Genomic DNA, 57,671 nt, shown 5'->3' on the forward strand with positions numbered 1-57,671 from the left:
GAAATAAGTACGAGAGAAGCACTCGAAAGCAATGCCAAAAACAAACCGTATTGTGCAATGGGAATGCTCCTTTCAAGAGTTAATCTCGATTTTGCACGCTGAATATATTTTCGTAATTGCTTACGACGCTCCATACCAATTCCTCCTCATCGGTTACTTTTCATGTTGGCACGCAATTTTTTAATCGCAATCGTTAAACAAAGCACAATGATGAATACATAAGCAATTAAATAAGTAATCCATACAGGTAGTTCTACACCCGAAAGCTCTGCTAATGCATCCCCCATCTCTGGAGAAATAAGTGTCAGCATCAAGGCACCTGGATTAATAGATGCCCAGAAATAGGTCATAAAGGAGGCACCTGTTCCAATGGCATTGCCCATTTGATGAAAGGCCATTGTTAAAAAGAAGAAGAATGCTGTAATACCTCCTAAGAAAATGATTGAGCCGTATGTGGCAATCATGGCAACAATAGTCCTCTTAGTAATCGTAGAAAACATCACGCCTATACTACCTATTGCTACTACAGTGACTAAATAAAATAAAAATATAGAAATAAGCTGTGAAGGCGACACACCACCGAATAGAAACACTAGACTGTAAAGTGGTAATCCCGCTACCAGCATCAATACTAGAAATGCTACGGAGGATAGTAATTTTCCAATAACAATTTGTGTAGAACTTTGTGTCGTTGTTAATAAAATATTTAATGTTTGCTTTTCGCGCTCACTACTGATAGCACCAGCAGTCAAACTTGGTGTAATGAAAAGAACTAATGCCATTTGCAAGATGGTTAGCACAGCAAACATCATAAAGCTTGTCTCTGGTCTAAAGAAGCCTCTGCCAGTAAATTCAGTTGTAAGCAATAAAAACCCTGCAATGAAAATACACAGTACAGCTAAATAAAACATTAAACCTGAAAAGCTTTTAAAAGAACGGAAGCGTAACTTCAATTCTTTAACAAGTACTGGATTATCAAATCTTTCCATCATTGATTGTCCGCTCCCTTCGTAATCGCCATAAAGACATCCTCTAAATCCTTCTCTTCTTCACTTAATGCATAGATTGGTAAATCTGTAAGCATAGCTTTTTTTAGCAATGCCACCTGCTCAGCATTTGTTCCTCGATAGTTAAAGGCTATTTCTAAACGATTTTCAATGACATCAATTGATGAAATATGAGGATCTTCCTCTAAAAACGCTCGTACTGCATCCAATTGATCTGTCACTTTCAACACAATACGCTTTTCTCCTTGTAGCTGGGCCTGAATCGCGGCTACATTTCCATGTGCAATTAATTTACCATTATCAATAACACCGATTTCATCACACATCTCAGCAAGTTCAGGTAAAATATGCGACGAAATTAAAATTGTTTTTCCCATAGACTTTAAATTCCGTAAAATATCTCGCATTTCCACACGAGCACGCGGATCTAGTCCTGATGCAGGTTCATCTAGAATCAGTACCTTTGGATCATGGATGAGTGCACGAGCTAAACATAAGCGTTGCTTCATACCACGTGATAATAAATCAACATATTCATAGCGTTTACTTGTTAAATTCACTAGTTCTAATAGTTGTGGAATTAACACTTGACGCTCTGCTAATTGGATACCGTAGCTCGCTCCATAAAAATCTAAATATTCATCTACTTTTAACTGATCATAAACACCAAAGAAATCGGGCATATAACCAATTTGCTTTCGAACTTCTTTTGGTTCCTTCACAACACTTTTGCCATTTATCAGAGCATCTCCTGAAGTCGGTGACAATAGTGTAGCTAAAATAGAGAATGTCGTTGATTTCCCTGCTCCATTTGCGCCAACAAATCCAAATACAACGCCTTCTTCTAAAGATAAGTTTAAATGATCTAATGCTGTAAAGGAGCCGTATCGTTTCGTTAAATCACGAATTTCAATCATTATTTTGCCACTCCTTTCAGCTCTATGTCTGGTAACTTCGTTTGTTCTCCTGATGGATCGGGACCATATTTGATTTCAATTCGAAGCTCCCCATCTTGATTAAAGTATGTTGAAACCTTGTCTGTAAACACTTGCTTTGTATCGACTAAAGGCTCATATATATTCGTTTCATTATTCCAAATGGATAGCTGCATACGTGAAACATCCTTATTAGAAATTGTCAGCTCATTAAGTGATTCAACGGCATCCATGAATTGATCTGGCATGGTCATCGTTACTTCGTACAACCCTTCAGATAGGTACCATTTATTCAATTCTTCCTCGATCTTTTCATAATAGCCATTTGCTGATAGTGGCTCTACTGAATACGAGAAGTTATTACGCTTCATTGTAAATGGACCTGTTAGCTCAACTTTTCCTTTAAATGGTTGAACAAGCATCGTAATCGGTGACATATTGGCACTTGTTTCTAATTCAACACCTACCACAGCTTGATCTGTCCAAGCTGTAAGTATTGGCTGGTTATCCTTTTCGACAAGCGGCAATGCTAAAGTTTTCATTCGTTCAATCCGCATTGGGTTTACCTCATCCTTTTTCGATGGGTAACTATAATTATAATTATTGAAAATAGATGGTTTTTGAAGAACCGTTGTTTTCAGTTCCTTATTTACCTGTAATGTTCCATTTGCTTCAATATCACCTAGTTTTACTTCTTTCACACCAGAGATTAATGTGACATCTTTTAATGCAAACGGGAAATTATTTTTAACTGTTCCTGTTAGTTTTTCATTTTTCAGTGTTATATCTATATCCATCTTCCCGATATTTTGTGCTGATGTTTTTCCACCAAAGGATTGCACAGACCAGTAGCTTAAATCACGTAATGTTAGTGTTGAACCGCTAGCATTTTCTTTTATATAAGAAGATTCATGTAATGGTCCCATCGTGCCTGTGAAGTTATTATAATTTCTTAATGCAACAGCAGTTGTATTTTGGTCAGCATTGACCACAAAGTCCCCACTACGATTCGTTAGAATGGACTCTACATAATAGCCATTTACACTATTGTCTTCATTTACTTTATAGAATGCAGATTGTTGAACTTGTGGCTGAACAATACGATCCTTCGCTCCGACAATAAAGAGAACAATGGAAAGAACAACAGAGATGGACGGTATTATCCACCATGCATGTTCACGCTTGTCCGCTTTTTTCAAGACAAAATAAAGAATTGGCCCGATTATTAAAATATAAAGAATAATGACAATTAGCATATAGCTCACTGATACTTCGAATGATGGAAATAGTTCATTAATGTTACGAAGTTCATAAGATATTTGATCGAGAGGAGATTGTCCCTGTCTCATCATTCCTTGCTGTGAAATACTTTGAATATTTATCACTTTGGCTAAAAGTGCTCCGTAGCCGTCCATAGAAGCAAGTGGTTGATCACCTAAAGAGAAGGTTGTTTGAATCACTTCCCCGCTACCCACTTTTTTCTTTGCTGCTAACACTTCATTATTTTCTGTTAATACAGGTAAACTTCCTTCACTACTAGTAGCTGAGTATACTGAAATCGGCTGTGTAAAAATGCCGCCTCCTGACAATTTAGTTAAAGCTTCTGCAGAAATCGCAGTCATTTCTTGTGATAATGACAAAGGTAAATACTCTTTAAAAACCCCTGCTGTAGCATTAATTTGGTCAGCAGCACCTAGAAGTAAGGTACCACCATCCTGTACCCATTTTAGTAATGCTTCTTGTTGTTTCGGTGTTAAATCAGCAATAGCCACTTCATCTACAACAATGACATTGGCCATCGCAAGTCCCTGCGAATCTTCTGGAAGTGTATAATCTTTTAATTGATTGATATTAAATACTTCCACATTACTTTGAGCTACAAATGTTGATAAACGTAATAGTGCAGAAAGACGATCACTTTTATCTGTTAATGTATAAATGAATGTTGATGAGGGGTCTAAAAAATTTGATTGCAGACGTTTAGTTCCCTTATAGGCAATCTTTTTTCCTTTTTCAATGCTTCCCTCATAAAAAGCAAATAAATCGGTGTCCGAATAACTATAGTCAGCTAAACCATCAAGATAGAAAGTAAATGTCTTTTCCTCTCCTGCTGCTATATCAATTTGAACGACAAGTGCTGAAGCTGCCTCATAAGAATTTGATGAATTAATCGCCATATCTCCTGAGAAGTCAGCTCCATTATTTTTCACTGTAACTTGGAGTGGTACTACTGATTGATATTTCGCTTTACCAGAAACACCCGCTGTTGCTTTCACCTCTAGCGTAGCAGCAGCACTTGCCTGAGTTGTAGGCAAGATAAAGCTCATTACCAGCATGACTAGTAAGGTCAGTGCCGTCCATTTTGTCTTTTTCAAAAGCTCAACCCCTTTTTATGTAAATAGATGGTTACATAATTATACGATTTATATTGCATTTTGTTCCATTTCTTATGTTATCTTCATTAATATTCATAAACTCTTAAGAATTCTACAATGCAAAAAGGCAACTCCAAAACAACCTGGAGCTGCCTGATTTTCTATTTAGTATAATCAAACAAACACCGTGCATGATCCTGCACTACTTCCACAAACGCCTCTACTTGTCTTAATTCAAAAGAGGATTCATAACCAATTAACCAAGTATCGCGTGTAAGACCAAACTCTTTTTCATCATTTGATAGAGGGATTTTGTGAATGGCATCGTGGTCATTTAACGTAATAGAAGGCAAGATCGCATAACCGATACCATTTAATGCCATTTGCTTGCAAATTTCAATTTGATCCACTAAAATTTGTTTTCTTGGATTCGAGGCAAAATGCTGCTGCCACCATTGCTGAATTTCTTGATAATAGTTGGAATCACTCTTATATTGAATAAATGGACGGTCTGTCTTTAACACATCTTCAATTGTTTTAACCTCTTTGTCCACTAAATAAAGAGTATCTCTGAAAAGGTGGATCTTTTCTCCTTTCCAGTCAACTTGGCCTCGTACAATGCCTACATGGGCCTCGCCCTCGTAAAGAGCCTTCACAATTTCAGAACTCCAGCCCGTCATCAGTGATATTTTAGCCTCTGGATATTTTGACACAAACTCCTTCAAGATTTTTGGTAGCCAGTTCTGACCAACAATGGATGCACAAGCTATTTTCAATGTCCCGTTTACCTTTGTCGTTAAGGATTGAATCGTTTCAAATATTTCTTCCTTTTTGGCTAGCATTTCCTTTGCATATGCAATAACTTGTTCACCAGCAGGTGTTGCTGTTAAACCTTTTTGTGAACGAATAAATAATTGTGCACCCCAGTCTTTCTCAATCGTTTGCAATCGTTGTGAAAGGGCTGGTTGGGATAAAAATAGACGTTCTGCTGCTTTCCGCATATTGCGTTCTTCAGCTAAGATTTTTAAAATTTCTGCCTCTGTTGCCATCAATCTGTAAACCTCCAATACAAGCAAAGAGGGCCTCATGATTTTCATCTGAGTTCCCTCTTAAGCTACTACTCTTTTTGATAAATATATTTTTTCAATTGCTTTAAAATAACACGTCTTGTTAATATCCCTGCGAATGTACCATCTTCGTCCACTACACATAAAAAGGCGTGGTTAATAACTAAATCCAAAGCACGCTGGAAAGTATCCGTCAGCTTCAATACAGCGATCTCTTTTTCCATAATAGAGTCAACCTTAATATCAGGTAGCTTTTCATATTCAATATGCTCAAGTCCAAGAATCGATTCGGTAATCATTTTCATGCTAAGTAAACCTTGAAGTCGATATTTCAAATCTAATACAGGTATGGACGAGTACCCTGTACGTGTTAGTACAAGGAGTGCATGTTCCGCACTATTTCCACTTTGTACATGCGCAACTTTTTCAGAGGAAATGATAAAATCACTAATTGGCATTGCTAATAAGTCTTTGCTGTTAGTTGAAATCATGAACTTCTTCTCCTTTTCTGTCCTCACTGTGTAGAACAGTCCTTCCCTTTCATCATATCACAACTTTTCTATGTATGACCATGACCAGGCCGAGAAGAGTTTTTCATGAACAATGAATTATTTTAGCCTTTACAGCAAAAACTTAGAATATCTTCATCCAGTCAAGTTTTTCGTGACCGAATGAAGATGGTTCTTAACTAATAGCCAGCCTTACTCCAGTAGTAAAAAATCATGATCCCTAAAAAAAGTAAAAAAATTGCATAGACCCAAACAATAGGGTTCAACATCGTTGCATATTCTTCAACTGTTTCTGAAATAGGGGTATCATTTTCAGATTTCCGTTCAGAGGTCATTTTAGCTATTTTTAACGTATAAACAAACGAAATAGCAGAAATGATCACAATGGCAATAATTGCTGGTATTAACCACATACCCATCGGCAAAACTCCTTTCTTTACCCTTAGTATGCGTCAACCCAGCTATTCGTTATGCAAAGATTTTTAGAATGGATATTGATTGAGCCACTGCCCACCATCCAAAGTTACACATTCTCCATTCATATAACTTGCTTTATTAGACATCATAAATGTAGCTAAATCAGCAATTTCTTCTGGTGTTCCTATACGGCCTAGTGGAACAGAATCTAGTGTACGAGCTGCCGCTGCTTCTGATTCCCAAAGCTTATCGGCTCCACCAGTACGCTCGATCGGACCTGGTGCAATAGCATTAACCCGAATCCCATACTGTTTCCCCCACTCAACAGCTAGCGTTCTCGTCAATGATAGTACCCCTGCTTTTGCTGCAGCTGAATGGATCACACCTGCTCCTGCATTCCAAGCATACGTCGCTACCATATTTAATATAGACCCTTTGATCTTATTCTCAATCCAATACTTGCCTACTGCTGAAGAGCAATAGAATGTACCATTTAATACAATATCTACGACAGCCTTCCAGCCATTCGGTGATAAATCCTCTGCACGTACAATAAAGTTACCTGCTGCATTATTCACAAGCCCATCCACTTGACCAAATTTTTCAATAGCAAATGCGAGCATAGCCTCAGCATGCTCAGGTACACGTACATCCATTTGGAATGTCTCAATAGAGGGACCAGCCTCAGCTATAAATTTCTTTGCCTCTGCTAATCGTTCTTCGTTACGACCTGTTATGACAACATTAGCTCCCTCAGTTACGAACTGCTTTGCCATATACAGCCCCATACCACTTGATCCACCCGTAATAATAATCGTTTTCCCTTGCAACATTCCATTTCCCCCTTTGTTAAAAATGAATGGTGATTCACTAAAAGTTTACTATATATTCTCGAATATGTCATATTAATTCTATAGAATGCGAGTTTATTTTCTGAAAAAATATAAAAGAGCCATTCATTCAATGAATAGCTCTCCAATATCATTAAAACTCATACGTATAGGCAATTTTATATAGCTCCATTAACTCTTCTAAAGTTGGTATCTTCGGATTGTTACCAGGACTCCCACTTGCAAGTGCATCCTCAGCCATTTTAGGAATGGCCTGATAATAAGCATGCTCCTCGATTCCCCACTGCTTTAAATTGCCAATTTTCATATACTTACACATATCTTTAATGGACGTAATAGCAAGCTGAGCAAGTTCCTCTTGCGATAGACGTTCTTTTGTTTTATTAAAAAATTGTCCTAAATCTGCCAATCGATTTATACAAGCGTCTTTTGAATAATCTAGTACAGCTGGTAAAAGCATCGCATTGGAGATGCCATGCGGTACGTGGAAAAGTGCCCCAATCGGACGAGACATTCCATGTACAAGGGCAACAGAAGCATTAGAAAATGACAGCCCTGCCTGCATCGAACCCAATGACATCGCTTCCCTAGCATCAACATCATCTCCATATTCATAAACCCTTATGATGTTATTCACAATTAATTCCATAGCAGATAAGGCGAGCACATTCGAATAAGGATGAGCTAAACGTGATAAATAGCTCTCAATGGCATGGCTCAATGCATCTATTCCAGTTGCTGCGGTAATTGCTGGAGGTGAGGTAATGGTTAAAATAGGATCAACAATCGCTATAGTGGGCATAAAAGCTGGTTGCTTAATCATCATTTTCACATCACTTTTTGTATTGGTAATAACAGTGGCATCTGTTGCTTCAGAGCCTGTACCTGCTGTTGTTGGTATCGCAATGTGTGGAATTGGTGCTTCAGCTGCAACCTTTGCCATTTTCATATAATCTCCTATGTAGCCGCCATTTGTAGCCACTACTGCAATCGCCTTCGCCGTATCAATACAGCTACCACCACCAACAGAAATAATGACATCACAGTTTTCTTTCTGCAAAAGCTGCAATCCCTCTGCAACATACGTATCATCTGGCTCAGTTGTCACCCCTATATATGAAACGACGTCTATCCCTTGGGTCTTTAACAGTGTATGGCATTTCTTGATAAAGCCTAAACTGTCCATAATTGGATCACTAATAATTAATGCCTTTGAACCTAGTTTTTTCGCATACTCTCCTACTTCTTCAAATGAATCTCGACCATATACAATCGTTCCTGGAGAATGAACAGTAAAGATGGTTTTTGTTTGAATCATATTTTCCCTCCTAAGCTATTGAGCTGTATAGCCACCATCTAATAGTATGGCCTGGCCGGTTAACCCCTTTGCTACATCACTTGCTAAATATAATGCAAGTCCTGTAATTTCTGAGACATCAAGTAAACGTTTTTGCGGTACAAGTGGATATAACACTTGTTCAAGAACTTCTTCCACTTGAATACCCCGTGTCTGTGCTAAATCCATAAACTGATTACGTACTAATTCCGTGTCAACATACCCTGGACAAATAGCATTTACCGTAATTCCCTCTGTCGCCACCTCTAGTGCCGTTACCTTAGTAAGCCCAATCACACCATGCTTTGCTGCATTATATCCCGCCTTCCCAGCAAACCCAATGACGCCATTGATGGAGGCCATATTGATAATACGACCAAATTGATTTTTCTTCATATGTGGTAACGCATACTTCATCGCCACAAAGGGAGCAACGACCATCACTTTTTGCATTGACTCAAAAATTTCTGTCTTAAAATCCTCAATAAGCGACACATGTTGAAATCCTGCATTATTGATTAAAATATCTAATGTTGAGAATTCATTAATCGTAAAATCAATGGCTTCTCTTATGGCTTGTTCTTCTGTCACATCACATATATAGGAAGTTAAAGAGGGGTATTGTGCGACGGCTTCCTCAAGAAGCTGTTCATTTTTATCTGATATCACAACATTAGCCCCTTGCTCAGCAAATGCTTGTGCCATAGCAAGACCAATACCACGAGCTGCCCCTGTAATAAAAACCGTTTTTCCTTGCATACTTCATCCCTCCTACATCCCTAATGAGAATAATATGATTGCAAGTATTGTACCTATGATAGGGATAATAACCGTCAAAGCTCCAAATGGCATATATGCATCCTTATGCTTTTCATTACATACTGAATTGATGGTTGTCACAACATATCCTCCGTGCGGCAATGAATCTAGGGAACCAGATGCTATAGCGATTGTCCGATGCAACGCCTCTGTATCTACACCCATCTCGATATAATGCGGTGCTAGTAAGGGCATAGCAATTGTTTGTCCCCCTGATGCTGAACCTGTTAAACCAGCAATAACCGCAATTGCTAAGGCTCCTCCAATCAGCGGACTGCCAGGGATATTGGTCATTACATCAACAGTTGCAACAAAGGATGGTGTTGCTTTTACTACCCCGCCAAAGCCGACAACAGCCGCCGTATTTGCAATGGCAATAATAGCACCCATTGCACCTGCTGCTAATGTTGCGCCAACTGACTTTGCATATTTGTAACTCACTAAATAAGCAACGATACAGCCACTAGTTAAGGCTACAATTAAAGCAGAGGTTCCAAGTGAATCATGGAAAATATAAGAAATGACTAAAACAACTAATAATGGTATGAGACTCAAAAGGGGACTCGGAAGCTTTCTTGTTTCATCAGCTACTGGATCGGTGGAGCGCTCAATGAAAATTTCCCCATTGTTAACAGCGCGTTTAATCATCCAATTCAGCCAAAGCGAGCCACCAACGGCCATAAAAATAGCCACGACAATACTAACTTGCCAACCTGCATATGGAGTTGTACCAAGATATGGAATTGGTATCCAATTTTGAATCTCAGGTGAGCCTGCTGATGTCATCGTAAATGTGACAGAACCTAGGCCCAGTGCAGCAGGAATAAAACGTCGTGGAAAGTTTGCTTGTTTAAATAAACTAATAGCCATTGGATAAACTGAAAAGGCTACGATAAAAACTGAAACACCACCATATGTGAGTACTGCTGCAGCTAAAACTACAGCATATGTGGCATATTTCACCCCTATTTTTTCTACAATCCATTTAGAGACACTATCTGCAGCGCCTGTGTCCTCCATGACTTTGCCGAAAATGGCGCCCGCCATGAACATTAAATACCATGAACCAACAAATCCGGTGAATCCATCCATATAGCTCGTTAGAAAGTTGGCCCGATCTTTATCAGCTGTTTGAGGAAAAAATGCAAGACCGTTTGTTAAGGCTGCTAACAGCGCAGTTAACGGTGCTGAAATAAGTAGATTTACACCCTTCATTGTTAAATAAACTAATAATGCTAAACTACCAAAAAGACCAATATACTCTAACATTTACACCCCACCCATCCCCTTTTTTAGAAAAAGAGCTGTATAACTCTACAGCTCTAGGTTTTATTAGTCGTTATTGCTTGGGAATGAAAACGTGGATGCTGAGGAGGCATTGCCAGCCATCCAACGCTCTGAAATTGTCTTAGTTTTTGTAAAGAATCGTGCTTGATCTGGGCCAAACATATGCCCCTCACCAAAACGAGATCCTTTAAAGCCTGCAAAGTTATGGTAGCCAACAGGAATTGGAATTGGTACATTGACACCAACCATGCCAACATCAATTTCTGTTGTAAATTTTCGAGCTGCTAATCCATCATTCGTAAAGATTGTGACACCATTACCTAGCTCATGCTTATTGATAAGTGTAATAGCTTCCTCTAAGGAATCTACACGAACAACATTGCGAGCTGGACCAAATATTTCTTGCTCGTAAACTTCCATGCCTGGCTTTACATGATCTAATAATGTAGGCCCTACATAGAACCCTTTAGACTCTTTGACAATATCAAGTTCTCGTCCGTCACAAATTACTGAAGCTCCTTCGGCTTCCCCTCGATTAATTGCAGTAAGAATTGCTTCTTTTGATTGCTGAGAAATAACAGGGCCAAAATCTGAATCAGGGTTTGTATATGGGCCTACTTTCAGATTAGAAATTTTTTCCTTAAGAATATCCACTAGGCGATCAGCAGTATCCTTTCCTACAGGCATGATAGTAGATATTGCCATGCAACGTTGGGATGCTGCTCCATAAGCTGCACCAATAAAGGCATTAGCAACCTGTTCAAGATCCGCATCTGGCATCACGACCATATTGTTTTTACCACCACCAAGAGCCGTGACACGTTTACCGTACTTTGATCCTGTTTCATAAATATATTTAGCTACTGGTGTTGATCCAACAAATGAAATCGCTTGCACAGCTGGGTTTTCTAAAAGTTCATTGACCGCATCTTTATCACCATTGATTACTGTCCAAATACCATCAGGCAATCCCGCCTTCTTCCAAAGCTCACTAACATATAATGAAGTCATTGGCACACGCTCAGATGCCTTTAAAATAACCGCATTTCCTACAGCAATGGCCATACTCGTTTGTGCTAGAGGCACCATGATGGGGAAATTAAATGGAGAAATTGCTGCCACAACCCCTAATGGATATTTTGCAGAATAAGCATTTATTTGACCTCCAACATTTACGGAGTATTCTCCTTTCATTAAATGTGGCGCACCAATGGCTAAGTCAACAGATTCAAGTCCTCGTGTAATCTCACCTTTGGCATCTTCAATCGTTTTACCGCTTTCAGTACAAATGATTTGTAATAGCTCTTCCATATTTTCAGTGATAAGGTTACGGAACTTTAATACAATTTCTGCACGCTTAGCCACTGATGTATCACGCCAAGCCGGAAATGCTGCTTGAGCTTGCTCGATTGCATCTTGTGTTTCCTCTACTGTTGCAAGGGGTACCTTAGCAATGACTTCACCTGTTGTTGGGTTAAATACCGAACCGAATCGGCCACTTTTTCCTTCAACCAATTTGCCACCAATAAAATGTGTTAATGTTTTAACCTCTTGTGTCGTTGTCATATCCATTTCCTCCTCTTAAAATTGTTCTAGTTTACATTTTTCTTTTAAACTTAAATAAGCTGCAGACATATCTTTTTCTCCATAGCCCTGCTGAGCAATTTCACTATAAAGATCCACTAACTTTTCGCCGATTCGCAGCGATACGCCTGCTTCATCCGCCATTTCCTTAGCTAACTTCAAATCTTTTAATAGTAGATTTGTCGAAAAGCCCGGCTCATAATTATCATTTTTCATATATTCCAAATAATTACGTTCATAAATACGGCTTTGTCCATAACTATTATTTAATACTTCATAGAGCGTGTCTGCCTGAATACCCATTTTTTCGCCAAGTACAATCGTTTCAGCGACTGCCTCTGTGTAAAAGCCAATCATTAAGTTATTGAGTAATTTAATTCGCGTTCCTATACTTGAAGATGTGCCTAAATGATAAATATTTTTACCGACTATTCTGAATATTTTGCTAGCACTTATATAATCATCTGTGCCACCACCAACCATAATAGTTAATGTAGCATTGATAGCCCCTATGACACCCCCACTGACAGGCGCTCCCAAATAACGTAATCCCAAAGCTATAGCTTCTGTATGTAACGTATCATTCAATTCGGGATTAACAGTACTAAAATCAATCAGCAGGCACCCTTTCTTTGCATGTTGTAAAATTCCTTGCTCTGATTGATAAACCAATTCTACAACCTGAGGGGTAGGCAAACTTGTCATAATAACATCACATTTTTTCGCAATATCCATAGCTGTCTCAAGGCCGAAACCACCTGCTGCTGCGAATTGTTCCATTGCTTCCGCATTCGTATCGAAACCATATACCTGATAATCTGCTCTTAATAAGTTAATAGCCATCGGTAAACCCATATTCCCTAAGCCAATAAAACCCAATTTTTTCTTCATTGTGACCTCCCCATGCCTTGAAAATACAACAGAAAACTTGATGATATACTAGCCAACTTTCATTTTTTAAAGTAACATTAGTAACGAGATAACATCATTGACCGCAGTCATTGACTTCGGTCATTTAAATCATAATCAATCGAAATCCATCTCGTCAATTAAAAAATTAATATTTTCAGAATATTTTTTACAAAAGATATTTTACAATATTTAATATAGGAGGTATTAGCTACCAATGGAAACACTCACAAGCAGACAGAAAAAGGCATTAGAAACACGTGAAAAATTATTGAAAACTTCTTTAGATTTATTTAACAAGCATGGTTATGAACATGTTTCTGTTGAACAAATTACAAAGGCATGTAATGTTTCAAAGGGTACATTTTATACACATTTCCCATCTAAATATGATGTTATTTTAGAAAAATTTAAGGAGCTTGATAATTTTTATCGTACAGTTGAAAAAAATATTGATCCCACATTACCAGCAAGTGAAAAAATACTCTTAGTGTATCAAGAGCAAATGAGATATTTAACCAATATTGTGGGAAAGGATTTATTACGTACAGTATATACGGCTGCTATGACAAACCAAGTAGAACAGGATCATTATTTAATCAATCCACAACGTAAGATTTTTCAGATAATGAATACATATATCGAGGAAGGAATTCAACATGGGGAATTTAGACAAGATGTTTCTGCTGCTACCATACAAACACTTATTCAGCGCTGTATGCGTGCGAATGTCTATGATTGGTTGATACATAGTGAAGACTTTGACCTAGCCTCTGAAATGGCGCAATTCACAGCAATTGTCTTAAACGGTCTTAAAAACGGCAAATAAAAAAGTAGCACTTCATCTATTTTGTGATGAAAGTGCTACCCGTTTTCTAGCTTACAAAATATTGTTGTACAATCGTTTCAACTGGTAATGGTTTATTATACAAATAGCCTTGCCCTTTTTGACAACGATGGCGTTTGAGAAAATCAACTTGTATTGGTTCTTCAATTCCCTCAGCAATGACCTCTAATCCTAAATTATGAGACATCGAAATAATTGCTTTTATGATGGCTTCATTTTTGTCATCCTTTGCTATATCTGCAATAAATGACTGATCAATTTTAATAATATCAATCGGATAACGCTTGAGATAACTTAATGAGGAATAGCCTGTCCCAAAGTCATCCACAGACACATAAACACCTAATTGCTTCAGTTCTGTAAGAATAGAAAATGTTTCATGTACATTTGTCATGGAACTTTCGGTAATTTCTACTTCTAATAACTCAGGCGGTACACCATATTTCTTTAAAGCTGTTTTAATTTTTCGGGCAAAATTTTCTTTTCTAAATTGTTTTGGGGATATATTGACTGCAATCCGTACAGGACGATATCCTTTCGATTGCCATTCTTTTTGGTAACGACATACCTCATCAATAATCCAATCACCGATTTCAATAATCAACCCTGAGGCTTCCGCAATAGGAATAAATTGTGCTGGTGATACAAAACCAAATTTACGGTTATTCCATCGTAATAATGCTTCAAAGCTATTGATGCTATTATTTGCTAAATCCATTTGCGGTTGTAAATGGAGACTTAGCTCATTAAATTCAATTGCTCGACGTAAATGTGCCTCCATTAATGCTTCGTTTGGAAAAATGGCCGTCATATCTTCACGGTAGTAGCGATAATGTGAACGACCATGTTCTTTAACAGAAAATAAAGCTTTATCTGCTTTCCGTACAAGTGTCTCGATATCTTTACCATCTGCTGGGCTAAGTGAAATCCCAATCGATACGCTAATAAAATATTCCTGTCCATCTATCATAAATGGCTGTTTTAATACGTCCATAATCAAGTTTGCAGTTCGTTCAATTTTTTGGATGGTTGCATCTTTTAGCACAAAAATAAACTCATCACTATTATATCGATATAGCGAACACTTTGAGTAGCAAAGCTCCCGTAACCTATGACTAAACATACGCATCAAATCATCTCCCTTGCTCTCGCCAAGGGATTCATTAAACTTTTTAAAACGGTCAATGTCAACTAAAATAAGAGCGGCTTGCTTATGCTCTTGCTTTTTATCATTTAAATGCTGTAGCCAATGCTCCTTAAAAGCTTTTCGATTCCAAATACCTGTTAATTCATCCATTAGTGCTAGGTAATAGAATGCTTCATGATCATTCATAAATGAATTAGCATCTTTAACAAATAGGTGGACACCCACAACTTCACCATTATAATAGGTTGGATGCGTTCTTAAATAAAAGGGCTCTTTGCTTAGTAAATTACCTTTCAATAAGCATTTAGGCATGCCAAACGCTGAACCTTCGATTGTTTTGGTAAATAATAGTTTAAACTCATTGAGATATTTACTTTCGAGTAATGAAAAAATATCTAGTCCAATTAGACTGTGCTGCTCTCTCGATAGTGTAGCAGTAGCAGCAATATTTTGATGAATTATTCGACCTTGTAAATCTGTCGTTAACACTGGACTTATATGTTGTTCAATGAACTGTAAATAGGGATTTTCTTCAAATGATGTCGCTCGAAGAATAATGGCAACTATTGATTCAGAAAAGTGCTGAACATGAAGCATAAATGTTTTCTCTTGAAGACCGTTACCTAATTTTAGAGTATGCTGTTTATTGATTTCTTCAATTAGAAATCCCGACAATTGCAGCCAGCATTGCTTAGTAAAAAAGTTCTCAGCGTTTTTGGCTGTTATATCCTCCAGCTCAATCATTGACGATAGCTTTTCATTAAATTCAACGACCTCAAACACTGTCTTATCAACTTGTCTCAAACAAATGATTGCATCAAATGGATTCAGTTGCATGAGCTGTTGATATTCTGCAAATGGCGCTACATTTTCTCTACATTTTTTCATTCTATCCCTCACTAAGTAGCGTGTTTGCTCTATTCTTCGTCTAGCGTAGGCTTTAATGCATCCTTCAAGAAAATTTCCTGGCTATTTAATGGATCTTCGCTACGATCAAACTCTTTATAATGATACTTACCATTAGAGTCTTGAATACGGGCTTTGGCAGTATCCATTAATTGTGCATTCATTATGTCAATAATACGAGTTTTTGCTTCACTTGCATATACAGGGAATAAAATTTCCACACGTTTAATCATATTGCGTGTCATCATATCTGCAGAGGATAAATATACTTTATTTTCCCCATTATGATGGAACCAATAAATACGAGAATGTTCAAGGAAACGACCAACAATACTTGTTACGGTAATGTTCTCACTAATACCTGGGATTCCTGGTCTAATACAGCATATACCACGAATAATAAGCTCGACCTTTACACCCGCAATCGATGCCTCATAAAGCTTCATCATTAAATCTTTGTCTGTCAATGAATTCATTTTTGCACGAATAAAACCATTTCCATATTTTTTATGACAGGCAATTTCCTCATCCATTAACCGAATAAACTCATCGCGTATATCAAATGGTGCAACGACTAAATGATTAAAGGTAGGCTTTTCTGTATAGCCACTTAAGTAGTTAAAGAAATTTGTCGCATCAATGCCAAACTCTTTATCTGTCGTTATTATGCCCATATCCGTATAAATTTTTGCAGTAGCATCATTATAATTTCCTGTACCCAAATGGACAAAACGTTCAATTTTGCCGTTACGACGACTAACGACTAGCGTGATTTTTGAGTGCGTTTTTAAATTATTCATCCCATAGATTACAAGACAACCTGCTTGTTCTAATTGTTTTGCCCAGTGCACATTGTTTTCTTCATCGAAGCGAGCCTTTAGCTCCACTAATACCGTTACTTGTTTACCGTTTTCAGCGGCAAGCTTTAACGCTTGAATAATCGGTGAATTCCCGCTTACTCGATATAATGTCTGTTTTATAGCCAACACATTTGGGTTGACAGCGGCCTCAGAAATAAAATCAACAATAGGGGCAAAAGATTCATATGGATGATGGAAAAATATATCCTGTTGAAGTGCTTTTTCAAAAATATTTTCGTCAGACTGTAAATCTAAAGGTGGCTGTGGGATAAAGCTTTCATATTCTAAATGCTCACGACCTACTGAAATACCTTTCACAAAAGAGAACATAAACGTTAAATCCAAAGGACCATCAATATGGAATACATCCGATTCTTCTATTTCGAATTCATCTAGTAAGTATTGCAGCACTTCCTCGTTCATTTCTCCAACTCGAACTTCTAAACGGCTTCCTACTCCCCACTTTCGCTTTTTCAGCTCTTTTTCGATCTCCACGAGAAGATCTCGAGCCCCTTCTTCATGGATAGTTAAATCTGCATTTCTTGTTAAGCGGAAGGCTTGTGCTGATTTTACGCTATAGCCATAAAACAGCTTTTCAATATGCGCTACTATCACATCCTCCAATAAAACTACAACTGTCTTACCTTCTTCGGACGGTACTTTTATATAGCGATCTAACACAGATGGAACTTGGACAATCGCCACTTTTTCACGACTTTCAAGATCTGACTCATCCTGCTCTAACAGCACTAGTAAATTCAAAGTTTTACCAAGCAAAGTTGGGAAAGGACGATATGCATCCACTGCAACAGGGGTTAAAACAGGGAAGATAGTTTCTGCAAACATTTCATTGATAAATGATTTTTGCTTGCTATTTAAATCTTTCATGTCCGCAATATGTACATTATGTTGAGGTAGTAAATCATAGATTAAATGTCTATACACCTCAGTTTGTCGACGCACTAATGCTTGTGTGCGTTCTGCTATTTTGGCCAACTGTTCCTTCGGCGTTAAGCCAGATTTGTTTTCGGGCTTATGAAAACCAGCACGTACCTGGTCCTGTAAGCCTGCAACACGAACCATAAAAAATTCATCTAGATTGGAACTAAATATAGCTAAAAATTTTAAACGCTCGAGCAGAGGATTATTAATATCCTCTGCTTCCTCTAGCACGCGTTCATTAAAGGCAAGCCAGCTTAATTCACGATTATTATAATATTGAGGCTTTGCAATTTCCTCTAACAATAGATTGTAGTTTTCGGAGAACTCTTCCCCATGTAGCTCGTTTTTCGTTACTTCAGTTGTCATCCATTGTTCCACCCTTCTTCAATAAAATTGATCTTCATTGGGATTTTTAATGCACGTTCTAAATGCTTTCTATGTCGATTGGCTTGATACTTTTCAGCCGCAGCATTCTTTTTTACATAAATATTAAGCTGAACATGATCTTCTTCGGTGTGCATTTCAATAGCATGTACTATATTGCGTTTTGAAACATTTAATGCATAGACAAATTTTAATAACGCTCCGAAATCTCTTATTTTACGATGTTCCTCCCGACTCATCCATGTAGCAAATGGGGCAGCAAATCGTTCGAAATAATCTTTATTTTTATAGGAGGCAAGAAGTGCTAGTTTTACTCGTTCTAAATGATTTAAACCATCAATGGATTGATTCGCAATTAAATAAAAAGTATGTTGGCTTGAAGAGCTTAATTCGATATACTCTCCTATATTAAAAACCTTCGCCGCTTTTGCTAATAAATGCAAATCTTCTGGATGATATTGCAAGTAGCCTAAATGACAACATTCACGATACAATTGGTCTGCTAAATGCATTAAATAATCTACTTCCACTTCACTCCGACCATACTGACGTGCTAATCTTCTAGCATTTCCTTCAAATACATTATATTTATCAAACGCCTTTGTATCTGTTTGCAAAATCCGTTGAATAATGAGTCCCTCACGTAAACCTCGCTTTGTCAGTTGGAAGGTCTCACTACCAACTACCTCCATCAACACTCTAAATACCTCTAATGCAGGAACAATGATATCTGCACGGTCAGATGAGAGACCATCCAATTGTTTCAATTCCTGAAAGCTTAATTGCCCTAAAAATAAGCTTAAATCATCCAAATTTTCCTTTGTCATTTCATAACCATGTACGCTGGCAATAGGATAATCATGCTTTTGTTGATGTATTTGAGCAATATTACGCGCACTACCACCAATTGCGATAATAGGTAGAGCAACATTTTTTATCCAAGGGAGTGTTTGGAACTGCTCTTTGACAAAGGCAAGAAGCTCTTTTTTCTCACTACTATTGATAATGTCACCTTTTACAAAACGTTGCTTTAAAGAAACTGTCCCAAAAGGGAAACTATGTGATTGCTGAATTTCTTTATTTTCAAACAGCGTAATTTCGGTACTACCACCACCGATATCGATTGTTACGGCCGATTTCGTACCCATGGAATAAGCAACAGCAACGTAGCCAAAATAGGCCTCTTCCTCTTCTGATAAAAGCTCTATTTGGATACCAGTCCGTTCTTTCATTTCCTCTATAATTTTGTCTCGATTAGTGGCTTGTCGAATAGCCGCAGTCGCAGCAGCTTTTACATCTGTTACTTCAAAATCCTCAAGCATGGCTTTAAATGTTAATAAAGTTTCTGATAACACTTGAATACCTTCATCAGACATCTCTCCTGAGGGCTGTAAATATGTACGCAAACGTGCTACCGTCTTAATATTTCCAAGCTCACGAAGTCCCTCTTCATTATCATATTGATATAATACTAATCGTATAGTATTGGAGCCGATATCAATAATAGCTGTTTTTAATTCATTCAAATAATCACATCCTTCAAGCATCTACCATTTATTTTGTTCATAATATTTGGACATATACAAAAAAATCGGACCCTCTTAATTAAGGCATCCGACTTTACTTTCATTTATTTATACTTGCAGGATACCCATTATTAAAATTGAGAAGTATCATGTAAGCCATGGTGATTACAGAATAAGTTGGTCAACACGTAAAATGAGCTCTGCAATTTCTGGCTTACTTATTTGATCCTCAGCCCCTACTTGATCACCTTTATGACGAAGGTCATCTGTAATTAGACTTGAAAAAATGATAACAGGAAGCTTTTGAAGATCGGGATGCTCTTTGATTTTTCGTGTTAAATGATGGCCATCCATTTGTGGCATTTCAATATCCGTTACCACCAATTGAATATGCTCTGCTATATCACTACCACTCTTTGCAATTCCCTCTAAGTATTCATAAGCATCGCGGCCATTTTCAAAGAATTCAACATTGTCATAACCAGCTTCACTCATAGTATCAAACAGTAATTTACGTAATAACGGTGAATCTTCTGCAATTAAAATTCGCTTTCCAGATCGCTCACGTTTACCGAGCTTTTTAACAGATTCCACACTAATTCCTGATGCAGGATTGATATCCACCATAATTCTTTCGAAATCTAGTAATAGAATCATTTGCTCATTCTGTTTAATCACACCAATTACTTGTGATGTACCCCCTTGATACATATCTGAAGGCTTTTCGATTTGATTCCAAGAAATACGATGAATTTGTGTTACATTATCTACATGGAAAACGACACGTTGTTTATTAAATTCTGCGACAATATATTTTTGTTGTGGATTACGCTCAGCACCTTGAATTCCTAATACTCGTAGCATATCTACAACAGGTAATACCTCACCTCGTAATTGAATGATTCCTTCTACATGCGGGTGCGCGTGTGGGATAAACGTTACTGGGATCGGTTGAATAATTTCTTTTACTTTAATAACATTGATGCCAAACTTATTGTTTGCTACTTCAAATTCAACAATCTCTAGCTCATTTGTGCCACTTTCTAATAATATTCCTTTATGTTCCAATGCAACCCCGCTCCTTTCTCTACATCTGTTTATAATTCAATTGTATCATAGGCAATACATTTCTCCTACTTGCTATTTCCATTTTTATCATTAACTTTTAGATGTACCAATAGACCAACGACAGTCATAACGATCAACGTTGATAATGCTACACGACTAGCAATAGTACCATAATCCTTCATCCATAATGTAACAGTTCCATATATAGCTGGACCAATAATGGAGGATACTTTACCTGAAAAAGCAAACAACCCAAAAAATTGTCCACGTTTTTCGTTCGGTGATAATTCAATAATATATGTCCGAGATGTCACCCACATTGAGCCAAGTGATATACCAAATAGACTACCAGCAAGCCAGAACATCCATTGTGCTGAAGCAAAAACAGCGAATACCAGAGCAACAATCATAATAAGTGCAACAATTGTAATGGCACGTTTAGCGCCTATTGATTTCGTAATATACCCAAAGGCAAGTGACCCAATGATTGTTGAGACAGTAGAGACCAAATAAAGTACGATAAATTGTCCAGAACTAAAGCCAACAATCGTTGTCGCATAAACAGCCATCATAGCAATCGTTGTAGCAATGGCATCATTTAGAAAGAAATAAGCAATCATAAAGGTAAAGATTGCTTTATATTGCTTCATATCTTTAAATGTTTGAATGATTTCTTTATAACCATCTAAAAACTTTAAGGACTTTCGTTGGGACTTTGGGATCGGTGTATCTTTATTAATTAAGAATAATGGCAATGAAAAGAGTAGATACAGAATGGCTGTTGGGATAAATGCTCGATGAAAATCGCTGTTACCAACATACAAGTAAACAAGTAATCCAAAAAGTGTACCAAGATACCCGATTGCAACACCATACCCTGAAATGAGTGGCATCTCTTCTTTTGTCCCTAGATCACCCATCATAGAATCGTAAAATACTAAACTTGAATTAAAGAAAAATTTTGCTATGACAAAACTTGCAACTACCAAAAATAAACTAAGAGGCACACCAGAGTAATTGACAGTGGTTTGTGCATTAGCAAATATTCCCATCATAAATGTAAATAGAATAGATATGGATGCAAACCATACAATAAATCTCTTTTTATAACCTGTGTTATCAATCCACACACCGAAAAGGGGTGAAAAGATAACGAGCAACAAGCTTGCAATGGCATTTGCATAAGATATAAAGGTGCTCGCAACTTGTTGCATGACTTCATTTGTTCCTAAAACCTCATCCATGTAAAAGGGAAAAAATATTGTATTTATATTTGAAGAAAAAATTGTATTCGCAAAATCATAAAATGCCCATGAAAGTATCGGTAATGATAAATAAATGGCTAATTGACTTCGATGTTGTACGTCTATAGCTGTACTCTTCTTCATAAAACCCTCCTCTCCATTCTCTATAATAAACAATTAATTTCTCTCTGAAATAAAAAATACCTTTTTTTAAAGAAAATTAATATTATTTACAATATAACAGTAAATTCACTGAAAAATAACTGCCAAATGGTCGATAATTGAACGCTTATTTTCTGTGTAAAACCAAAAAAGGTATTCAAGCGGCCCCTCGCTTGAATACCTTTTTATCATTCTATATCTATGGTTACCCATTCAGAGGACCATTGCTCAATCGCTTTTAGCACAGGTGCAATAGCATAACCCTTTTCCGTAAGTTCATACTCAATGACAACTGGTGTTGATGGAATTACTGTACGTAGCACTATTTGCTCAGTCTCTAACTCCTTTAAACGTTCTGTTAATACACGACTACTAATATTCAACTGATTTTTAATGGTCGAATACCTTTGCGGACCATTTAATAGCTGATAAATAAGTAGTGTATTCCAACGATGATTTAATATCATGAGTGCTTTTTCAAATCGTGGACAAATATTTTTTTGATCCAAATGACTTCCCCCCTTTGTATATTAGTTCCTATTTAACAGTATATCACTTTTTAAAAAAACCTGTTCTAAAAATACATTAAGTTACTTGACAAAAGTTATTTTTAAAAATAAACTAAGTTACGAATTGTAAGCAAAAAAAGATAAGGAGTTACTTTATTATGCAAAATATTGGTTCAACAATTTTACGTATCGTTCTAGGCGTTATTTTTGCAGTGCATGGTTTTCAAAAATTTCAAGGTGGTATTAGCTATACAGCTGACTTCTTTGATAGCCTAGGTATACCAGGATTTATGGCGTATATCGTGGCAATTATTGAATTAGTTGGTGGAATTGCAATTATTTTAGGTTTAGCAACAAGAATATTTGGTGCTTTATTAACCATTACAATGATTGTGGCGATCTTTACAGCAAAACTTAGCATCGGCTTTATCGGGGCAGATGGATTGGCTGGTTATGAATTAGATTTAGCTTTAGGTGCAATAGCTCTTTACTTTACTCTCGCAGGCGCATCCAGCTTCTCACTGGATTCTCAACTTTTCGGGAAAGAGTAAAACAAAAAAACCTGAAGGTCTCCCATTTAAGGAGCCTTCAGGTTTCCTATTCAGAATCCCATCGCGAATTATTTATAATACTTTAAGAGTGCTTGTGTACCATTATCACCATAGCCTGCTGCGATTAATTTCTCATACATTTCATAGGCTAATGCAAGTCCTGGTAATGTTATGCCCATTTTGTTTGACTCGTCTAAAGCTATTTTCATATCCTTTACAAAATGTTTAATATAAAAGCCTGGTGCAAAATCTTCTTTTATCATACGTGGGGCTAAATTGCTTAAAGACCATGAACCTGCTGCACCTGAAGAGATCGATTGTAATACGGTAGGTAAATCTAATCCTGCCTTTAGTCCATAAGCTAGTGATTCACACACGCCAATCATACCAGAGGCAATAACAATTTGATTGCACATCTTTGCATGCTGCCCAGCTCCTGCTTCACCCTGATAAATTATATTTTCTCCAAATTGCTTCATAATTGGCAATACCTTGTCGTATGTGACCTGATCGCCACCAATCATGATAGACAAAGTGCCATTTTGAGCACCAATATCCCCACCTGAAACAGGGGCGTCTAAAGCCTCTACACCGATGGATTGAGCATACATATAAATTTTCTTTGCTAAAGATGGCTCTGAAGTCGTCATATCAATGACAATATTGCCTTGTTCTGCTGTTTGGAAGAGGCCATTTTCCCCAAAATATACTTCCTCTACATCTGAAGGATAGCCAACCATTGTAAAGGCAATTTCATGATTTTTAAATGCTTCAGCAGGTGAGCTTGCCCATGACGCCCCTAAGGCAACAAGAGGCTCTGCTTTTTCTTGCGTACGAGTATAGACGGTTACTTCATGACCATTTTTTAGTAAATGCTTAATAATACTAGCACCCATTACTCCAGTTCCAATAAATGCAATACGTTTCTTTGTCATATGTACATGCTCCTTTGTTCTAGAATTTCTGTACTCTCCGTGAGAGTCCAACTCTATATCTTTTCAGTTTAGGTGAAGGAATGAAATAATTCAAACTCTTCCCATAACTTGTACTAAAATTTATATGTAGGGCATATATACCGAATAAGCAAAAAAAGAGAGCAAGTGATTGGGGGATCACTGCTCTAAAGGGGGAAATGAGAATGTTGCTGTGTTCATAGTAAGTTATTCCCCATTGAAATGCATTTTAAACATATATGTTAAAATGTTTTTTACTCTGAATACTGGAACAATCTTTTTTAGTCTTCTTGATCTTTTTCTTCTTCAAATGCCATCTGTCTATAATAAGTATTCATTAACTGATCTAATCTGCGACTCAGTTGAATGGTTTTTGCATTTTGTAACCCGTTTTCTACACCTGAGCGAATCATCATCTCACGAGTTTGTTCCATTTGTTTCAAGAGTAGATTGACCATTCATACAACCCTCCACACACAAATAATCATACCATTATTATACATTTATATTTCATTTCTTACAGCATTAACTTACGACAATGTTCGACAAATTAACTTCTAGGTGTTTCAGTATAAGTATAGATAATTCGCCCATTTTGCTTGGCCTCACCTCTATAATGTTTAAATAATGGGTGTTTTACAAGAATTTCACGAAATTCGTAAAATTCTTCCTTTTGAATTTCAATACTTTCTCTTTCCCCATTTTGTAATTGTTTAAGCATATTTTCGTATTTTTCCATGAACTTTATTCCTCTCTTTGCCTCATTTGTGTAATAAATTATGAATTATTTAAAAAAAGCTTTACGTTTACCAATTTTTCATGCAAACTGTATATTATTAGTCGATGAAGGAGCTGACTGTCTGTGAAAATAGCTGAAGTTGGAAATATTATCGAGTTTAAAAATGGTCTCCAAGGTATTGTAGAAAAGGTAAATGAAAATTCGGTGATCGTTAACTTAACATATATGGAGAATTTTGATTCCCTTGAAATTGAAGAAAAAACGGTCGTCAATCATAAACGATATAAAATTTTATATACTAATGAAGCTTAATAGTCTGAATAGTCCCTATTTGTCTTAATAGATGATAAGGGACTATTTTTTTGATAAGATTAAGGTATGGAGGTCGAATATGCTAACAAATTCGAAACAAACAATACTATTTCTCCTTTCTTTATTATTCGTTTATGGTATGCTTGCTTTTACCTTTGCTAATCAAGCTGTATTTTGGTACATGTATGCATTCACTCTACTAGTATGTATTGCCATTGCCATCTTAGCTGGCTCCATTGAAGATCAATTACCTACTTGGCAATTTTTACTCTTTGGTATTGGATACGGTACCATCACATATGGTATTATTCGCTTTGGTTACTGGCTCGCTCCATATATTAATAATAACTTAGTACAATCCGTTCAAAAATTTTTAGCAAGCTACGGACCACAAAATATTTGGCACTATGTTTTACTTGTATTTATCGTTGCCATAGGTGAAGAATTATTTTGGCGTGGTTATATCCAACAACAGTTAAAACGTTTTATGCGCCCACCGCTGGCTGTCATAGTTACCGCAGTATTATGTGCTGTATCAATTGCCCTTAGCGGATTTATGCTTGGTGTCATTGCTGCATTGGTAACAAGCATTATTTGGGGCTTCTTATATGAATGGCGTAAAAGTATGCCACTTGTTATTGTAGCTCATGTCGTTTTTGTACTATTATTATTTTTAGTGTTGCCGTTAACATCATAACATTAATATTTGGAAACATTTTATCTTTACTAACGTTTAATTTAGAAAAGGAGGGTTTTTTATGCAAAAAAAATTAGTTTCAATTCTTGCATTATTACTAACAGCCGTATTAGTTGTAGGTTGTAATACATCTGATAAAACAGGGGATTCAGATGCTCAACAAAATGAGCCATCAAATACTGCTGCCGATCAAAAACCATCTGGAGATGATACAGCAGGTGAATCAAATGAGGAAGAAGAAGATACACCTGCATCAAATGATACAAATACAGAGGATGCTTCTAAACAGCCTCAACAAGATGTAAAATACGTCCAAAATGGTGTAGATAAAACTGAAAAGGCAACTGAATCAGCAAGTGTTGATCAAAGCTATAAACTACAACAGCTTCCTGGTTTTACACTGACACAAGAAGAGCCTGGTAAAGACATGTTAGTGTCCAATGATGATGACGAAGTGTTTATGCGTATTGAAACAATTGAAGCTTCACAATCGAGCTTTGAAGAAGTAAAAACAACTATGCAAGATTATATGAACGCAGTGGGTGAAACAGTAGCTCTAACTGCTGAGGAATTAGCAGCATTTAAAGATGTTCAAAATATCGAGGGTTATGTTGTGGACTTCGACACTGAGAAAGTAATTGGGGTTGTCCTTGAGAAAGATGGTCTCATTACAAAATTAACTATTCATGATAATGATGAACAAGATTTAACAGATGCTATGCTTAATATGGCAGCAACTATATCTAAAAAATAATAAAATGCTAAGGACGATAGACATAGTCTATCGTCCTTCTATTTGATCACAAAAAAGTTGTCTCAAATCAATGAGACAACTTTTTTAATAAGATAGGTCTTTGATAGAAAGGCCAATTTTCTTCAATAACGTAATAGCTTGTTCTTTTTCTTCTGGGGATAGTACACTCATTAATTCATGCAAATGCTGTTCGTGTTTTGGGAACAGCTCTCCCATAAAAGCTTCACCTTCAGGGGTGATTTCTGCATACGTAACACGACGATCAGCAGGACAAGATACTCTTAATAAGTAACCTCTCTTCTCTAGCTTATCAATGACATACGTAATAGACCCACTGGCTAACAAAATTTTATTGCCAATTTGCTGTAATGGCTGTCTTCCTTTATGATAGAGAAGTTCTAGAACAGCAAATTCAGTTGGGTTTAAACCATTATCCTGAAATAATTGATGTGTTGTTTCATTAATTGCTTTTAGTGCACGTGATAATACAATATATAATTTTAAAGATTGTTTTAGATCTTCTGACGGCATATTCTTTTCCTCTCACTTCGCTCTTTATACATGACATTATAGCGACATTAGAAAAGCATTGTCAAAAGCAATATATGATTTAGAAGGTTTTGTTGTTCATTATGCAACCATTTTTACTTTCTTTATGTTACTAAATAAGCAGAATCTTTTGTGGATACTTCCATTGTATCCATCTGATTGAATGTGTAAATTGGAAACTGCAGATGGAAGCATGTCCCCTTCTGTAGTTCACTACTAACGCCAATTACTCCTTCATGTTCTTCAATCACCTTTTTCACGAAAGCAAGGCCCAGTCCTGTCCCTGTTGATTTTGTCGTGTAAAAAGGCTGGAATAGGTTTTGAAGTGTCGTGCTGTCCATGCCAACACCTTCATCTTTTATCATAAGTTCGACAATCGCACAGTCATTTGTTGCCATTTCGACGGTAATCGTACCACCATTATTCATGGATTCCATTGCATTTTTAATTAAATTCATCAGCACTTGCTTTAGTCGATTCTCGTTGCCGCCAATATAGACTTGATTAGAGGTTGAAATATACTGAATCATAATATTTTTCATGAGTGCATCTGGTAGCATAAACTCAATGACTTGCTTTACAATATGATCCAGTTCTAATAATTCCACTTTCATCGTTGTTGGCTTAGACAATACTAATAATTCGGATAAGATTTGTTCCATCCGTTGAAGCTCACTGTCAATAACAGAGAGATACATGCGTGATTCATCATCAGCATTTAATTTTAGTAATTCAGTAAAACCCTTTAAAGAAGTTAATGGGTTACGAATTTCATGTGCAATACTCGCTGCCATCTGTCCCACAACGTTTAATGCTTGCTGATGCTCAACTTTATGTTGAAGTTGCTTTTTCTCTGTTTCATCATTAATCACAGTGACAATAATATTATTGTATTCATCAAAAATACTTGAAATTTCATAATAGCAAGTTCTGCTTACTTGTGTTTCATCGACTACATGAATGCTTGCATGTTTTTCACCCATTAACTTAGAAAGGTAGGTTGTAATTTGCCCTTTTTTCAATGTAAATGAATCAAATATATGCTGATGCGCTTTATGAAGAAGCTGCGAATTTTCAACTTTCAGAAACATTTCCGCATATTTATTTAGCCCAAGAATAATACCACTAGCGTCACTAACAATAACAGCATAAGGTAAGTAATCGTAGGCATTAAAAGATTGCGCTCTCTCATGTGCTTGGCTAACATATAATTTATGGGCAACATCATCATTTAATGTTGAAATTTGCGCAACAATTTCCTCTGTATTAGGATCATAAAAGCATTTGAAAGATAACATTTCGTAGTCATTTCCAACTGTGCGAATATTGAAAATTTCCTCTGAACGTAAATCATTTTGTAACTGTTTGACGAACTTAGTCCATTTAAAATTAGATGGCTCGTCCATAGCTAAATAGCCAATATAGGTTAAATTAAGATTGAAAAGATTGATAGCAGCCTCATTGACGTTTAAAATTTTCCCTGCTTTATTGAGTATAAGTGTTGGTGACGAAGTACTTTTCATAAGATTTCCAAAACATTGATTAATATCATTTTGCTTCAACTTTCTCACCGAACCTTTCAAAAGAGTAAAAAACCTCTAAAATCGAATTTTGAGCCTTTACTATACTTTATGACAGCACGATTCTATTATTACAAAATTTAGTAAATTTAAGTATTTTAAATTATTTCACGAACCGTTCACAAAATAAATAGGTAAAAAGAATTATATTGTATGTCAGATACTTGACTGATACAATAGGATGTTGAAAGGAAGATTATTGCATGAATACTATTTTAACTACTTTGAATGCAAAGTATATTCACACAAATTTAGCATTGCGCTATTTAAAAGGCGCAGCTTTACCGGAGTTTAATCCAATTATAGCAGAGTATACTATTAAAGACCCTGCTTTTAATATTGTATCAGATTTATTCCAAAAAAAACCTGATATCGTTGGATTTAGTTGCTATATCTGGAACATCGAAGAAACAATTCACGTTATCAAGATGTTAAAAACTGTCTGTCCAAATGTTAAAATTCTGCTCGGGGGACCTGAGGTTTCTTATGATTGTCACCATTGGTTACGTCGAATACCTGAGGTAGACTTCATTGTGATGGGTGAAGGAGAAACTTCATTTAAACAATTACTGCGCTATTTCCACGGTGAAATATTGTTAGAAGATGTTCCTGGTATTTGTTATTTAGAGGACGAGAAAGTCAAGATTCACGCTATGCCACCTAAAATTGATTTGCGCGAATTACCAAGTCCTTTTCGTTTTGAGGAGGATCTTCCCTACCTAGGTAAGCGAATTCAATATATCGAAACAAGCCGAGGCTGCCCATTTAGCTGCCAATTTTGTTTATCTTCTATTGAAGTTGGCGTCCGATACTTTAACCGTGAAAAAATAAAAGAGGATATTCGTTTCTTAATGGATAACGGAGCTCGAACAATTAAATTTGTGGATCGCACCTTCAACATCAGTCGTAGCTACGCAATGGAAATGTTCCAATTTCTAATTGATGAACACAAACCAGGTGTTGTATTCCAGTTTGAAATCACGGCTGATATAATGCGCCCTGAAGTCATTCAATTCTTAAATGATAATGCACCAAAAGGTTTGTTCCGATTCGAAATAGGTGTTCAATCTACGAACGATTTAACAAATACTCTTGTAAAACGTCGTCAAAACTTTGAAAAACTAAAGCGAACAGTTACTATGGTGAAAGATGGCGGAAAAATAGATCAACATTTAGATTTAATTGCAGGTTTACCAGAGGAAGATTACGCTAGTTTTCGTCAAACATTTAATGATGTCTTTGCAATGCGGCCAGAGGAATTACAGCTTGGATTTTTGAAACTTTTACGCGGCACAGGACTTCGATTAGAAGCCGAGAAGTTTGGCTATACCTATGTGGATCTATCTCCTTACGAAATCTTTTCAAATAATGTTCTAACATTTGATGATATCGTCCGCATTAAGCATGCAGAGGATGTTCTTGAAAAGTATTGGAATGATCACCGTATGGATCATACGATTGAATACTTGGTTACAGAGGTCTTTGATACACCATTTGATTTCTTCCAAAACTTCGGAACATATTGGGAAACAAAAGGTTGGTCTCGTATTGGCCATCAGCTAGAGGATTTATTCCGTCGTTTATTAATGTTTTTAGAAACGATTGATGATGTGAATTTAAACATTGTTCAGAGTTTAATGCAGCTTGATTACTTAATGGCTCAGCAGTTCCAACCACGGAAGCTATGGTGGAATGAGCGTCCTACAGAAGAGCAACAAAAGGCCCTTTATCACGCTTTACGAGAAGATCCAGCTATCGCAGGCGAGGAATTTGCTAACTTTAAGTTAACTGAAAAAGAGTTGTTTAAGCATACCTTGATTATCCCTCATGCTCTTGATTACCAAGAGTTTGCAAATGGCAAAATTGTACAAAAAAATGGCTATCTGTTAACCTATTTCCGACATGGTCAAGCACCTTACTTTGCAACAATCTACTCTAACTAATAAGAAACGCTAGTCCTGTCATAACTATCAGGACTAGCTTTTTTTATTACTTAAACGATTCTTAAATCCTCATAGTAACAATAAAGACTGCTAAATTTATTCCTTCTGCCCTTCATTGTTCGGTTAGTTAAGTACTCATAGCCAGCCTTACCAATATAGGTCAAATTACTTAAACAAAGATTGATAAAACTTTGTAAAAAATGCCCAAAAAACAATCTATCTAATCAGGAAATAAAAGTTTAAATTTTTTGAATATTTTATGACAAGATAATAATTTTTACTTTTATATGAGGTTTACGATGGAATTTCTCCTTACTTAATGCCTCACATACTTTAAAAATTTAACCAATAATTACGCGTTCCTTCGGATAGTGGAAGCCTGATTTCTTTCCTCTTCCGCCACCCCCAAGAGTATAAAGGAATGATATTAATCCAACTCGACCAATAAACATTAAAATAATGATAATGATTTTACCAACCACTGATAAATCAGATGTTATGCCTAACGACATACCACATGTACCGAACGCTGAAGTAATTTCAAAAATAATTTGAATAAGAGATGCTTGTGGCTCTGTTATAAGCAAGATAAGGGTTGCAACTAATACCATGAAAAAGGCTAATAAAATTACAACAAATGATCGGAAGACATCAATCAAATGAATTTCTCGTCCAAATACTTGGATATCCTCTCTTCCTCTAGCAAAGGTAATTAAGAATAAAATGGCCAAGGCAAAAGTTGTGGTACGAATACCTCCACCAACTGAGCTTGGGGAAGAGCCAATGAACATCAGGAAGCTCATGAATATATCTGTAGCTTCACTAAAAGTCGTGACATCATAAGTAGTCAATCCAGCTGATCTCGTTGATACAGAATGGAACATTGCTGAAAATAATGCCTCATGCCAAGACATTTCCTTAAAAGAATGGAATGATTCAAGGAGTAAAATGACAAGCGCACCAACTATAAATAAAATAGCGTATGTTGAAGTAGTGATTTTAGTAAATAAACTAAAACGGAAATTCTCGCGTCGATTAAGCAAAAAAGTCTTCAATTCAATTAATACCGGAAATCCGATAGCACCTAATACAATCAGTACCATGGTAACCATCTGTACAAAATAATCATCATGGAATGGGAGTAAGCTCATTCCCGTTATATCGAATCCTCCATTTGTCGTAGCAGAAATAGAGGCAAAAATTCCATGTAAAAAGGCTTCTTCTAACGTATCAAAATAATTGGTAAAATGTAGCGTTAAAATAATGGTACCCGTTAATTCAATGCCAAATAAAATTTTTAAAATTTCGCGGATTAATTTAACAACACCAGAGACACTGTACTGGTTATGATCAATCATGATTAACTGACGCTCACGCATGCCTATTTTTTTCCCAACAAGCAGCCACACAAAGGTACCAAGTGACATAATACCAATGGCGCCTAACTGTAAAATAACAAGAATCATTACAAGCCCAAAGGTAGTATAGGTTTCCGAAATATTAATGGTTGTTAACCCAGTAACACTTACTGCACTTACTGCTGTAAACAAGCTATCTAAAAAAGAGACTTTTACACCTTCTTGATGAACGCCTGGAAGCCGTAATAACAGGAAGGAAATCGCTATCGCTATAAAATAATAAGAAACAAGTACCTGAAATGGTGTGACTAGTTTATTTGATGATTTTTTCCAAGGCACTTTAACAACTCCTCCCACATATGATGCCCAACTAGATAGATTATAGTATAGAAAAAATACATAAAAAAAGAAAGAGGAATAGTGATAACTATTCCTCCAACGTTCATCTACTTATTTTTTCTTTCTTACACCGACTAAATAGCCGACAAAAGCAATACCTATTAGGACAATCCAGAATGTTAACTCCCATGCCGTGGAATGTGGAAATTCTTTAGGCAATATTCCCACCTTCTCATGTGCCAATGTTAAGACAACTAACTTCACACCTACCCAGCCAACGATTAGAAATGCCGCTGTTTCAAGTGAAGGGTAATCATTTAATATTTTTACAAACCATTGGGCAGCAAACCGCATCATAATGACACCAATAAATCCACCAAGGAGCATCACAATGAACTGACCGCCATTGATGCCACCAATATCAAATTCACCTAAGTGTGGCAAAGTTACAGCAATTGCAACGGCTGCTAGCATCGAATCAATAGCAAATGCTATATCGGCAGCCTCTACTTTTAGTACTGTTAACCAGAAACCCGAACCCTTTTTTCCACCATTTTCGGTTGCTGCTTCTTCTTCATCTTTATGTTTTCGTAAATCATATATATTTTTCGCAGACATAAATAATAGATAAGCTGCACCGACCGCTTGTATTTGCCAATAATTCACTAAAACAGTAATAACAAATAATGCGGAGAATCGGAATATCAATGCTCCAAATAGTCCATAAAATAACGCCTTTTTTTGCTGCTCTTGTGGTAAATGCTTCACCATAACAGCCATTACTACCGCGTTATCAGCTGCTAGTAATCCCTCTAATACAACAAGGACAATTAATACCCAGCCATATTGTAATAAAATCGCTTCCATTCTAGTGCCTCCTCTAAGCTCTCTATACCCTCAATGACCCTGTCATTCAAGTATAAAAGAAAAAAACCCCTGCCCTAATTCAGGCAAAGGTCTCGCTAAGTAAATTCGTACCCTTTCTATTTATGGTACTTCAATCTACACGTCATACGTATAGAGCCATTCACTATCACACCCGATGGTTGTACCATGTCTTGACGAATGTGAAACCAGGGAAAGTTAATTACCTGTTAGCTACTCCCCTTTGACAAATTGTCGAAGGTATCTTCTTTCAAATATTATAGCACTATCATTTACAACTGACAAAAATATCTATATGTTTTTTTCGTTACTTAATCTGAATTTGATAGCTCTTCTCTTCCTTATGTGCTAAATAAAACTCAATCATTTTTGGCATCGTCTGTATAAAATCAGGACATGTAATACCACCTTTTTGTAAGATATGATGTGCTTCAGTCGTATCAAATGAAGCATTCCATGTTAAATAATCTAATGTTTCTTGTTCGACACCTAATTTTTTTCGAATAAATGGAATCTGCAATGAAAGCTTAGCCAATGTAAATGGTAAACGTCCTTTTGGATAAGAATTTGTAACTAGTTTCACCATTGTACGGTATACCTCCTGTACAGGGTGAGGATTAGGATCAGTTAAATGAAGTGTCTTCCCTTCTGCACTCTGTTCACTAACCAGAAAAGTAGAAGCATTTATAATATAATCAACTGGCACTACATTAATTGTCGATGAAGTTTGACCAATGTACGGAATAAAAGGTAAACCCTTTAAACGTTCAACTAAGTTTAAGAAGAAATAAGGACCATCAAATTTAATGGTTTCACCAGTTTGGGAATGACCACGAACAATTCCAGGTCTAATTATTGTCAATGGTATTTCCGATTTTAAATCTTCTACTCGGTGCTCAGCCTCATATTTTGTTTCCTCATAGTTGTTTTTAAATGCTCTTGGTCGAATTAATTCATTTTCACGCAGTATGCCCTCACGTGTACCAGCCACATAGGCAGTGCTGAAATACATATAGCGCTGTAAATTTGGTAAGGTGCGAACAAAATCATTAACCATTGTTGTACCATGAACATTTACCTTCCAGGCAATATCACGTGGTACAGCTAAATCATAGATAGCAGCTAAATGCCAAAGCACTTCAATTTGCGGTACAATTTCTTTGATGATTTGATTTTCTAATCCAAGGTTTGGTAGTGTAATATCGCCTTCCACAATTCGAATCGAACAGTCAGGAAAATCCTCTAATATTTTGTTTTTTTCTTTATGTGCCTTTATGGTTTCACCTGCCAATACGATGGTAATTACTTGTTGTGCTTGTTTCTTTTGAAATAATGCTCGAATTAGTTGACTCGAAATGAAACCAGGAAAACCTGTAAAAAAATGAACCTTCATCTCCCATTCCCCCTTGAACCTAGTGCATCTTTCTTGTTTCTTTATCCATTAAACTGTAAATGATCGGTACAATATACAGCGTCAGTAAAGTTGAGGTCATAAGCCCTCCGATAACAGCAATCCCCATTGGCTGATTCATCTCGGTCCCTTCTCCAATGCCCAGTGCGAGTGGTAATAGCCCTAAAATAGTTGTTAAGGCTGTCATTAAAATTGGACGAAGCCGATCTTGGGTAGCAAGTAAAATTGCCTCATAAGCTGGCATGCCCATTGCCTTTTGCTGATTAATATAATCTACCAGCACAATACCGTTATTTACGACTATTCCTACTAGTACTAGGATACCGATAACTGAGGTTACACCAATTAAAGTATTTGTTAGGAACATAGCTATCGCCACACCAATGATCATTAATGGGACAGTAAACATGATAACAAACGGATATTTAAATGACTCAAATTGAGCTGCCATCACAATATATACAAGCACGATGGCTAGCATCACAGCTAGTAACATATCATCAATTGCACTATCATAGAGCTCTCTGTCCCCACTGAACACAACTTGAGTAGTAGATGGTAAATTAACTTGTTCTAATGCTTTATCTACTTTTGCAGAGATTCCTCCCAACGATTCCTTTGTTTCATAATCTACAAAAAAGGCCACTGCTGCTGCTTGATCAGAACGACGAATGGATACCGGCCCCTCTTGTATAGAAACGGTAGCCACTTCCTCTAATTTTACAAATAATCCTGCTGGCGAACGCAGCTGCATGGCTTTTAAAGCATCTATACTCGTATTAAATGACTGCCCAAAACCTGTATAAACGGGTAATACTGCACCGTCATCAGTAATCAATTGGGACGTTAATTGACCTTTTGTCATTTGATTTACAGTTTGAGCGATTTGTGCTGGAGCAAAACCATAGTCTTTTGCTTTTTCACGATTAACCTCAATTTGAATCTCTTGAACAGTATTATCTAAATCCGTAGAGACATTTGTCACTTGCTGAATCGCTAGTAGTTCCTGCTGCACTTTCTTAACAGTTTGCTGTAGCCTCTGTTCATCGGAATCTGTTAAACGGAATGTTAAGGTGTGTGGTGACGATCCTGTAGCTGTCGATACATTAAATGTAATTTCAGCTTGCTCTTCAAGCTCTCCCTGTATATCTTGTTCTAGCTCTTCTACAAATTTAAAAATGGAACGTTGCCTTTCTGCTAATGGGACAAGCTTTACATATATCTCAGCTTGGTTGGCGCTAGTTTGTCCACGTGCTTGGGATTGTTGTGTACCGCCAATTAAACTAACATACACATCTACATCCTTTTCCTGCTTTAAACGTTCCTCAATTTGCTTAACAATCTTTTCTGTTTCTGATACAGCGACACCTTTTTCAAGATTGACACTTATAGAGGTGAATCCCTCATCTGTAGGCGGTAAAAATTCAGTACCTATTCTAGTCAGTCCAAACAAAGAAAGACTAAAGCAAACCACTGTAAAAAGCAGTATAAGCATTCGATGCTTTAGTACCCATACAATTGACGCCTTGTAATGCCTATAAAAACGTGATTTACTGCGTTGTACATAAAAATTATTGTTTTTCATTTTTAAAAGTCGACTTGCTAGCATCGGAACGACTGTAAGCGCAACTACTAAAGATGCAATTAAGCTGAATGAGATTGTTAAGGCAAACTCTGTAAATATTTGACCAATCAATCCTTCGATGAACATAACAGGAATGAATACTGCTATTGTGGTTAAAGTGGAAGCTGTAATGGCAAGGGCTACTTCCTTTGTTCCTTCCTTTGCTGCAGTTATCGGGTCCTTTTCTAGTCCTAGATGTCTTTCTATATTCTCAATAACGACTATGGCATTATCCACAAGCATACCAATTCCAAGTGCCAGAGCACCTAATGTCATAATATTGAGGGAAAAATCCGCAAAAAACATCAAAACAAATGTGACAATAACGGAGTAAGGAATCGCAATACCAATAATGATCGGACTCTTTACACTACGTAAAAAAACAAATAGGATGAACATCGCAAATAATCCACCTAAGAGTAGGGAAGAGCCAATATTACTAATCGCTAAATCCACATAATTACCTTGATCAATTAAAATATCTGCTGTGATACCTTTATACTGATCTTTCTTTAGTAATGTCTCTAAGGCCTTCTGGAAATCCTTAGAAACCTCTGCCGTATTTGCACCAGATTCCTGTAATACAGACATAAGAACTGCTGGATGCTCATTTGCTCGTGTTGTGGTAATAGATTGTTGTTCTGTCCTCTCAACGGTTGCAAGATCACCAATGGTTAATGATTTGCCCGTTAAAGGGTCCACCGAAACAATTAAATTGGCAATACTTTCCGGAGAAGATAATGTGCTAACTATACGTGTTGTTAGCATTTTGCCATCATCTGTTGAAACAGGCTCACCAGGAAGAGACACATTATTCGCTTGAACTATTTGCATCACGTCTGTCTGAGTCAAGCCTTTTTCAACTAGCTTTGCTTCATCCAATACTATTTGGATTTCATCAATCAATTTGCCAGAAACATTCACACTGGCAACACCCTCTGTCCGTAGCAGTTCCTTCTCTAAGTGCTCTGCTAATACACGTACATCTACTTGATTATTTTCCGCACGTAAAGACAGCTGAATAATAGGAAATTGAGACGGATCAAATTTTAGGAAACTAGGCTTGCCAGCATCATTAGGCAATGGGGTCATATCAATTCGCTGTAAAATATCAAGTTGGACAACATCCATATTTGTGGACCAGTTGAACTCAAGCACAATTAAATTGGAGCCTTCCTGGGAGGTTGACTGGATTTTTTTGATACCAGGTAAGGTGGCAAGTGTAGCCTCTAATGGCTTCGTTATCTTTTCATTTACCTCCGTCGGGCTTGCCCCAGGATAAGAGGTGACAACCACTCCAATAGGAGGATTTAACTCTGGAATTAACGTAATCGGTATTTTTAATAAAGATACACCGCCTAGTATGATGACAAAAAGCATAGTAACAATCGTAAAGACAGGTCTTTTAATAGAAAAATGACTAATATTCATATAAACAAACTCCTTTTCTACCTCTTCCTTTCTATGATAGCCGAAAAGGAGATTATTTTATAAATAAGCTCCTGTTATTGAGATACTATCTCTAAGGAAACTTATATTTCCTAATAATGTATATATTCTACAAACAGTGTCATTTTTCCTTGCAAAAAAACACGAATCGCAAAATTGTCGATTCGTGTTTTATAATTATAAAAGGCTATAAAGTTTAATGTTTTCGTTTTTATCTGCAAACCAACGCATAGCGAACTCATTTTCAAATAGGAAAACAAGATTGTCAAAACGGTCTTTTACAAGCATTGATCGACCTGATGACATTGATTCTTTGACATCCTCTTCATTTTCAATCCAGCGTGCGATTTTCGAACCAATTGGCTCCATTTTTACTTCCACATTGTATTCATTTTTCATACGATGTTCAAATACTTCAAATTGTAATTGACCAACTGCTCCAAGTATAACTTCCTCTGTATGCAGCGTTTTATAGTATTGAATAGCACCCTCTTGCACTAATTGTAAAATCCCTTTATGGAATTGCTTTGATTTCATAACGTTCTTCGCCGTGACACGGACGAATAATTCTGGTGTAAACTGTGGTAATTTTTCAAATTGGAATGTTTTCTTGCCACCTACAACAGTGTCTCCAATTTGGTATGTTCCTGTATCGTACAAACCAATAATATCACCAGCAACTGCTTCATCTACTGTCTCACGATCGTCTGCAAGGAACTGTGTAGATTGTGTGACTTTAAATGACTTCCCTGTACGAGATAACGTCATATTCATTCCACGTTCAAATTTACCAGAAACAATACGTACAAAGGCAATACGATCACGGTGTGCTGGATTCATATTGGCCTGAATCTTGAAAATAAAACCTGAAAACTCATCATGCTCCACAGGATCAATAAACTGCTCATCTTCAGTAATTCTTGGCTGCGGCGTCGGTGCGAATTGTAAATAGGTTTCCAGGAATGTTTGAACACCAAAGTTCGTTAATGCTGAACCAAAGAATACAGGTGTTAATTCCCCACGACGAATTTTTTCCTCAGAATATGCATTTCCCGCTTCATCTAAAAGTAAAATATCGTCCATTGCTTGTGAATAATAAGAAGTCACCTTCATTGGATGCTCCACAGCAAGCTCCCCATTGTCGTCAATTGGTAAGAAACGTTCCGCTTCATCTGTACGGAATTGCTCAATGCGTTTATTGTAACGATCATAAATACCAAGAAACTCTTTACCCATACCGATTGGCCAGTTCATAGGATATGCATTGATACCTAATACCTCTTCAAGCTCTTCGATCAATTCAAGCGGCTCTTTCCCTTGACGGTCTAACTTATTAATAAATGTAAAAATAGGAATACCACGCATTTTACAAACCTTAAATAGCTTTAAAGTCTGTGCCTCGATCCCTTTCGCAGCATCCACTACCATGACGGCACTATCTACAGCCATCAATGTACGATATGTGTCTTCCGAGAAATCTTGGTGACCAGGGGTATCCAAGATATTCACACGAGAGCCGTTATAATCGAATTGCATGACAGATGAAGTAACCGATATCCCACGTTGTTTTTCGATCTCCATCCAGTCCGATGTTGCAAATTTACCTGTTTTTTTACCTTTTACTGTACCTGCATCACGAATGGCACCACCAAAAAGTAAAAGCTTTTCTGTAATCGTCGTTTTCCCAGCATCAGGGTGACTGATAATGGCAAAAGTACGACGCGATAGTATATCTTGTTCTAAATTTGAATTCATCTCGTCATTCTCCTTTTTTCATACTTAATAATAATAAAAGAAGACTTGCCTTTCGTACAACCTTTTTACATGAAATCTCAAAAAAGAAAACCCTTTAGTTACAACTAAAAGGGTTTCCTAAGAATTTAGCTTTCATCACACGAATTTTAATCGGCCTGCTTCTATCGCAATTTCTGCATCACTATGTGGAAATTTGGTATTTTCGATAATTTGATAATCCTCATGGCCTTTACCAGCAAAAATAATCATGTCACCTGGTTCAGCAATTTCAATCGCATGGCGCACTGCCTCTGCACGATCTCCAATACAAGCATAATTATCATGAAGCATACCTTTAGCAAGATCGCCTGTAATACTATCGTAGTCTTCATAGCGTGGATCATCTGTCGTTAAAATAACATATTCCGCAGCAGACGCTTTTTCAGCCATGGCAGGACGCTTTGATTTATCACGATTGCCACCTGTTCCAACTAAGAAAATCAACTTGCCCTTTTTATAAGGTTGCGCTGCTTGAATTGCCTTTTCAATTGCATCTGGAGTATGGGCATAATCAATAAAAATTTGCACAGGTAGATCTGAACATACTTTCTCCATACGACCCTTGACTGGCGGTAGTTGCTCGATTTGTTCAATAATGGACTCCATTGAATAGCCCCTACCATAAAACGCAATCATGGCTGCCAATACATTATAAATATTAAATTCCCCAAGCAAATTCATTTTTACACGATAAATTCCTTCAGGCATTTCCACGTCAAATGATGTCATATAGTCGTGATATTCACAGTTAATGGCGCGGAAATCAGCATTTTCATTTTTTAAACCATATGTCCACACTGGAAATGGTGTCATTGCAGCATATCTCTCTGACCAAGCATCGTCTGCATTCAACACAACAAATTTATTTTTTTCTAAATCTTGTCCAAGTTGGGAAAATAATAAGCCTTTTGCATGGCCATATTCCTCCATCGTACCATGGAAATCAAGATGATCGTGCGTTAGATTCGTAAAAATAGCGATATCATAATCAACACCTGCTAAACGTCCAAGTGCTAACCCGTGTGATGAAACTTCCATTGTCATTAATCGACAGCCTTCCATTTTTGCACGGAAAATCATTTGTTGTGTCGATAACGCATCACTCGTTGTATTAGCTGATTCATATAAAATTCCATTTAAATTAAAGCCAATTGTGCCTGATAAAGCCGATTTCTCGCCCATACCATGCATTATATTTTGAATAATTCCTGTTACGGATGTTTTACCATTCGTTCCCGTTACACCAATCATCGTTATGTCCTTTGAAGGATAATCAAAGAACTTTGCAGCTAGTAAACCTACTGCACGATCTGTATCTTTCACAATCACTTGTGCGATTGTCTCTCCTAACGGTAATTCTCGCTCCGTCACAACAATTGTTGCGCCACCATCTACAGCCTTTTGCGCATAATCATGCCCATCTACTGTATACCCTTTGATACAAACAAACATGCTATTTGGTTGCACACTTCTTGAATCTACTACGATATCGCTAACCTGATCTGGCAGCACGCCAATTATTTTTTTCAAAGGTAATGCGCTTAACAATTCCTCTGCATACATTTCATAATCCTCCAATCAATCTCTACACTCATGTCATCATTCTTAATAATCGACAAAAAACGACAATATGAAATCCCCCACGTTCTATTGAACTTATTTTACTACTTATTTCATGATAAATAAAATGCCTCTCTAGTGTTTTTTCAACGAAACCGCTTTCATTTGAGGAAAAAATCATGTTTTCTTCAAATTTTCATTTATAATCACCAATCGGCATTTTTCGACATAACGAGAAAAGGTTATTTAGAGAACACTTGTCTATGCATGGTAAGCTTATAGTTACAATGGAGGCATCAAGAAGATACCTCCATTGTTAAACTATTTCATAATTGAGCGCACAATTTTCACTTTCTGTTTATATGGCGGGAACAACACATTTGTCTCCAGCTTGGAAGATTTCTTCAAGATAGATTTCGGGTGAGTAAAGTTTTCAAAGCTCGCTTTGCCATGGTATGCTTTCACACCTGATGGACCTACACCACCAAATGGTAAATGTAAATTTCCAACATGTGTGATGGTGTCGTTAATACATCCCCCACCAAATGGTAATTCTTCTAAAAAGTATTGCATGGCTTTTTCATGTTCTGAGAAGAAGTATGCCGCTAAAGGCTTTGGTAATTGCCGGATTTGATGAATGGCAAGTGGCAAATCACTATACATCATAACAGGTAAGATAGGACCAAATAGTTCTTCCTGCATGGATGGACTTGTCCATTTTACATATTCTACGATTGTAGGTTCAATATATAAATCATCCCGATCTATTCGTCCACCATATGTAATGGCATCACGTTCGTCCACAATTATTTGCTGTAAACGATCAAATTGTTTTAAATTAACGATACGTCCATAATCAGGGCTTTTTAAAGGATTTTTGCCATAAAACGAACGGATTGTTTCTTTTAATATTTTCATAAAACGGTCATAAACGTCTTTGTGTACAAGCAGATAATCAGGGGCCACACATGTCTGTCCAGTATTAGTAAATTTACCCCACACAATCCGCTTTGCTGCTACCTCTAGATTTGCTGTTTGATCGACAATTGCTGGACTTTTGCCACCAAGCTCTAACGCAACTGGTGTCAAACGTTCTGCAGCAGCTTTTGCTACTACTTTACCAACGGCTACACTACCTGTAAAAAAGATATAATCGAAGGAAGCATGAATAAGAGCCGTAACCTCTTCCTTTTCGCCTTCCACGACACGTACATATGAAGACGGGAATGTTTCCTCAATGATTTTTTTCACAATGACTGCTGTGTGTACAGAGGTTTCTGATGGTTTGACGATTGCTGTGTTTCCTCCAACTATGGCGCCAATCAGTGGCTCCATTACAAGTTGGAATGGATAATTAAATGGCCCAATAATTAACGTTACGCCATAGGGCTCACGAACAATAAAGCTCTTGCCCATTTGATATTGTATTGGTGTTTTGACTGCTTCTGGTTCCATCCATTCTTCTACATGTTTTACCATATATGAAATACTATCTAATACAATGCCAATTTCTGTTGCATACGCTTCAAATTCACTTTTACGAAGGTCTAAGTAAAGCGCATTTAATATTTCCTTCTCATATTTCAAAATTGAAGTTTTTAATTTCTTTAATTGCTCTTTTCTAAATTTCACACTTTTTGTAGCACGTGAAAAATAAAATTGACGTTGCTCTGTAATCATATTTTCCACATCTTTTGACGTAAAATTCATCAATAAAGCACCCCTTTTTTTAAAATGGCATACATAGTTTTTTCATTTTGAAACAAACTATCTTTGTCTATACGATACAACATCGAGAGGCAAAAATCCTCTTTCTACATCGAGGGGGTGAAATAGCAATATGTGAAATGAAATGTTTTAGTTTTTTCATCTCGGGAAATATACAACTACATATTAAAACCGAAACGGGGGCGTAGATGAATGACAACAACAACAGGAACATGGTGGGAGTCCATTTTTTCTGGACCATTATCGCATGGAATTTGTGAAGAAAAAATATTGCTATTGCAAGATGAGGCTTTCTTATATCTCTCTACAATACCTGTGGAGAATGAAGAAAATCCAGAAGGAAATTAAAAAATAACGCATTATAGGATACCCCTATAATGCGTTTTTATTTATTCTAATTAACAATGAATGCTTGCTGCAACTGATTTAATTGTGCTTCAAGTCTACTGATAGCCTCTTCTTCTATCGCAAAGCCGCCCTCTTCCAAACGTATAATTTGTTTATCTACAATGTAAACAGAATTGGTAATGGAAGTGGCTCCTAGTACAGCTAATACTGGCTTTAATGCATATTCCAATGCCAACAAATGACTAATCGAACCTCCTACAGCAATGGGGAGTATAGCCTTATCGAGCAAGGCTTTTTGCGGTAGTAGATCCAAGTAAGTCTTCAAAATACCTGTATAGGATGCTTTATAAATTGGTGTAAGGATGACAATAAAATCTGCTTCCTTAACATGCTCATTTTCAGACTGTATTTGCTTACTAGAAAAATTCGCTGTTAATAAATCTGTAGCTGGGAGCTCATGTATATAATTTGAGTGAACCTCTACTCCTTGTGCAATAAAATGATTCTCCACCTTTTCATGAATGGCGGTAACTCTAGAATTTTTCGAATTACTTCCATTAATAATGACTGCTTTTGTCATCTTGCCCACTCCTTTTAGCAATGTTATAAAAGGCCCCTATTCTACAAATCGATGAAACACCGTTTTGTAAAATAGAAGCCTCTAGATGTCTAGTTAACTTAAATTCCTAGTATTCTTATAAAATTAATTTAACATAAATTTCTAGAATGTCAACAGCTTTTTATTGGTGTATTGCTTTCCCAAACACAGCTTTAGCCACATCTCCAATATGCTCCGATACAGTAGGATGTGGAAAAATCATATGTGCAAGTGTTCGAGCTGTACCCCCAGCATTTTTTGTTGCTAATAGTGCATTAAGTATTTCTGTTGCACCATCAGCTACTACACAAGCCCCTAAAATTTGCCCATTATCCTTAGATGAAATTAGCTTGACAAAGCCTTCAGTATTCCCCTCCATTAATGCCTTTGGGTTTGTTTGTAGTGGCATTTTCGTTACAATGTACGGTGCCTTGACTTGCTCTTCTAGTAAACCAAATGTAGCAATTTCAGGGTTTGTATAAACACAACGTGGAATGCTTGTTTGATCAATTGGTATTGGTTGATTTCCTACAATATAATCGACAACGTAAATTCCTTCAGCACTGGCAGAATGTGCAAGTTGATAACCACCCACTAAGTCACCTATCGCATAAATATTCGGCAGGCTTGTTTCAAAATGCTCATTAACAGCGATTAATCGACCATCAAAAGCTAATCCTAGTTGCTCAGCAATTTCTATATTGGGACGACGTCCAGTAGCAAATAAAAGGTTTTCATATGTATAAGATCCTTTAGATGTATGAATGATATTACCTTCAAATTTTTCAAAATGAAAATCTGTCACAAGTTCAATACCAAATTTCTTCATCTTTTCTCGAATCAGCGGTATTGCTTCCGCCTCTTCCGTTTGTAAAATATCCTCGCTATGATTAAGCACTGTTACCTTTGTACCAAGTGGTGCTAAACTAAACGCCATTTCAATGGCAATTACGCCCCCGCCAATGATTGTTAGCTGTGCTGGAAGCTTGTCTATCTCAAAAAATGTGTCCGTCGTATAGTAGGTGGATGTCTCTAACCCTTCGAATCGTGGAACAAAGGGTTTACTACCTGTCGCTAAAATTATATCTGATGCCATTATCGTCTCATTCCCGATAGTTATCGTTAAGTCCTTTACGACTGAAGCTTCACCACGATATAAAGTTATATGATTATTGATAATATAGTGCTCAATGTTTGTTAGTAGTTCATGAATAATTGTATCTTTCCGTTGCATTAGTCGAGGAAAATTAATTTCCACTTTAGGCACTTCTATTCCCCAGCTATTCCCTCTTTTTATTTCCTGCACAAGTTTACTATGCTCCAATAAAATCTTTGATGGAATGCAGCCAACATTATAGCAGGCTCCTCCCAATTTATCTCGTTCGATGAGTGCTACTTTTTTGCCATTCTTGGCTGCATGTATGGCAGCCACATAGCCACCTGGTCCCGCTCCAATAATAGCAATATCAAAATTTTCCATAATTTTCACCTCATGTACCACCATATCATTTGCAAATTTTGAATGCAATGACAGACATAGTAAAAGCCTTTCATTACAATGAAAGGCCTTTTGACTTATTTGTATACGTTTATGAGCATTCGTTTCTCTTTCGCAGGTATAAGGCTTTCTCTCCGCGGGTATTTGCTTCTCTTTCATGAGTATTCGACGCTCATTGATCTTTTTAATAAATATTTCGTTGCCAAAATCGTTGCTGGGCAATGGCAGCTACAAACTTTTTCGGAAAATCTTTATTACCTGTAGCTAAAACGATTCCTGGCCCTACATTGGCATTCGACATATTGAAGAAGGTTGTGCCAGTTGCAGCAAATCCTATAGGCTTAAAGTGACGATATGCTTCATTTATATAATTGACGATATAAGTATTGAATTTCGCCTGATTACTTGCCTTTACTCCAACAACATATAATGAGTCAAATAATACAGCATCGGTTGTAATAAATGTGTCAGTAGCCGTTAATTGCACACCATTATTCCCTATTACCACACCTAGTCGATCAGAGATTATGCTATAGCGCACACCTTGTCTTGTTAAATATTTCAATACTTCCCCGACTTCATTTGCATCAAAGCCATCACCAATTAAGACGCCTACTTTCAACGTATAGGGTAATTTAACAGTATTGGCTTGACTCAGTGCAGGTGAAGAGGCCGTTACTTTAGACTGCTCGCCATTAGGTCGATTAACACCAACGTTGTCTGCCACTGTGGTAGCCATTACTTTATCCACATGAACAAACATATCCACTACTTGCTGTCGAACAGATTTACTTTTCACTTTTCCTACTTCGAAGCTAAAGGCATCGATAATGTGTTGTTTTTCAGGTGGAGACATGCTGTTCCAAAATAGCCTTGCTTGTGAAAAGTGATCGTCAAAGGATTTACTACGCGCTCTCGTGATTCTTCCTTCAACCTTTTCTTCATAATGAACATATCCGCCTTCTCTTGCAGTAGAGGTAGCTGGTGTATTATTTGCTAATGAATTTTTATGATAGCTTACCCTGCCTAAATTAATGGTCTGTCGACTAAAGCCATTACGTTGATTGTTATGCACTGGGCAAATCGGGCGATTAATAGGGATTTCTGCAAAATTTGGTCCACCTAATCGAATCAATTGTGTATCTAAATAGGAAAACAATCGACCTTGTAGTAGAGGATCATTCGTAAAATCTATGCCAGGTACAACATTACCTGGATGAAAGGCAACTTGCTCTGTTTCAGCAAAGACATTATCCACATTGCGATTTAAGGTCATCTTTCCAATTTTCTTCACAGGTACTAATTCCTCTGGCCAAAGCTTTGTCGCATCTAAAATATCAAAATCAAATTTAAATTCATCTTCAGGTTCTAGTATCTGTATGCCTAACTCAAACTCTGGATAATCTCCAATTTCGATGGCTTCCCATAAATCTCTCCGTTGAAAATCTGGATCCTTCCCTGCAATTATTTGTGCTTCATCCCAAACAAGAGAATGCACTCCTAACACAGGCTTCCAGTGGAATTTCACAAATCTTGATCTTCCCTTGTCATTGACGAAACGGAATGTATGCACACCGAAACCTTCCATCATACGAAAGCTTCGTGGAATGGCACGGTCAGACATTACCCACATTACCATATGTGCAATTTCCTGATTACTGGCTACAAAATCCCAAAAAGTATCGTGTGCGGAGGCTGCTTGTGGCATTTCATTATGAGGCTCAGGCTTTACGGCATGAATTAAATCGGGAAACTTAATGGCATCCTGAATAAAAAATACAGGGATGTTATTACCAACTAAATCATAATTCCCCTCATCCGTATAAAATTTTGTTGCAAACCCACGTACATCACGAGCTGTGTCCATTGAACCTAAGCTCCCTACCACTGTCGAAAATCTGACAAACACAGGTGTCTTCTTTTTCGGATCCTGCAAAAATTTTGCCTTCGTATATTCCGACATGGATTCATATAATTCAAACTCGCCATGTGCTGCAAAACCTCTGGCATGTACAACACGCTCTGGAATACGTTCATGATCAAAATGGGTAATTTTTTCTCTAAGATGAAAATCCTCCATAATTGTCGGACCACGAACACCTGCCTTTAACGAATCCTCATCATTGGACACCCTTAGTCCCTGATTCGTTGTCATTTTCGTACCCTCATTCTCGACACGAAACGGCTCTAATTGATGATCCTTTGGGTTTCCTTCTCCATTTTTGGATTGATTCGACTTTGAGTTATCCACACAATCCCCTTTCATACATGTACTAATTTCGCTCCATATACACTATATGTTTCGGAAAAAGAAACATACCTTCATTCCGACAAAGCATTATGCAAAGATAAAAAACAGGCTTCTATTTGTTAATAGAAAACCTGCTCATTCTTAAAATATGTATCGTATCATTTCATGTATGTTACAGTATGGGTTGTCACGGCTCTCTGTCTCTCGAAGTGCCATCATATCTGTGCAATTTTTAATCGCTAACTCATGTCGTAATGCAATGGGGGCTATGAGGGATTCATCAGCCTTATGCCGGAAATAACGACTCACACCAAGATGCTGTTCCATTTTGTCATTAAGGACAGCACGAGGGTACTTTTCTGTACTATCAACTTCCTCAAAATGCAAGAGTAACCACAATTCAAATGCTTCATTTGTATAGGCAATATGAATATTTTTTTCCTCACAAAATTGATTTACTTCCTCTAGTTGCTTTTCGGTTAGATCATCCTTATCAAAAACAATCCAAACTTCATCAAAGTATTGGTAGCTGGAATCTCGATAAGCATGTTGGGCAAGCTTAATCGCTGAACGTTTAACGTTTTTTATTTTGACGCTAACCATCTTAGAGCGCTTTAAAATACGCATTTGTTCAAAATAGATGCGTTCTGTTTCACCTTCACAATAAATTAAAATAGTTTTACGCAGTGTTCGGCTCCCTTGTTGACGTACTCTCACTGCTCAGATACCTCCGCTTCTTCTAAGTATTGTTCAGATAAATACTCATTAATGACAGGCGTTGCACCAAATTCCCCTTTCATATAGCGTTTCGCATAAGAAAGATCTCCACGTTTCCTTTGTAAATCTGCAAAATCAAATAAGGAGTATAGTTCCGATTCATTTTTAAAGCTTTTATTAACAAACCAAATTTGATCGGCGCGTAGTGGCTGATCAAGTAATTCTATTTCATGACTTGTCACGACAAATTGATTACTGCTATTGCGTTTGCTATTCATAATAGCCATTAAAAACTCACAAATCGATACATGGAAGGCTGTGTCGAATTCGTCTATAAAAATGGTTTTTCCTTTATTATAAGCATCCACCATCACACAGGCTAAATGTAGCATTCGCACTGTGCCCTTAGAATCCATTGTCCAATTAATTGTTTTTGTCCCTATCGGTGCACCTGCTTCATCAAATGATAAATAATGTAGATCAATATCTACTTCTTGAATCACCTCAGGCGAATCAAACTCATAGCCAATTGTATTTTTCTCTCTGCGTTCCACACGTCTAGCCGTGACATCTTGAATGGAGAGGTCTGCAATTTTTAGCAGTTTGATCACTTCCTTTTTAAAGGGCTCCTCTTCAAGTTTACGAATAAGAGGATGACTTGATAACCGATTTGCTTCATCTAGGAAAAGAATTTTATGTAAAAACCAATCGAATATCTTTAAAGCGTCTGGATCATTAAAAACATGTAATACGGATAGAAAGGCTGTATTATTACGTGTATATTTTGTCAATTCCTGTGAAGCTGTTTGAAATGTCTCATAAGAATATTCTGCACCATCCCATTGTCTGACAAATAATTCTTCCTTCAGTGACTTGTTCGTTTTCACAAGACGTTCATAGAGAACTTGAGAAGCATTATACTGAATTTCATAATCATATAAAGCTCCGTCCAAAAAAAGCGATATCATAAACTCTGTTGGTTTGTCTTGCTGACTTCCTAACTTAAACGGTTGATAGGGTAGACGTAACTGCTTTACATTATTTAAGTTTTCAAAATTAAAAAGCAAGGAACGTAATACTTTAATAGCCGTAAACAGATTAGATTTTCCGCTTCCATTTGGACCAAAAATAAATGCGCTTTTTACAAGACGAAGTGTATCAAACTGAATTGTATGGGTATCCTTCCATTTTCGTAGGCGACTTCCAGCTACCATTGAAAACAACGTATCATCTTTATAACTTAAACAATTCTTTACTCTAAAATCTACAAGCATATGTAAGCCTCCGTCCACAACCATTTCTTTAATGAATTATTATACTATAGACATAGAAAAAGACATATTACTCAATGTAATATGTCTTTTTACTTTATCCACTTTTTTGTTGAATTTCTGCCAATGATTCATTTTGTAGCGCATGCAATGTACGTTCAATGCCTTCTGCAAAAGAAATTTTAGGCTTCCAACCAATTGCATTGGCTAATTTATCATTATTTAAAAATGAATGCTCAATATCTCCTTCTCGTGCTGGGGCATATTGAATTTCAAGTGGATGGTTTAAGTGTTGAAGCAGTAAGATGACCTGGTGAATTGACCAAGCCTCATTAGTGGATACATTATACGTGCCTTGTAAACGTGCAGATACACCTGCGTAAATAGCATCAGCAATATCGTCTACATAAATAAAATCACGTGTTTGTTCACCATCACCATAAATTGTAAATGGTTTACCTGCCATACTGCTTTTTAACATACTTGGAATCACAGCTGCTTCACCTTGCATTTGCTGTCTTGGCCCGAAAACATTGGCAAATCTATAGATAAGAACGGGCAAACGATAATCTTTTTGCCATTTCTCACAGTAGGTTTCGCCAATGCTCTTGTTTAATCCGTACATAGATATTGGTTCACAGACATCTGATTCCTCTAATGGAGGATAGTGACTATCCCCGTAAACAGCTGCTGAGGAGGCAAAGACAAAGTGCTGTACCTTATACTTGGATGATAAAAAAAGCATTTGGCTAAGCCCAACTATATTTGTCAAAATATCCTTTACTGGCTCCTGGATAGATTGCTGCACGCTCGTTTGCGCTGCACAATGGACGACCACATCAAAGTTTATTTCCTTAAAGAGATGCTCGCAAACCTCATCCTCAACATTTAAAAGATAGGATTTATGCTCAAAGTCAACATTCCGTAAATGCCCCGTACTTAAATTATCAATAATATAAACCGTTGCACCTTCTTCAAAAAAGCGCCTACCTACTGCACTGCCAATAAAACCATAGCCACCTGTCACTAATACATTCATCCTATCGCCCCCAAAAACAATATGATGATTTATATGCAGTAATTACTAAAAATATGCAAGAAACTTATTTACTGGAAATTTTTCTCAAATTCTTTTTACTAGATTTCTTCATTCACAAGTATCTATTTTGAGCTATATAAAAAGCATGTTTGAAGATTACTTCAAACATGCCCTAGCTATCTATTTTTAAGCTGGATTAATTTCTAATTCAACCGTTACTTTAATATCTTTCCCAACAAGGACTCCACCAGTTTCTAATGCCGCATTCCAAGTTAGACCAAAGTCTTCACGATTAATTGTTGTTTCAGCTTCAAAGCCGTATACTTCTTGACCCCATGGATTTGTGCCTTTTCCATTAAATTCTGTATCAAATGTTACTGATTTTGTAACGTCTTTGATTGTTAAATCACCAGTTACTGCATATTCATCGCCTGCTTTTTTAGCAATATTTGTAGATTTAAACGTAATCGTTGGATATTTTTCGGCATCAAAGAAATCTGCTGCTTTTAAATGATTATCGCGATCTTCGCTACGTGTATTAATACTTGCTGGATCGATTGTAAAACTAATGTTAGCAGTTGTTAAATCTGCAAGATCTGCTGCCTCAATATCAGCTGAGTAACTGTCAAATACACCCTTAACTTTTGATACCATCATGTGTTTTACTTGAAAGTTAATTGCTGAGTGTCCTAAATCAATGTTCCATTTTGCCATTATAAATTCCTCCAATTGGTTGATTTTATCTCGATTTCGAGATATATTTTAAAATATGAAGCAACTACATCTTTTATGTTACCCAAAATTGGATAGGATAAACATTTGTAGTTACTTATTTGTTTACATCTTAGCTTATGAAAAGTTTTTAATTACTTTCTGTAACCTACTATATATTAATAATTTAGTTACGTCAAGTAATTAAAAATAAATTTTTAAAACATAAAAAAAAAGTCGAGTCATCAGTACATCCCTCTCTATGTAATAAAAAGAATATCACCAATATTTGGTGATATTTAGCCGCAGCAATATATTATTTTGCAAAAACCTCAAAAATACCAATCATGATAAGTAGCCATCCTGAGATTGCTGTAGAATGCTTGCCAATAAACGTTTTAGCTAGTAAAGAGCCACATCTACTTCCTACTCCAACTGTGATAAAGGAAAATACGCCGATGGAAATGACTGTCCAAAGGGCTGAGATGCCATTTGCGCCTATTGCAATCCCGCCTGCTAAACAGTTTGCTGACAAGACAAAGCCAAGTGCCATTGCTTCTCTTGTTGAGATTACTAGATTTTTATCTTCATCAAATAATTCGGGATTTCCTGCTATCCGCTGATTAGAAAAATTATTGGACATCAAAGTCCATATACCAATCACACACAGTAGTAAACTCCCTAGTAAATTGGCAGTATGCGGTGAAATATACTCAACAACTGTGCTACCAGCTGTTACTGCGACATATGTGACAATCATCGACATAACAGCAATCACAGCATTTGATAAAATTGGAATTTTAACTTGTTTAACTCCATAGGCTAGACCAATCCCCAAGTTATCTAAATTCGCAGCGATTCCTATTAGAATAATTGTAATCCAATGCATACTAAGCCTCCTCAAATCTCCGTCTCCATTTTCACCTATCGTATGTCAACAATAAAAAAATTAATGGGCACAACGAAGTTTAGTTGATTATGTTCCATCTTTTTAGCAAGGTGTGACTAAACCATCAATTTGACAAAAGTAACAACTTGTTTATAAAATTAAGTTGTTACTTGTTAATATTTTTATTTTTATGTAAGAAATAATAGAAAGGAGATGTAATATGAAACTCATCAAGTTATTGAAAATAGGAATAGCATTTATATGCCTTATTGTGTTAACTGCATGTGGTTCAGAAAATGAGGACACAAAGAATACTGATAAAGGTGAAATCAATTTAGCATATGTTGAATGGGATACTGAGGTTGCATCTACACATGTAGTAGGACAAGTACTAGAAGATTTAGGATATAAGGTAACACTGACACCTTTAGACAATGGGATCATGTGGGAAGCACTTGCAAACGGAGAGGTCGATGGTATGGTATCTGCTTGGTTGCCACAAACACATGCTCCACAAGTAGAAAAATACAACAATAAGATAGAGAACTTAGGAGAAAACCTAACTGGTGCTAAGATTGGTTTGGTTGTACCAAGTTATATGGATGTCGATTCTATTGAAGATTTAACAAACCAAGCTAATCAAACCATTACAGGCATTGAACCAGGAGCTAATATGATGGCTACCACAGAAAATGCCTATAAGGAATATAAGAATCTAGAAGGTTGGAATGTATTGACCTCGTCTGCTGGTGCAATGACCGCAGCCCTCAGTCAAGCTATCTCTAATAATGAAGAAATCATCATCACAGGCTGGTCACCACACTGGATCTTTAATGCCTATGATTTAAAGTACTTAGATGACCCCAAAGGTTTATATGGAGACGAAGAATATATTGGCACTTTTGCGCGGAATGGTTTAAAAGAGGATGCCCCTGAAGCCTATAGCGTCCTTGACCGTTTCAACTGGAGTGCTGAAGATATAGAAAGTGTAATGTTTGATATAATGGAAGGCATGAGTGCCACAGATGCTGCGAAAAAATGGATTGCCAATAATCAAGATAAAGTAGCCGAATGGACGAAAGATGTACAAGCATAAAAAGAGAACCCATTTACTACTCATTAGTAAATAGATTCAGACTGTAGACGGCTCATTCTATAATAGAATGAGCCGTCTACAATTTTTAACGTTCCCAAAAATGAGGGGGGTTTCAGGAGCGTAATCATGAACTAGCAAACTTCTGGAGAAAAGTAGCTAAAGTTCATCCTCTCTACACTGTATTGTAGAACAAGGAATATTCTTTATATGATAATGATAATCATTATCATATTGATTGTCAACATTAATAAAAATGATTTTTTCATTTATCAGTAGCCGTCTTCCACTGTTAAGTAAACAAAACGTTGCTGGCATCTTGCTTTCCTTTGTGCAATCGCTTTCCGCTACCGTGTGCTGAACCTCTACAGCAGATTTTTACGACCAATATCATGAGTGCATTATATACAGAGAGACGACCCTAGAAAAGGGAATCCCCCTCTCATGCCAAAAGCTTCTGCAAAGGGAATTTAAAATAGGAAGCTGCTACCAGTAATATACTGGAAGCAGCTTCCTAGCTAAAATTAAACTTAAAAGCGTATAGTAATGGATTTATAGATTATTGAACTACTTCAGGGTGAAAACCATCTTTTTGGAAGTAATCCTCATGTGACCAAATATTTAATTTTGCATCCTGAGCTTTTTGTTGAATAGCTCTAAATGCATCTTCAAATGTATTGTTTGGTTTATGAATATAACGTACAACTGCAAGCCCTTCGTTTAATAAAGATTCCTGCAATAAGACATTATCTACAAACACGTAGGCTAGAAGGCGATCATAATTGTCTGTTTCTGGTCCAACATCATAGACCGCTTCAATTTTCTTAGCCTTTTCCAATAAATTGATCGTATACTCTTTTGCTTCTTCCGCATATGGCTGAGCGCCACCTTTATTGTAATTCATTTCAGGAGTATCCACCATTAATAGACGAATTTTTCGTTTCTCATCATTAATTGTCGCCTGAATCGTATCCCCATCATATGCTTTAATATAGTCTATCTCAAAGCGTTTATTACCTGTTTTTCCTTCCACTTGTTCAATGGTAATAGTACCTTGCTGATCTGTAACTGATTTAGTACTTTGATCTTCCGCAGGTGATCTGCCAAATATCATGTACAATGCTACAGCCAAAATAATCGTACCACTTGTTATTAATGTTTTTATATCTTGCATTTTCATGTAGTAGGCCCCTCATAACTAATCATCATTGCTTATACTTACGATTCGTATAAGTTGTGCACCTCATCATCAGAAAGACAACAAGTTTCACGATGTTTCTATTGTAAAATATCAAGCTACTACATTCAAGCTATCATATTGTCACTGCTACCCAGTGATTTGGTAAAACCTCTACTAACTGACTATTTTCTACCTCATAACGTATTTTCACGTCTTCTGCATGATCAGCATCAGTATATTTCTGCTTCTCAATTGCAGGATCTGGAATAGGAATAGAACGTAGTAATGCACGTGTATATGGATGTTGTGGGTTAGCGTATAGCTCTTCACTTTCTGCCAGTTCTACAATCTTTCCACCATACATGACGGCTACACGATCGCTGATGTGCTTCACCATGGATAAATCATGGGCAATAAATAAATACGTCAGCCCAAGCTTTTGTTGTAATTCTTTTAATAAATCAACAATCTGCCTTTGAATGGAAACATCAAGTGCCGATAAGGGTTCATCACAAACAATAAAGTTTGGCTCAACCGCTAACGCTCTCGCAATACCAATTCGTTGACGCTGACCTCCCGAAAATTCATGAGGATAACGCATGGCATGCTCTTTTTTCAAACCAACAAGTTCAAGCAATTCCTCTACCCGTTGTCGCCTCTCCTCATGTGTCTTCACCAGACCATGAATATCAAGAGCCTCGCCAATAATATCTAAGATTTTTCTGCGAGGATTTAACGATGAATAGGGGTCTTGGAAAATAATTTGCATATGGCGACGCATTGCCTTTAGCTGTTTTTTCGATAGCCTCGTTACAGGTATTCCTTGATATAGAACCTCTCCATTTGTAGGCTGATGAAGTTGAAGAATCGTCCTACCTGTAGTCGATTTACCTGAACCAGATTCACCAACCAAGCCCAATGTTTCACCAGGATATATATAGAACGATAAATCATTCACTGCTTTCAACGTTTGACCACGACCTAATGGAAATTCTTTGGATAGATGGGTCACTTCGATTAACGGCTTATGTCGATCGATACCTGGCTGAATAGTAGCAATCTCTTTTGGCTGCTTTTTCTCATGCAGTTTTGGTAAGGCATTCAATAATTTCTTGGTATACGGATGCTGGGCATTTGCAAAAATTTCTTCTGTTGTGCCCTGTTCAACTATTTCTCCTTCTTTCATCACTATGATGCGATCACACATACCTGCAACAACGCCTAAATCGTGTGTAATTAAAATAATAGACGTTCCCATTTTCTTTTGCATATCGCGCATCAATTTAAGGATTTGAGCTTGAATAGTAACGTCCAGTGCTGTTGTTGGCTCATCTGCAATAAGCAGTGAGGGATTACAAGCAAGCGCCATAGCAATCATTACCCGTTGACGCATACCACCTGAAAATTCATGAGGGTATTGTCGATACCGTTCTTCGCCGTCTCTAATACCAACCAATTTTAATAATTCTATTGTTTGTAGATAGGCTTCGTTTTTTGACATTGACTGATGCTTGATTAAACTTTCAGCCACTTGATCACCTATTCGAATAGTAGGGTTTGTGGATGTCATCGGATCTTGGAAAATCATACTAATATCTTGTCCACGTATCCCTTCCATTTGTTTTTCACTAAATTCAGTGAGTTCTTGCCCTTTAAACACAATTGAGCCAGATTTCAAAAATGAAGGTGGCGATGGTAATAAACGCATAATGGAGCGAGCCGTTACACTTTTCCCGCTCCCAGACTCTCCCACAATTCCTAGTGTTTCACCTTTATTTAGATGGAAGTTAACGTCCTTAACGGCTTCAAATTCTGTCTCCCCTGTGATAAAGGATACGCGAAGATTATTGATTTCTAAAAGCTTTTCACTCATTCGACCCATCCTTTTTAAAATTTGTGATTGACTTACTTTCAAGTATAATCCATACTTTACAATACTGATAGGAATTATACAATATAATGCTGAATATTTTATTTACGTTTGGAGGAAATGCATGGTTACTTCAAAAAATCATTTAAAACCAGAGAAATTTATTTTCTTTTCTACGGTTTATCAAAAACTAATGCATCAAAAGCCTTATCATCTACTTCTTTTTCTTTTTAGTATTTTAGTTCACCCTTTTACATACTTTATCTATCGGAAAAGGAAACTTTCAAACACTTATGATCAGGCTTTTGCATTGCGTAGTCAGTACTATATAGAGCATGGATTGGTTGCCCAGTGGCAAAAGGAATTTGAGCAACAAGAAATAGCAAAAGCTACATTTTTTAAAGAGGCTGTATTGGAGTCACAAATTCAGCTCACAGCCAAGCACTTAGCTCAAAGGAAGCTTCAACAGCAAGTGGATCAGGATTTACAAAAAGAGGACATACAACAACTATCCTATGTCCAATTTTTTAATCAGCAACTAACTAACAAACGTTTTGTGGCTTTTACCTTTCTACCAGCTGTTTTATTTTATGTAGTACTTATCTTATTTGCGAATCCATTTCTACAATTTATCATTGAACGTATTTTACAAAGCTTCATTGTGATTGTTGGAGTGGCTACATTAGTGTTTACCATTTTATATTTATCACCTTTTGATCCAGCAAGAAACCTACTCGGAGTTGAAGCAACACCTGTGCAAATAGAAAACTTTAATCGCATTCATGGTTTGGATCAACCTTATTTATCACAGCTATGGAACGCATTATCTGGTCTATTTACATTTGATTTAGGTACATCCTTTGCAGGTAAAGAAGATATCACACATAGCATTGCTACAAAATTTCCTGTCACTCTTGAAATTGCCGTATTGTCGTTGCTAATGGCTATTGCTATTGCCATACCAGTTGGAATTATTTCAGCTGTTCGTCCAAATTCATATTTGGATTATACATTTATGTTCATTGCTTTAATTGGTCTATCCATCCCAAGCTTTTGGCAAGGTTTAATTTTTATTTTGACATTTGCTCTAAAGCTACAATGGTTACCAGCTACCTATAACCCTCATAATTGGCTATCGCTTATCATGCCAATTGTCGTCTTAGGAACATCCATTACGGCTTCTATTGCTAGGATGACAAGGTCAAGTATGCTTGAGGTGATTCATGAGGATTACATTATTACAGCAAAAGCTAAGGGCTTAAATGAATTCAAAGTGATTTCAAAACATG

At 36.8% G+C, this 57,671-nt stretch carries 50 protein-coding genes (2 of these 50 cut by a window edge); 9 read left to right on the forward strand and 41 right to left on the reverse strand.

Going from position 1 to position 57,671, the window contains the following annotated elements; translation table 11 throughout:
• The 13 genes from VK91_RS07210 to VK91_RS07270 all read right to left on the reverse strand — a co-directional run.
• A protein-coding gene (locus VK91_RS07210) for a hypothetical protein (protein ID WP_048391974.1) crosses the window boundary here: on the reverse strand, positions 1 to 134 show its 5' portion. Its footprint begins 1,306 nt before the window's first position; the window shows 134 of its 1,440 coding nt (coding positions 1–134); it begins with the start codon at positions 132 to 134; the stop codon falls past the left edge of the window.
• A 12-nt stretch (positions 135 to 146) separates the two neighbouring features.
• Positions 147 to 992, reverse strand: a complete 846-nt coding sequence (locus VK91_RS07215; protein ID WP_048391975.1) for an ABC transporter permease — start codon at positions 990 to 992, stop codon at positions 147 to 149.
• A complete protein-coding gene (locus VK91_RS07220; protein ID WP_048391976.1) occupies positions 989 to 1,924 on the reverse strand; it encodes an ABC transporter ATP-binding protein in 936 nt (311 codons plus the stop codon). The genes VK91_RS07215 and VK91_RS07220 overlap by 4 nt, the downstream gene beginning before the upstream one ends.
• On the reverse strand, positions 1,924 to 4,317 hold the full coding sequence (locus VK91_RS07225) for a hypothetical protein (RefSeq protein ID WP_048391977.1): 2,394 nt from the start codon (positions 4,315 to 4,317) through the stop codon (positions 1,924 to 1,926). Before VK91_RS07225 ends, VK91_RS07220 begins: the two co-directional genes overlap by 1 nt.
• Before the next feature lie 161 nt (positions 4,318 to 4,478).
• The gene (locus VK91_RS07230; RefSeq protein WP_048391978.1) at positions 4,479 to 5,366 is read right to left on the reverse strand and encodes a LysR family transcriptional regulator; all 888 of its coding nucleotides are present in this window, start codon (positions 5,364 to 5,366) and stop codon (positions 4,479 to 4,481) included.
• Between the two features lie 68 nt (positions 5,367 to 5,434).
• Positions 5,435 to 5,875, reverse strand: a complete 441-nt coding sequence (cbpB, locus tag VK91_RS07235; RefSeq protein WP_004224640.1) for a cyclic-di-AMP-binding protein CbpB — start codon at positions 5,873 to 5,875, stop codon at positions 5,435 to 5,437.
• Between the two features lie 197 nt (positions 5,876 to 6,072).
• Positions 6,073 to 6,312: a hypothetical protein gene (locus tag VK91_RS07240; RefSeq protein WP_048391979.1), complete on the reverse strand. Its 240-nt coding sequence runs from the start codon at positions 6,310 to 6,312 to the stop codon at positions 6,073 to 6,075.
• Positions 6,313 to 6,375: 63 nt separating this feature from the next.
• The gene (gene fadH, locus VK91_RS07245) at positions 6,376 to 7,143 is read right to left on the reverse strand and encodes a 2,4-dienoyl-CoA reductase (RefSeq protein WP_048391980.1); all 768 of its coding nucleotides are present in this window, start codon (positions 7,141 to 7,143) and stop codon (positions 6,376 to 6,378) included.
• A 151-nt stretch (positions 7,144 to 7,294) separates the two neighbouring features.
• Positions 7,295 to 8,479, reverse strand: coding sequence for an iron-containing alcohol dehydrogenase (locus tag VK91_RS07250; protein WP_048391981.1), 1,185 nt, complete (start codon positions 8,477 to 8,479; stop codon positions 7,295 to 7,297).
• A 15-nt stretch (positions 8,480 to 8,494) separates the two neighbouring features.
• Positions 8,495 to 9,256 carry a 3-hydroxybutyrate dehydrogenase gene (locus VK91_RS07255; RefSeq protein WP_048391982.1) on the reverse strand — a complete coding sequence of 254 codons (762 nt, stop codon included), beginning with the start codon at positions 9,254 to 9,256 and terminating at the stop codon, positions 8,495 to 8,497.
• Between the two features lie 12 nt (positions 9,257 to 9,268).
• Positions 9,269 to 10,585: a GntP family permease gene (locus VK91_RS07260; protein ID WP_048391983.1), complete on the reverse strand. Its 1,317-nt coding sequence runs from the start codon at positions 10,583 to 10,585 to the stop codon at positions 9,269 to 9,271.
• Positions 10,586 to 10,648: 63 nt separating this feature from the next.
• Positions 10,649 to 12,169, reverse strand: a complete 1,521-nt coding sequence (locus VK91_RS07265; RefSeq protein WP_048391984.1) for a CoA-acylating methylmalonate-semialdehyde dehydrogenase — start codon at positions 12,167 to 12,169, stop codon at positions 10,649 to 10,651.
• A 15-nt stretch (positions 12,170 to 12,184) separates the two neighbouring features.
• Complete coding sequence (locus VK91_RS07270) at positions 12,185 to 13,078, reverse strand: NAD(P)-dependent oxidoreductase (RefSeq protein WP_048391985.1); 894 nt, start codon at positions 13,076 to 13,078, stop codon at positions 12,185 to 12,187.
• A 235-nt stretch (positions 13,079 to 13,313) separates the two neighbouring features.
• Between VK91_RS07270 and VK91_RS07275 the strand changes: the two genes are divergently transcribed.
• Entirely contained in the window at positions 13,314 to 13,925 is a 612-nt protein-coding gene (locus tag VK91_RS07275) for a TetR/AcrR family transcriptional regulator (protein ID WP_048391986.1), read from the forward strand.
• A 46-nt stretch (positions 13,926 to 13,971) separates the two neighbouring features.
• Here VK91_RS07275 and VK91_RS07280 read toward each other — a convergent pair whose 3' ends face one another.
• From VK91_RS07280 to VK91_RS07305, 6 genes are all read right to left on the reverse strand, one after another.
• Positions 13,972 to 15,978 (reverse strand): GGDEF and EAL domain-containing protein, encoded by a 2,007-nt coding sequence (locus tag VK91_RS07280; RefSeq protein ID WP_048391987.1) that lies wholly within the window; start codon positions 15,976 to 15,978, stop codon positions 13,972 to 13,974.
• Between the two features lie 29 nt (positions 15,979 to 16,007).
• Positions 16,008 to 18,164: an RNA degradosome polyphosphate kinase gene (locus tag VK91_RS07285; protein ID WP_048391988.1), complete on the reverse strand. Its 2,157-nt coding sequence runs from the start codon at positions 18,162 to 18,164 to the stop codon at positions 16,008 to 16,010.
• On the reverse strand, positions 18,161 to 19,708 hold the full coding sequence (locus VK91_RS07290; RefSeq protein WP_048391989.1) for a Ppx/GppA family phosphatase: 1,548 nt from the start codon (positions 19,706 to 19,708) through the stop codon (positions 18,161 to 18,163). The genes VK91_RS07285 and VK91_RS07290 overlap by 4 nt, the downstream gene beginning before the upstream one ends.
• 165 nt (positions 19,709 to 19,873) lie before the next feature.
• Positions 19,874 to 20,776, reverse strand: coding sequence for a chemotaxis protein (locus VK91_RS07295; protein WP_048391990.1), 903 nt, complete (start codon positions 20,774 to 20,776; stop codon positions 19,874 to 19,876).
• A gap of 65 nt (positions 20,777 to 20,841) precedes the next feature.
• Positions 20,842 to 22,164 (reverse strand): MFS transporter, encoded by a 1,323-nt coding sequence (locus VK91_RS07300; RefSeq protein ID WP_048391991.1) that lies wholly within the window; start codon positions 22,162 to 22,164, stop codon positions 20,842 to 20,844.
• Between the two features lie 206 nt (positions 22,165 to 22,370).
• Positions 22,371 to 22,691, reverse strand: coding sequence for a helix-turn-helix domain-containing protein (locus VK91_RS07305; RefSeq protein WP_048391992.1), 321 nt, complete (start codon positions 22,689 to 22,691; stop codon positions 22,371 to 22,373).
• Positions 22,692 to 22,849: 158 nt separating this feature from the next.
• Here VK91_RS07305 and VK91_RS07310 point away from each other — a divergent pair, with 158 nt between their 5' ends.
• Complete coding sequence (locus VK91_RS07310) at positions 22,850 to 23,242, forward strand: DoxX family protein (protein ID WP_048391993.1); 393 nt, start codon at positions 22,850 to 22,852, stop codon at positions 23,240 to 23,242.
• A 68-nt stretch (positions 23,243 to 23,310) separates the two neighbouring features.
• Here the strand turns inward: VK91_RS07310 and VK91_RS07315 are convergent, their stop codons facing one another.
• The 3 genes from VK91_RS07315 to VK91_RS07320 all read right to left on the reverse strand — a co-directional run bounded on the left by VK91_RS07315 (position 23,311) and on the right by VK91_RS07320 (position 24,934).
• Positions 23,311 to 24,177, reverse strand: coding sequence for an NAD(P)-dependent oxidoreductase (locus tag VK91_RS07315; protein ID WP_048391994.1), 867 nt, complete (start codon positions 24,175 to 24,177; stop codon positions 23,311 to 23,313).
• A 299-nt stretch (positions 24,178 to 24,476) separates the two neighbouring features.
• A complete protein-coding gene (locus VK91_RS22395; protein ID WP_004224595.1) occupies positions 24,477 to 24,653 on the reverse strand; it encodes an aspartyl-phosphate phosphatase Spo0E family protein in 177 nt (58 codons plus the stop codon).
• Positions 24,654 to 24,745: 92 nt separating this feature from the next.
• Complete coding sequence (locus VK91_RS07320) at positions 24,746 to 24,934, reverse strand: hypothetical protein (protein ID WP_048391995.1); 189 nt, start codon at positions 24,932 to 24,934, stop codon at positions 24,746 to 24,748.
• 123 nt (positions 24,935 to 25,057) lie between these two features.
• Here VK91_RS07320 and VK91_RS07325 point away from each other — a divergent pair, with 123 nt between their 5' ends.
• From VK91_RS07325 to VK91_RS07335, 3 genes are all read left to right on the forward strand, one after another.
• On the forward strand, positions 25,058 to 25,246 hold the full coding sequence (locus VK91_RS07325; protein ID WP_004224583.1) for a DUF2187 family protein: 189 nt from the start codon (positions 25,058 to 25,060) through the stop codon (positions 25,244 to 25,246).
• A gap of 79 nt (positions 25,247 to 25,325) precedes the next feature.
• On the forward strand, positions 25,326 to 25,943 hold the full coding sequence (locus VK91_RS07330; protein WP_004224581.1) for a CPBP family intramembrane glutamic endopeptidase: 618 nt from the start codon (positions 25,326 to 25,328) through the stop codon (positions 25,941 to 25,943).
• Positions 25,944 to 26,004: 61 nt separating this feature from the next.
• Positions 26,005 to 26,697: a hypothetical protein gene (locus tag VK91_RS07335; protein ID WP_048391996.1), complete on the forward strand. Its 693-nt coding sequence runs from the start codon at positions 26,005 to 26,007 to the stop codon at positions 26,695 to 26,697.
• 84 nt (positions 26,698 to 26,781) lie between these two features.
• On the opposite strand, the gene VK91_RS07340 is transcribed toward VK91_RS07335, so the two are convergent.
• Together VK91_RS07340 and VK91_RS07345 are read right to left on the reverse strand one after the other, a co-directional pair.
• A complete protein-coding gene (locus VK91_RS07340; protein ID WP_004224579.1) occupies positions 26,782 to 27,228 on the reverse strand; it encodes a MarR family winged helix-turn-helix transcriptional regulator in 447 nt (148 codons plus the stop codon).
• Between the two features lie 122 nt (positions 27,229 to 27,350).
• Positions 27,351 to 28,769 carry an ATP-binding protein gene (locus VK91_RS07345; protein WP_231595608.1) on the reverse strand — a complete coding sequence of 473 codons (1,419 nt, stop codon included), beginning with the start codon at positions 28,767 to 28,769 and terminating at the stop codon, positions 27,351 to 27,353.
• A 260-nt stretch (positions 28,770 to 29,029) separates the two neighbouring features.
• On the opposite strand from VK91_RS07345, the gene VK91_RS07350 reads away from it, so the two are divergent.
• The gene (locus VK91_RS07350) at positions 29,030 to 30,769 is read left to right on the forward strand and encodes a B12-binding domain-containing radical SAM protein (RefSeq protein ID WP_048391998.1); all 1,740 of its coding nucleotides are present in this window, start codon (positions 29,030 to 29,032) and stop codon (positions 30,767 to 30,769) included.
• Positions 30,770 to 31,110: 341 nt separating this feature from the next.
• Here the strand turns inward: VK91_RS07350 and VK91_RS07355 are convergent, their stop codons facing one another.
• From VK91_RS07355 to VK91_RS07385, 7 genes are all read right to left on the reverse strand, one after another.
• Positions 31,111 to 32,466, reverse strand: a complete 1,356-nt coding sequence (locus VK91_RS07355; protein WP_036075771.1) for a TrkH family potassium uptake protein — start codon at positions 32,464 to 32,466, stop codon at positions 31,111 to 31,113.
• Positions 32,467 to 32,577: 111 nt separating this feature from the next.
• Positions 32,578 to 33,333: a TerC family protein gene (locus tag VK91_RS07360; RefSeq protein ID WP_048391999.1), complete on the reverse strand. Its 756-nt coding sequence runs from the start codon at positions 33,331 to 33,333 to the stop codon at positions 32,578 to 32,580.
• A 325-nt stretch (positions 33,334 to 33,658) separates the two neighbouring features.
• Positions 33,659 to 34,744: an SDR family oxidoreductase gene (locus VK91_RS07365; protein ID WP_048392000.1), complete on the reverse strand. Its 1,086-nt coding sequence runs from the start codon at positions 34,742 to 34,744 to the stop codon at positions 33,659 to 33,661.
• Between the two features lie 19 nt (positions 34,745 to 34,763).
• Entirely contained in the window at positions 34,764 to 37,817 is a 3,054-nt protein-coding gene (locus tag VK91_RS07370) for an efflux RND transporter permease subunit (protein WP_048392001.1), read from the reverse strand.
• Positions 37,818 to 38,012: 195 nt separating this feature from the next.
• Complete coding sequence (locus tag VK91_RS07375) at positions 38,013 to 39,590, reverse strand: peptide chain release factor 3 (RefSeq protein WP_048392002.1); 1,578 nt, start codon at positions 39,588 to 39,590, stop codon at positions 38,013 to 38,015.
• 135 nt (positions 39,591 to 39,725) lie between these two features.
• Positions 39,726 to 41,192, reverse strand: coding sequence for a UDP-N-acetylmuramoyl-L-alanyl-D-glutamate--2,6-diaminopimelate ligase (locus VK91_RS07380; protein WP_048392003.1), 1,467 nt, complete (start codon positions 41,190 to 41,192; stop codon positions 39,726 to 39,728).
• A 318-nt stretch (positions 41,193 to 41,510) separates the two neighbouring features.
• Entirely contained in the window at positions 41,511 to 42,899 is a 1,389-nt protein-coding gene (locus tag VK91_RS07385; RefSeq protein WP_048392004.1) for an aldehyde dehydrogenase, read from the reverse strand.
• Between the two features lie 210 nt (positions 42,900 to 43,109).
• Between VK91_RS07385 and VK91_RS22835 the strand changes: the two genes are divergently transcribed.
• On the forward strand, positions 43,110 to 43,265 hold the full coding sequence (locus tag VK91_RS22835; protein ID WP_004224556.1) for a hypothetical protein: 156 nt from the start codon (positions 43,110 to 43,112) through the stop codon (positions 43,263 to 43,265).
• 46 nt (positions 43,266 to 43,311) lie between these two features.
• On the opposite strand, the gene ssuE is transcribed toward VK91_RS22835, so the two are convergent.
• The 8 genes from ssuE to VK91_RS07425 form a co-directional block, all read right to left on the reverse strand.
• The gene (gene ssuE / locus VK91_RS07390; RefSeq protein ID WP_048392005.1) at positions 43,312 to 43,845 is read right to left on the reverse strand and encodes an NADPH-dependent FMN reductase; all 534 of its coding nucleotides are present in this window, start codon (positions 43,843 to 43,845) and stop codon (positions 43,312 to 43,314) included.
• A 160-nt stretch (positions 43,846 to 44,005) separates the two neighbouring features.
• A complete protein-coding gene (gene lpdA, locus VK91_RS07395; protein WP_048392006.1) occupies positions 44,006 to 45,343 on the reverse strand; it encodes a dihydrolipoyl dehydrogenase in 1,338 nt (445 codons plus the stop codon).
• Between the two features lie 202 nt (positions 45,344 to 45,545).
• Complete coding sequence (locus tag VK91_RS07400) at positions 45,546 to 47,627, reverse strand: catalase (RefSeq protein ID WP_048392007.1); 2,082 nt, start codon at positions 47,625 to 47,627, stop codon at positions 45,546 to 45,548.
• A gap of 126 nt (positions 47,628 to 47,753) precedes the next feature.
• On the reverse strand, positions 47,754 to 48,329 hold the full coding sequence (locus VK91_RS07405) for an RloB family protein (RefSeq protein ID WP_048392008.1): 576 nt from the start codon (positions 48,327 to 48,329) through the stop codon (positions 47,754 to 47,756).
• Positions 48,326 to 49,603 carry an ATP/GTP-binding protein gene (locus tag VK91_RS07410; RefSeq protein ID WP_048392009.1) on the reverse strand — a complete coding sequence of 426 codons (1,278 nt, stop codon included), beginning with the start codon at positions 49,601 to 49,603 and terminating at the stop codon, positions 48,326 to 48,328. The genes VK91_RS07405 and VK91_RS07410 overlap by 4 nt, the downstream gene beginning before the upstream one ends.
• Before the next feature lie 94 nt (positions 49,604 to 49,697).
• Entirely contained in the window at positions 49,698 to 50,639 is a 942-nt protein-coding gene (locus VK91_RS07415) for an NAD-dependent epimerase/dehydratase family protein (RefSeq protein WP_048392010.1), read from the reverse strand.
• Positions 50,640 to 50,825: 186 nt separating this feature from the next.
• Entirely contained in the window at positions 50,826 to 51,353 is a 528-nt protein-coding gene (locus VK91_RS07420; RefSeq protein ID WP_004224534.1) for a YceI family protein, read from the reverse strand.
• Positions 51,354 to 51,666: 313 nt separating this feature from the next.
• Positions 51,667 to 52,239, reverse strand: a complete 573-nt coding sequence (locus tag VK91_RS07425; protein WP_048392011.1) for a manganese efflux pump — start codon at positions 52,237 to 52,239, stop codon at positions 51,667 to 51,669.
• A 220-nt stretch (positions 52,240 to 52,459) separates the two neighbouring features.
• Here VK91_RS07425 and VK91_RS07430 point away from each other — a divergent pair, with 220 nt between their 5' ends.
• Entirely contained in the window at positions 52,460 to 53,335 is an 876-nt protein-coding gene (locus VK91_RS07430; protein ID WP_048392012.1) for a glycine betaine ABC transporter substrate-binding protein, read from the forward strand.
• 556 nt (positions 53,336 to 53,891) lie between these two features.
• Here the strand turns inward: VK91_RS07430 and VK91_RS07435 are convergent.
• Together VK91_RS07435 and VK91_RS07440 are read right to left on the reverse strand one after the other, a co-directional pair.
• Positions 53,892 to 54,512: a thermonuclease family protein gene (locus VK91_RS07435; protein ID WP_048392013.1), complete on the reverse strand. Its 621-nt coding sequence runs from the start codon at positions 54,510 to 54,512 to the stop codon at positions 53,892 to 53,894.
• A gap of 133 nt (positions 54,513 to 54,645) precedes the next feature.
• Positions 54,646 to 56,385, reverse strand: coding sequence for an ABC transporter ATP-binding protein (locus tag VK91_RS07440; RefSeq protein ID WP_048392014.1), 1,740 nt, complete (start codon positions 56,383 to 56,385; stop codon positions 54,646 to 54,648).
• A gap of 121 nt (positions 56,386 to 56,506) precedes the next feature.
• Here VK91_RS07440 and VK91_RS07445 point away from each other — a divergent pair, with 121 nt between their 5' ends.
• Positions 56,507 to 57,671: the 5' portion of an ABC transporter permease gene (locus VK91_RS07445; RefSeq protein WP_048392015.1), read on the forward strand. The gene runs 266 nt beyond the window's last position; the window shows 1,165 of its 1,431 coding nt (coding positions 1–1,165); the start codon lies at positions 56,507 to 56,509; the stop codon falls past the right edge of the window.

Source organism: Lysinibacillus sp. LK3, from assembly GCF_001043675.1.
GTDB lineage: Bacteria > Bacillota > Bacilli > Bacillales_A > Planococcaceae > Lysinibacillus > Lysinibacillus capsici.

Excerpts from the sequence above, each read along its gene's own strand:
- VK91_RS07215 (WP_048391975.1), bottom strand. The coding sequence starts at position 992 with ATGATGGAAAGATTTGATAATCCAGTACTTGTTAAAGAATTGAAGTTA.
- VK91_RS07310 (WP_048391993.1), top strand. The coding sequence starts at position 22,850 with ATGCAAAATATTGGTTCAACAATTTTACGTATCGTTCTAGGCGTTATT.
- VK91_RS07415 (WP_048392010.1), bottom strand. The coding sequence starts at position 50,639 with ATGAATGTATTAGTGACAGGTGGCTATGGTTTTATTGGCAGTGCAGTA.
- VK91_RS07270 (WP_048391985.1), bottom strand. The coding sequence starts at position 13,078 with ATGAAGAAAAAATTGGGTTTTATTGGCTTAGGGAATATGGGTTTACCG.
- VK91_RS07340 (WP_004224579.1), bottom strand. The coding sequence starts at position 27,228 with ATGCCGTCAGAAGATCTAAAACAATCTTTAAAATTATATATTGTATTA.
- VK91_RS07250 (WP_048391981.1), bottom strand. The coding sequence starts at position 8,479 with ATGATTCAAACAAAAACCATCTTTACTGTTCATTCTCCAGGAACGATT.
- ssuE (WP_048392005.1), bottom strand. The coding sequence starts at position 43,845 with ATGACAAAAGCAGTCATTATTAATGGAAGTAATTCGAAAAATTCTAGA.
- fadH (WP_048391980.1), bottom strand. The coding sequence starts at position 7,143 with ATGTTGCAAGGGAAAACGATTATTATTACGGGTGGATCAAGTGGTATG.
- VK91_RS07285 (WP_048391988.1), bottom strand. The coding sequence starts at position 18,164 with ATGACAACTGAAGTAACGAAAAACGAGCTACATGGGGAAGAGTTCTCC.
- VK91_RS07330 (WP_004224581.1), top strand. The coding sequence starts at position 25,326 with ATGCTAACAAATTCGAAACAAACAATACTATTTCTCCTTTCTTTATTA.
- VK91_RS07435 (WP_048392013.1), bottom strand. The coding sequence starts at position 54,512 with ATGAAAATGCAAGATATAAAAACATTAATAACAAGTGGTACGATTATT.
- VK91_RS07335 (WP_048391996.1), top strand. The coding sequence starts at position 26,005 with ATGCAAAAAAAATTAGTTTCAATTCTTGCATTATTACTAACAGCCGTA.
- VK91_RS07400 (WP_048392007.1), bottom strand. The coding sequence starts at position 47,627 with ATGAAAGGGGATTGTGTGGATAACTCAAAGTCGAATCAATCCAAAAAT.
- cbpB (WP_004224640.1), bottom strand. The coding sequence starts at position 5,875 with ATGATTTCAACTAACAGCAAAGACTTATTAGCAATGCCAATTAGTGAT.
- VK91_RS07230 (WP_048391978.1), bottom strand. The coding sequence starts at position 5,366 with ATGGCAACAGAGGCAGAAATTTTAAAAATCTTAGCTGAAGAACGCAAT.
- VK91_RS07370 (WP_048392001.1), bottom strand. The coding sequence starts at position 37,817 with ATGAATATTAGTCATTTTTCTATTAAAAGACCTGTCTTTACGATTGTT.
- VK91_RS07350 (WP_048391998.1), top strand. The coding sequence starts at position 29,030 with ATGAATACTATTTTAACTACTTTGAATGCAAAGTATATTCACACAAAT.
- VK91_RS07275 (WP_048391986.1), top strand. The coding sequence starts at position 13,314 with ATGGAAACACTCACAAGCAGACAGAAAAAGGCATTAGAAACACGTGAA.
- VK91_RS07360 (WP_048391999.1), bottom strand. The coding sequence starts at position 33,333 with ATGGAAGCGATTTTATTACAATATGGCTGGGTATTAATTGTCCTTGTT.
- VK91_RS07320 (WP_048391995.1), bottom strand. The coding sequence starts at position 24,934 with ATGGAAAAATACGAAAATATGCTTAAACAATTACAAAATGGGGAAAGA.
- lpdA (WP_048392006.1), bottom strand. The coding sequence starts at position 45,343 with ATGGAAAATTTTGATATTGCTATTATTGGAGCGGGACCAGGTGGCTAT.
- VK91_RS07440 (WP_048392014.1), bottom strand. The coding sequence starts at position 56,385 with ATGAGTGAAAAGCTTTTAGAAATCAATAATCTTCGCGTATCCTTTATC.
- VK91_RS22835 (WP_004224556.1), top strand. The coding sequence starts at position 43,110 with ATGACAACAACAACAGGAACATGGTGGGAGTCCATTTTTTCTGGACCA.
- VK91_RS07240 (WP_048391979.1), bottom strand. The coding sequence starts at position 6,312 with ATGGGTATGTGGTTAATACCAGCAATTATTGCCATTGTGATCATTTCT.
- VK91_RS07220 (WP_048391976.1), bottom strand. The coding sequence starts at position 1,924 with ATGATTGAAATTCGTGATTTAACGAAACGATACGGCTCCTTTACAGCA.
- VK91_RS07345 (WP_231595608.1), bottom strand. The coding sequence starts at position 28,769 with ATGAAAAGTACTTCGTCACCAACACTTATACTCAATAAAGCAGGGAAA.
- VK91_RS07300 (WP_048391991.1), bottom strand. The coding sequence starts at position 22,164 with ATGAAGAAGAGTACAGCTATAGACGTACAACATCGAAGTCAATTAGCC.
- VK91_RS07420 (WP_004224534.1), bottom strand. The coding sequence starts at position 51,353 with ATGGCAAAATGGAACATTGATTTAGGACACTCAGCAATTAACTTTCAA.
- VK91_RS22395 (WP_004224595.1), bottom strand. The coding sequence starts at position 24,653 with ATGGTCAATCTACTCTTGAAACAAATGGAACAAACTCGTGAGATGATG.
- VK91_RS07265 (WP_048391984.1), bottom strand. The coding sequence starts at position 12,169 with ATGACAACGACACAAGAGGTTAAAACATTAACACATTTTATTGGTGGC.
- VK91_RS07425 (WP_048392011.1), bottom strand. The coding sequence starts at position 52,239 with ATGCATTGGATTACAATTATTCTAATAGGAATCGCTGCGAATTTAGAT.
- VK91_RS07260 (WP_048391983.1), bottom strand. The coding sequence starts at position 10,585 with ATGTTAGAGTATATTGGTCTTTTTGGTAGTTTAGCATTATTAGTTTAT.
- VK91_RS07315 (WP_048391994.1), bottom strand. The coding sequence starts at position 24,177 with ATGACAAAGAAACGTATTGCATTTATTGGAACTGGAGTAATGGGTGCT.
- VK91_RS07365 (WP_048392000.1), bottom strand. The coding sequence starts at position 34,744 with ATGAAGGTTCATTTTTTTACAGGTTTTCCTGGTTTCATTTCGAGTCAA.
- VK91_RS07430 (WP_048392012.1), top strand. The coding sequence starts at position 52,460 with ATGAAACTCATCAAGTTATTGAAAATAGGAATAGCATTTATATGCCTT.
- VK91_RS07375 (WP_048392002.1), bottom strand. The coding sequence starts at position 39,590 with ATGAATTCAAATTTAGAACAAGATATACTATCGCGTCGTACTTTTGCC.
- VK91_RS07380 (WP_048392003.1), bottom strand. The coding sequence starts at position 41,192 with ATGTATGCAGAGGAATTGTTAAGCGCATTACCTTTGAAAAAAATAATT.
- VK91_RS07410 (WP_048392009.1), bottom strand. The coding sequence starts at position 49,603 with ATGCTTGTAGATTTTAGAGTAAAGAATTGTTTAAGTTATAAAGATGAT.
- VK91_RS07385 (WP_048392004.1), bottom strand. The coding sequence starts at position 42,899 with ATGAATTTTACGTCAAAAGATGTGGAAAATATGATTACAGAGCAACGT.
- VK91_RS07280 (WP_048391987.1), bottom strand. The coding sequence starts at position 15,978 with ATGAAAAAATGTAGAGAAAATGTAGCGCCATTTGCAGAATATCAACAG.
- VK91_RS07255 (WP_048391982.1), bottom strand. The coding sequence starts at position 9,256 with ATGCAAGGAAAAACGGTTTTTATTACAGGGGCAGCTCGTGGTATTGGT.